54 protein-coding genes and 1 rRNA gene (1 of these 55 cut by a window edge) are annotated in these 56,694 nt (G+C 37.8%); 29 read left to right on the top strand and 26 right to left on the bottom strand.

Annotated elements, in window-relative coordinates; all coding sequences use genetic code 11:
* Nucleotides 1-75 (top strand): 5S ribosomal RNA (rrf, locus tag MKX14_RS18340); the annotation flags it as partial.
* Between the two features lie 99 nt (nt 76-174).
* A complete protein-coding gene (locus tag MKX14_RS15500; RefSeq protein WP_050676235.1) occupies nt 175-525 on the top strand; it encodes an ankyrin repeat domain-containing protein in 351 nt (116 codons plus the stop codon).
* 43 nt (nt 526-568) lie between these two features.
* Here the strand turns inward: MKX14_RS15500 and MKX14_RS15495 are convergent, their stop codons facing one another.
* From MKX14_RS15495 to ribF, 5 genes are all read right to left on the bottom strand, one after another.
* Nucleotides 569-1,111 (bottom strand): NADPH-dependent FMN reductase, encoded by a 543-nt coding sequence (locus MKX14_RS15495; RefSeq protein WP_017387471.1) that lies wholly within the window; start codon nt 1,109-1,111, stop codon nt 569-571.
* Between the two features lie 137 nt (nt 1,112-1,248).
* Nucleotides 1,249-1,731, bottom strand: coding sequence for an FKBP-type peptidyl-prolyl cis-trans isomerase (gene yaaD, locus MKX14_RS15490; protein ID WP_014208021.1), 483 nt, complete (start codon nt 1,729-1,731; stop codon nt 1,249-1,251).
* A gap of 1 nt (nt 1,732) precedes the next feature.
* Nucleotides 1,733-2,263, bottom strand: a complete 531-nt coding sequence (gene lspA / locus MKX14_RS15485; RefSeq protein ID WP_005804840.1) for a signal peptidase II — start codon at nt 2,261-2,263, stop codon at nt 1,733-1,735.
* A complete protein-coding gene (gene ileS, locus MKX14_RS15480; protein WP_240282899.1) occupies nt 2,256-5,093 on the bottom strand; it encodes an isoleucine--tRNA ligase in 2,838 nt (945 codons plus the stop codon). Before ileS ends, lspA begins: the two co-directional genes overlap by 8 nt.
* 61 nt (nt 5,094-5,154) lie before the next feature.
* Nucleotides 5,155-6,156: a bifunctional riboflavin kinase/FAD synthetase gene (ribF, locus tag MKX14_RS15475; protein ID WP_002120723.1), complete on the bottom strand. Its 1,002-nt coding sequence runs from the start codon at nt 6,154-6,156 to the stop codon at nt 5,155-5,157.
* Nucleotides 6,157-6,363: 207 nt separating this feature from the next.
* On the opposite strand from ribF, the gene MKX14_RS15470 reads away from it, so the two are divergent.
* Nucleotides 6,364-7,497 (top strand): TDT family transporter, encoded by a 1,134-nt coding sequence (locus MKX14_RS15470; protein ID WP_086376341.1) that lies wholly within the window; start codon nt 6,364-6,366, stop codon nt 7,495-7,497.
* 80 nt (nt 7,498-7,577) lie between these two features.
* The gene (locus tag MKX14_RS15465) at nt 7,578-8,144 is read left to right on the top strand and encodes a 5'-nucleosidase (RefSeq protein WP_057085838.1); all 567 of its coding nucleotides are present in this window, start codon (nt 7,578-7,580) and stop codon (nt 8,142-8,144) included.
* A 35-nt stretch (nt 8,145-8,179) separates the two neighbouring features.
* Here the strand turns inward: MKX14_RS15465 and rutR are convergent, their stop codons facing one another.
* The 12 genes from rutR to ubiG all read right to left on the bottom strand — a co-directional run bounded on the left by rutR (nt 8,180) and on the right by ubiG (nt 19,134).
* Nucleotides 8,180-8,800 (bottom strand): TetR/AcrR family transcriptional regulator, encoded by a 621-nt coding sequence (gene rutR / locus MKX14_RS15460; RefSeq protein WP_009387703.1) that lies wholly within the window; start codon nt 8,798-8,800, stop codon nt 8,180-8,182.
* Nucleotides 8,801-9,059: 259 nt separating this feature from the next.
* Nucleotides 9,060-9,860, bottom strand: a complete 801-nt coding sequence (gene ssuB, locus MKX14_RS15455) for an ABC transporter ATP-binding protein (protein WP_240282898.1) — start codon at nt 9,858-9,860, stop codon at nt 9,060-9,062.
* A 13-nt stretch (nt 9,861-9,873) separates the two neighbouring features.
* Complete coding sequence (gene ssuC, locus MKX14_RS15450; RefSeq protein ID WP_213689067.1) at nt 9,874-10,671, bottom strand: aliphatic sulfonate ABC transporter permease SsuC; 798 nt, start codon at nt 10,669-10,671, stop codon at nt 9,874-9,876.
* A complete protein-coding gene (gene ssuD / locus MKX14_RS15445; RefSeq protein ID WP_240282893.1) occupies nt 10,668-11,843 on the bottom strand; it encodes an FMNH2-dependent alkanesulfonate monooxygenase in 1,176 nt (391 codons plus the stop codon). Before ssuD ends, ssuC begins: the two co-directional genes overlap by 4 nt.
* Nucleotides 11,844-11,869: 26 nt before the next feature.
* A complete protein-coding gene (locus MKX14_RS15440; protein WP_240282892.1) occupies nt 11,870-12,853 on the bottom strand; it encodes a sulfonate ABC transporter substrate-binding protein in 984 nt (327 codons plus the stop codon).
* A gap of 72 nt (nt 12,854-12,925) precedes the next feature.
* Nucleotides 12,926-13,894 (bottom strand): sulfonate ABC transporter substrate-binding protein, encoded by a 969-nt coding sequence (locus MKX14_RS15435; RefSeq protein ID WP_032063257.1) that lies wholly within the window; start codon nt 13,892-13,894, stop codon nt 12,926-12,928.
* 336 nt (nt 13,895-14,230) lie between these two features.
* The gene (argA, locus tag MKX14_RS15430) at nt 14,231-15,586 is read right to left on the bottom strand and encodes an amino-acid N-acetyltransferase (protein WP_016802669.1); all 1,356 of its coding nucleotides are present in this window, start codon (nt 15,584-15,586) and stop codon (nt 14,231-14,233) included.
* A 119-nt stretch (nt 15,587-15,705) separates the two neighbouring features.
* Nucleotides 15,706-16,035: an RcnB family protein gene (locus tag MKX14_RS15425; protein WP_017482365.1), complete on the bottom strand. Its 330-nt coding sequence runs from the start codon at nt 16,033-16,035 to the stop codon at nt 15,706-15,708.
* Nucleotides 16,036-16,275: 240 nt separating this feature from the next.
* Nucleotides 16,276-16,689 (bottom strand): RcnB family protein, encoded by a 414-nt coding sequence (locus MKX14_RS15420; protein ID WP_009387402.1) that lies wholly within the window; start codon nt 16,687-16,689, stop codon nt 16,276-16,278.
* A 218-nt stretch (nt 16,690-16,907) separates the two neighbouring features.
* Nucleotides 16,908-17,654 (bottom strand): YciK family oxidoreductase, encoded by a 747-nt coding sequence (yciK, locus tag MKX14_RS15415; protein ID WP_002120710.1) that lies wholly within the window; start codon nt 17,652-17,654, stop codon nt 16,908-16,910.
* A 68-nt stretch (nt 17,655-17,722) separates the two neighbouring features.
* Nucleotides 17,723-18,424 (bottom strand): HAD family hydrolase, encoded by a 702-nt coding sequence (locus tag MKX14_RS15410; RefSeq protein WP_171304589.1) that lies wholly within the window; start codon nt 18,422-18,424, stop codon nt 17,723-17,725.
* The gene (ubiG, locus tag MKX14_RS15405) at nt 18,421-19,134 is read right to left on the bottom strand and encodes a bifunctional 2-polyprenyl-6-hydroxyphenol methylase/3-demethylubiquinol 3-O-methyltransferase UbiG (RefSeq protein ID WP_005804826.1); all 714 of its coding nucleotides are present in this window, start codon (nt 19,132-19,134) and stop codon (nt 18,421-18,423) included. Before ubiG ends, MKX14_RS15410 begins: the two co-directional genes overlap by 4 nt.
* 180 nt (nt 19,135-19,314) lie before the next feature.
* Between ubiG and dsbA the strand changes: the two genes are divergently transcribed.
* Nucleotides 19,315-19,932 (top strand): thiol:disulfide interchange protein DsbA/DsbL, encoded by a 618-nt coding sequence (gene dsbA, locus MKX14_RS15400; protein ID WP_002120747.1) that lies wholly within the window; start codon nt 19,315-19,317, stop codon nt 19,930-19,932.
* An 88-nt stretch (nt 19,933-20,020) separates the two neighbouring features.
* Here the strand turns inward: dsbA and MKX14_RS15395 are convergent, their stop codons facing one another.
* Together MKX14_RS15395 and MKX14_RS15390 are read right to left on the bottom strand one after the other, a co-directional pair.
* Nucleotides 20,021-20,668, bottom strand: a complete 648-nt coding sequence (locus MKX14_RS15395; RefSeq protein WP_108008102.1) for a TetR/AcrR family transcriptional regulator — start codon at nt 20,666-20,668, stop codon at nt 20,021-20,023.
* Between the two features lie 137 nt (nt 20,669-20,805).
* Entirely contained in the window at nt 20,806-21,444 is a 639-nt protein-coding gene (locus MKX14_RS15390; protein ID WP_002120796.1) for a TetR family transcriptional regulator, read from the bottom strand.
* 173 nt (nt 21,445-21,617) lie between these two features.
* Between MKX14_RS15390 and MKX14_RS15385 the strand changes: the two genes are divergently transcribed.
* The 6 genes from MKX14_RS15385 (at nt 21,618) to MKX14_RS15365 (ending at nt 27,723) form a co-directional block, all read left to right on the top strand.
* Nucleotides 21,618-22,643: a ferredoxin reductase gene (locus tag MKX14_RS15385; protein ID WP_240282891.1), complete on the top strand. Its 1,026-nt coding sequence runs from the start codon at nt 21,618-21,620 to the stop codon at nt 22,641-22,643.
* Nucleotides 22,644-22,673: 30 nt separating this feature from the next.
* Nucleotides 22,674-23,816 (top strand): fatty acid desaturase family protein, encoded by a 1,143-nt coding sequence (locus MKX14_RS15380; protein WP_078221350.1) that lies wholly within the window; start codon nt 22,674-22,676, stop codon nt 23,814-23,816.
* A 159-nt stretch (nt 23,817-23,975) separates the two neighbouring features.
* On the top strand, nt 23,976-24,692 hold the full coding sequence (gene rph / locus MKX14_RS15375; RefSeq protein WP_002120794.1) for a ribonuclease PH: 717 nt from the start codon (nt 23,976-23,978) through the stop codon (nt 24,690-24,692).
* Between the two features lie 133 nt (nt 24,693-24,825).
* Nucleotides 24,826-24,960 carry a hypothetical protein gene (locus MKX14_RS18255; RefSeq protein WP_262447379.1) on the top strand — a complete coding sequence of 45 codons (135 nt, stop codon included), beginning with the start codon at nt 24,826-24,828 and terminating at the stop codon, nt 24,958-24,960.
* A gap of 20 nt (nt 24,961-24,980) precedes the next feature.
* Nucleotides 24,981-27,149: a phosphocholine-specific phospholipase C gene (locus tag MKX14_RS15370; protein WP_240282890.1), complete on the top strand. Its 2,169-nt coding sequence runs from the start codon at nt 24,981-24,983 to the stop codon at nt 27,147-27,149.
* A gap of 406 nt (nt 27,150-27,555) precedes the next feature.
* Nucleotides 27,556-27,723 (top strand): hypothetical protein, encoded by a 168-nt coding sequence (locus MKX14_RS15365; protein WP_000938939.1) that lies wholly within the window; start codon nt 27,556-27,558, stop codon nt 27,721-27,723.
* On the opposite strand, the gene nadC is transcribed toward MKX14_RS15365, so the two are convergent.
* Nucleotides 27,720-28,565 (bottom strand): carboxylating nicotinate-nucleotide diphosphorylase, encoded by an 846-nt coding sequence (nadC, locus tag MKX14_RS15360; RefSeq protein ID WP_240282889.1) that lies wholly within the window; start codon nt 28,563-28,565, stop codon nt 27,720-27,722. The genes MKX14_RS15365 and nadC overlap by 4 nt on opposite strands.
* A gap of 171 nt (nt 28,566-28,736) precedes the next feature.
* Between nadC and ampD the strand changes: the two genes are divergently transcribed.
* The 3 genes from ampD (at nt 28,737) to MKX14_RS15345 (ending at nt 32,158) form a co-directional block, all read left to right on the top strand.
* Complete coding sequence (gene ampD, locus MKX14_RS15355) at nt 28,737-29,306, top strand: 1,6-anhydro-N-acetylmuramyl-L-alanine amidase AmpD (RefSeq protein ID WP_240282888.1); 570 nt, start codon at nt 28,737-28,739, stop codon at nt 29,304-29,306.
* Between the two features lie 72 nt (nt 29,307-29,378).
* Nucleotides 29,379-30,929: a murein biosynthesis integral membrane protein MurJ gene (murJ, locus tag MKX14_RS15350; RefSeq protein ID WP_170248985.1), complete on the top strand. Its 1,551-nt coding sequence runs from the start codon at nt 29,379-29,381 to the stop codon at nt 30,927-30,929.
* A 26-nt stretch (nt 30,930-30,955) separates the two neighbouring features.
* Nucleotides 30,956-32,158, top strand: coding sequence for a hypothetical protein (locus MKX14_RS15345; RefSeq protein ID WP_240282886.1), 1,203 nt, complete (start codon nt 30,956-30,958; stop codon nt 32,156-32,158).
* A gap of 42 nt (nt 32,159-32,200) precedes the next feature.
* Here MKX14_RS15345 and fklB read toward each other — a convergent pair whose 3' ends face one another.
* The 5 genes from fklB to wza all read right to left on the bottom strand — a co-directional run bounded on the left by fklB (nt 32,201) and on the right by wza (nt 37,599).
* Nucleotides 32,201-32,899 carry an FKBP-type peptidyl-prolyl cis-trans isomerase gene (fklB, locus tag MKX14_RS15340; protein WP_240282884.1) on the bottom strand — a complete coding sequence of 233 codons (699 nt, stop codon included), beginning with the start codon at nt 32,897-32,899 and terminating at the stop codon, nt 32,201-32,203.
* Nucleotides 32,900-32,947: 48 nt separating this feature from the next.
* The gene (gene fkpA / locus MKX14_RS15335; protein WP_240282883.1) at nt 32,948-33,673 is read right to left on the bottom strand and encodes an FKBP-type peptidyl-prolyl cis-trans isomerase; all 726 of its coding nucleotides are present in this window, start codon (nt 33,671-33,673) and stop codon (nt 32,948-32,950) included.
* 187 nt (nt 33,674-33,860) lie between these two features.
* The gene (ptk, locus tag MKX14_RS15330; protein ID WP_240282882.1) at nt 33,861-36,047 is read right to left on the bottom strand and encodes a polysaccharide biosynthesis tyrosine autokinase; all 2,187 of its coding nucleotides are present in this window, start codon (nt 36,045-36,047) and stop codon (nt 33,861-33,863) included.
* A gap of 18 nt (nt 36,048-36,065) precedes the next feature.
* Nucleotides 36,066-36,494: a low molecular weight protein-tyrosine-phosphatase gene (ptp, locus tag MKX14_RS15325; RefSeq protein ID WP_240282880.1), complete on the bottom strand. Its 429-nt coding sequence runs from the start codon at nt 36,492-36,494 to the stop codon at nt 36,066-36,068.
* 4 nt (nt 36,495-36,498) lie between these two features.
* Entirely contained in the window at nt 36,499-37,599 is a 1,101-nt protein-coding gene (gene wza, locus MKX14_RS15320; protein WP_240282878.1) for a polysaccharide biosynthesis/export family protein, read from the bottom strand.
* 360 nt (nt 37,600-37,959) lie between these two features.
* Here wza and tviB point away from each other — a divergent pair, with 360 nt between their 5' ends.
* The 15 genes from tviB (at nt 37,960) to galE (ending at nt 55,917) form a co-directional block, all read left to right on the top strand.
* Nucleotides 37,960-39,234 (top strand): Vi polysaccharide biosynthesis UDP-N-acetylglucosamine C-6 dehydrogenase TviB, encoded by a 1,275-nt coding sequence (gene tviB, locus MKX14_RS15315; protein ID WP_240282877.1) that lies wholly within the window; start codon nt 37,960-37,962, stop codon nt 39,232-39,234.
* 13 nt (nt 39,235-39,247) lie between these two features.
* Nucleotides 39,248-40,378: a non-hydrolyzing UDP-N-acetylglucosamine 2-epimerase gene (wecB, locus tag MKX14_RS15310; RefSeq protein ID WP_240282874.1), complete on the top strand. Its 1,131-nt coding sequence runs from the start codon at nt 39,248-39,250 to the stop codon at nt 40,376-40,378.
* A 34-nt stretch (nt 40,379-40,412) separates the two neighbouring features.
* Complete coding sequence (gene wecC / locus MKX14_RS15305; protein WP_240282872.1) at nt 40,413-41,672, top strand: UDP-N-acetyl-D-mannosamine dehydrogenase; 1,260 nt, start codon at nt 40,413-40,415, stop codon at nt 41,670-41,672.
* Nucleotides 41,673-41,688: 16 nt separating this feature from the next.
* On the top strand, nt 41,689-42,912 hold the full coding sequence (locus MKX14_RS15300; RefSeq protein WP_240282870.1) for an oligosaccharide flippase family protein: 1,224 nt from the start codon (nt 41,689-41,691) through the stop codon (nt 42,910-42,912).
* Nucleotides 42,905-44,002: a glycosyl transferase family 1 gene (locus MKX14_RS15295; RefSeq protein ID WP_240282869.1), complete on the top strand. Its 1,098-nt coding sequence runs from the start codon at nt 42,905-42,907 to the stop codon at nt 44,000-44,002. Before MKX14_RS15300 ends, MKX14_RS15295 begins: the two co-directional genes overlap by 8 nt.
* Nucleotides 43,992-45,278 carry an O-antigen polymerase gene (locus MKX14_RS15290; protein WP_240282868.1) on the top strand — a complete coding sequence of 429 codons (1,287 nt, stop codon included), beginning with the start codon at nt 43,992-43,994 and terminating at the stop codon, nt 45,276-45,278. Before MKX14_RS15295 ends, MKX14_RS15290 begins: the two co-directional genes overlap by 11 nt.
* Nucleotides 45,279-45,285: 7 nt before the next feature.
* Nucleotides 45,286-46,428: a glycosyltransferase gene (locus MKX14_RS15285; RefSeq protein ID WP_240282867.1), complete on the top strand. Its 1,143-nt coding sequence runs from the start codon at nt 45,286-45,288 to the stop codon at nt 46,426-46,428.
* 7 nt (nt 46,429-46,435) lie between these two features.
* Complete coding sequence (locus MKX14_RS15280) at nt 46,436-47,386, top strand: NAD-dependent epimerase/dehydratase family protein (RefSeq protein ID WP_240282866.1); 951 nt, start codon at nt 46,436-46,438, stop codon at nt 47,384-47,386.
* A gap of 7 nt (nt 47,387-47,393) precedes the next feature.
* Nucleotides 47,394-48,410, top strand: a complete 1,017-nt coding sequence (locus tag MKX14_RS15275) for an MraY family glycosyltransferase (protein ID WP_240282865.1) — start codon at nt 47,394-47,396, stop codon at nt 48,408-48,410.
* On the top strand, nt 48,400-48,927 hold the full coding sequence (locus tag MKX14_RS15270) for an acetyltransferase (RefSeq protein WP_240282864.1): 528 nt from the start codon (nt 48,400-48,402) through the stop codon (nt 48,925-48,927). Before MKX14_RS15275 ends, MKX14_RS15270 begins: the two co-directional genes overlap by 11 nt.
* Nucleotides 48,928-49,109: 182 nt before the next feature.
* Nucleotides 49,110-50,984, top strand: coding sequence for a nucleoside-diphosphate sugar epimerase/dehydratase (locus tag MKX14_RS15265; RefSeq protein WP_108008143.1), 1,875 nt, complete (start codon nt 49,110-49,112; stop codon nt 50,982-50,984).
* Between the two features lie 11 nt (nt 50,985-50,995).
* The gene (galU, locus tag MKX14_RS15260) at nt 50,996-51,871 is read left to right on the top strand and encodes a UTP--glucose-1-phosphate uridylyltransferase GalU (RefSeq protein ID WP_108008145.1); all 876 of its coding nucleotides are present in this window, start codon (nt 50,996-50,998) and stop codon (nt 51,869-51,871) included.
* 107 nt (nt 51,872-51,978) lie between these two features.
* Complete coding sequence (gene udg, locus MKX14_RS15255) at nt 51,979-53,241, top strand: nucleotide sugar dehydrogenase (protein WP_108008147.1); 1,263 nt, start codon at nt 51,979-51,981, stop codon at nt 53,239-53,241.
* Nucleotides 53,238-54,908: a glucose-6-phosphate isomerase gene (gene pgi, locus MKX14_RS15250; protein WP_240282862.1), complete on the top strand. Its 1,671-nt coding sequence runs from the start codon at nt 53,238-53,240 to the stop codon at nt 54,906-54,908. The genes udg and pgi overlap by 4 nt, the downstream gene beginning before the upstream one ends.
* The gene (gene galE / locus MKX14_RS15245) at nt 54,901-55,917 is read left to right on the top strand and encodes a UDP-glucose 4-epimerase GalE (RefSeq protein ID WP_240282860.1); all 1,017 of its coding nucleotides are present in this window, start codon (nt 54,901-54,903) and stop codon (nt 55,915-55,917) included. Before pgi ends, galE begins: the two co-directional genes overlap by 8 nt.
* Nucleotides 55,918-55,965: 48 nt before the next feature.
* On the opposite strand, the gene manB is transcribed toward galE, so the two are convergent.
* A protein-coding gene (manB, locus tag MKX14_RS15240) for a phosphomannomutase CpsG (RefSeq protein WP_240282858.1) crosses the window boundary here: on the bottom strand, nt 55,966-56,694 show its 3' portion. Its footprint extends 642 nt past the window's final position; the window shows 729 of its 1,371 coding nt (coding positions 643-1,371); the start codon falls outside the window, past its right edge; it ends in the stop codon at nt 55,966-55,968.

Genomic DNA, 56,694 nt, shown 5'->3' with positions numbered 1-56,694 from the left:
CGAACTCAGAAGTGAAACCTCTTAGCGCTGATGGTAGTGTGGGGTTACCCATGTGAGAGTAAGTCATCGCCAGCTCATTATTCCAAACACCCCCATTCTAATGAGTGGGGGTGTTTTTTATGCGCGGAATTTAATTTTTAATAAAAGATAGGATTTGTATTCTTGCTGTATTCTATGAATATAATGATGAACTCTATTATTTTGGGTACGTTCATGAAAATCAATTCTTTCTCTCCAATACCTGAAGATGATGAAGAGCTATCTTTGCCTGCATTGATTTATTGGGCATCTCTAGGTGATATCGATCAAGTAAAAGAATTACTAATAGAGGGAGAAAATCCTAATCAGATAGATGATGAGGGATATAGTGCTCTACAAGCAGCTGCTGAAAATGATCATTTAGAGATAGTTCAACTCTTAATTGAAAAAGGTGCGCATGTCGCTTACAAAAGTGAATACACAGCATTAGAGCTTGCAGAAATGGCTGGTAATACTGATGTAGTGGAGTATTTAAAGAGTTTATAAAATTAAAGGCCTCTTTTGTTTAGAAAAGAGGCCTTTTGTGCAATTAAGACAAATGATATTTCTGTAGTTTCTCAACAATGGATTGAAGACCTTTTACTTCAAATTCATTAGCTTCGAATTTTTCATCTTTATTACGTTTAAATATATCTCTTATCTCTATTACAGCATTCGGGTCAATAATACTTAAACTTGAGGTGACTTGACGTATTTGGCTAATAGAACGAGAGCCATTTGTTGAACCATAGCCAATAAATGCAGCAGGTTTACTACCCCACTCCTTACCGACATAATCAAGTGCATTTTTTAAAGCTGGGCTGTAACCATGGTTGTATTCTGGGCTAATGAAGATAAATGCGTCTGCTTGAGCAATTTTGTCTGCCCATTCTTGTTGTTTAGGTTGATCATAAACCCCAGTAGCAGGTGGGTGAGAGCCTGAAAATAACGGTAAATTCCACTCTTTTAAATCAATTATTTCTGTCTGAAAATCTTCTAGATTAAATGATGGAATTGTGGATTCTAGCCAATTGGCAACTTTAATTGCTGTACGTCCTTCACGAACACTTCCTACGATAATATAGACCAGCATGTATTTTTCCTAAGAATTTTTATCTTTATAACTTAATTCATTCTATAGGTAGGAGAGAATATAGAATTTGTAAGGATTCTTATGTCACTAATAAAAACTGAATCATAAAAAAGCCCTCATTTAGAGGGCTTTTTTATTTACATTAGCTTAATGCCTTGTTGGCCTTCAGGAGTAACCTTAAATATTTCTACTTCAAAGGTAATATTTTTCCCAGCTAATGGGTGATTAAAATCAATTTCTGTAATGTCATCATTAACTGATTTTACTACACCGAATAAGGTGGTTTTTGCCTTATCTTCAAATTCGATCATGTGACCAGGAATAGGGCGTTGTTCAAACTTAACTGTATCGAAAGTTTGAACATTTTCTGGATTCCACGGACCAAAAGCCTCTTCTGGTGGAAGGTGTACTGTACGGCGGTCACCTGCACGTAAACCGAATAATGCTTTTTCGAAACCTGGTAAAAGGTTTCCGTCACCAATAGTCAGACTAACTGGCTCTTCACGGCTACGTGTATTGTCAATTTCTACACCATTTTCGATAGCTACAGAAAAGTGTAGGTCGACTTTAGAGCCTTCTTGGATACGAATTTCTTCGTTAGGTTGAATAATTTCGGTCATATTATGCATCCGAATTTTGGTTACGTTGCTTCTCAAGGAAGAATGTATCAATGAGTAGCAAAATCGTACCTAGAGTGATGGCACTGTCCGCAATATTAAAAGCTGGAAAGTGATGATTTTGGTAATAAACATGAATGAAATCGACCACATAACCTAGGGTAATACGGTCAATTAAATTGCCTAAAGCTCCACCTAAAATTAAAGCGATGGCTACAGGTAGCACCACCATTTTTTTGGGCATACGCATTAACCAAAATACAAAAAGTACTGAAACTAAGCCCGCTAAAGATGTGAAGAAATAGCGCTGCCATCCTCCTGCATCAGATAAAAAGCTAAAAGCTGCACCATAGTTATGCAATAGTGTCCAGTTTAAAAATGGAAGTACAGGTACAGGATCTGCATAGTTTAGATGTGTACTCGCAATCCATTTTGTCCATTGATCCAATACAATGGCAAGGACTGAAAGTCCAAGCCAAATCAGATTATGTGGATAAAACTGGAATAAGCCTTTTTTAGCTTGTGAATTAGGCATATTTTCTCACTTCGCCACGACCAGTGACGTTCACAATACAACGACCACATAAACCAGGATGATCGGCATGTGTATTTACATCTGGAAGGACGTGCCAGCAACGTGCACATTTTTCACCTTCAGCTGCAGATATTTGTACACGTAAGCCTTCCATTTCAGTTGCTTCACCTTGCTCAGCAAATGGATGTACTACTACTTGCGAAGTAATAAGAACAAAACGGAGTTCATCAGCCAGTTGGTTTAAAACTGTTTGTAATGATTCACTTGCCCAAAGTTCAACTTTGGCTGAAAGATTACTGCCGACAAGTTTAGCGTTACGCGCTGCTTCAATCTGTTTATTTACTGCAGATTTTACGCTAATCAATGTTTGCCAATCTTCTTCAGAAAGCAAGTTTGCTTTTGATGAAACAGGTAAGTCATACCATTCTGAAGTAAATACATATTTTTCAGTTTGTTCTGGAATCAATGGCCAAGCTTCTTGAGCGGTAAAGCTTAAGATTGGGCTCATCCAACGGATAAATGCTTGGACAATATGATAAAGCGCTGTTTGAGCAGAACGACGTGCCTGAGAATCCGCTTTAGTGGTGTATTGACGGTCTTTGATAATATCTAGGTAGAAACCACCTAAGTCATTAATACAGAAGCTTGTTAACGCACTACACACCACATGGAAGTTCATTTCTTCATAGGCAGTGATAATGGTTTGTTGTACTTCATTCGCACGTTGTAAGATGTATTGATCTAGAGCGATAAGGTCATCTACAGCTAAAGCATCTGTACTTGGTTTGAAACCATTTAGGTTCGCAAGCAAGAAGCGTAGAGTATTACGAATACGACGGTAGCTATCACTTACACGGCTAAAGATTTCTTTTGATGCTGCGATTTCATAACGGTAGTCACTAGAAGCTACATATAGGCGTAAACCATCGGCACCAAGCTGTTTGATGATTTCTTCAAGCGGAATATAGTTGCCTAAAGATTTCGACAATTTACGGCCATTTTCATCAACGGTAAAACCATGAGTTAACAAGGCTTTATATGGCGCACGATTGTGAATTGCCATAGACGTTAATAAAGAAGATTGGAACCAGCCACGGTGTTGGTCTGAACCCTCTAAATATAAGTCAGCAGGGCTTTCTAATTCATCACGTTGCTCAAGTACAGCGTAATGCGTTGTACCAGAGTCGAACCATACATCGAGTGTATCGCGAACAGCGTTATATTGTTCAGCATCTTCACCGATGAAGTCTTTTGCTTCACGTTTGAACCATGCTTCGATGCCTTCTTCTTCGATCAGTTGAGCAACTTCTTCGATGAGTTCAGGTGTACGCGGGTGTAATTCGTTCGTATCTTTATGAACGAAGAAAGGAATTGGAACACCCCAAGTACGTTGACGTGAAATACACCAGTCCGGACGGCCTTCGATCATTGATTCAATACGGTTTTTACCCCAGTTCGGTACAAACTCGATATCATTTTCAATGGCATTAAGCGCACCTTCACGTAACCCTTTTTGATCCATGCTAATGAACCATTGTGGTGTAGCACGGAAAATAATAGGAGTTTTATGGCGCCAGCAGTGTGGGTAGCTGTGTTTAATTGGTTGATGAGCCCATAAACGGCCTACAGCGCCCAAAGCTTCAATAATCTTTGGATTGGCTTTATAGATGTGTTCACCAGCATAGATTGGAGCAGTTGGGAGATAAACACCGTTACCACCCACTGGATTGTCTACTTTAAGGTTATATTGAAGACCTACTTTATAGTCGTCTGCACCGTGGCCAGGCGCTGTATGTACGGCACCTGTACCGTTTGTTGCAATAACGTGCTCACCTAAAATAACCGGAACTTGACGATCAGTAAGTAGAGGATGTTGTAGGGTAAGATTTTCAAGAGCCGAACCAGTAAAATCAGCTAAAACAACTGGGTTTTCAAGCTTGTAACGCTCAATCGCTGAAGCAACTAAGTCTTTAGCAAGAATGAAGTTTTGCTTACCGCGCTCAGTTGTCACTTGCACCAATTGATATTCAATTTCGGCATGCAACGCAACGGCTTGGTTAGCTGGTAATGTCCATGGTGTAGTGGTCCAGATCACGATATCTGTCGGATCTTGAACTTCTACGTTTAAACGGACACTTAAATCTTTGAGATCAACAACACCAAAACCAACGTCAATTGCGTCAGATTTTTTATCTTCGTATTCAACTTCTGCTTCAGCAAGAGCTGAACCACAGTCCATACACCAGTTCACTGGCTTTAAGCCTGGCTGGATATGGCCATTTTTCTGGATGAGACCTAGAGCACGAACAATATCAGCTTCTTGTTTGTAATTCATAGTGAGATAAGGATTATCCCAATCACCTAAAATACCAAGACGTTTAAAGTCAGTACGCTGTAAATCAATTTGTTTTAGCGCGTATTCACGGCAAAGTTTACGGAAAGTTGCTGCGTCAACTTTTTCGCCCACTTTACCCACTTTCTCTTCGACTTTTAGTTCGATTGGCAAGCCATGACAGTCCCAACCTGGAACATATGGTGCATCAAAACCTGAAAGCGTACGGCTTTTTACAATAACGTCTTTGAGTACTTTATTGACCGCGTGACCCAAGTGAATTGTACCGTTCGCATATGGAGGGCCATCATGCAAAATATATTTTTTCTTGCCAATACGCGATGCACGAATCTGCTGATAAATGTTGTCGGTATACCACTCTTCTAACCATTTCACTTCACGTACTGCCAAATTTGCTTTCATTGCAAATTGAGTATCCGGCAGGTTTAGCGTGGCTTTGTAGTCCACTGCATTCTCAGGAGTTTGCTTATCGCTCATGCAAGTTTTCTTCCAGTTTAATCAGCTTGGGAGCTGACATGTTTTACAATCAAAATTCGAATTAAAAAGGAAATTGTGTCGTGTCGTTACGATATTGTCGTAACTGTTGCACGTCATTATCAATTCCTGCCTTAAGTGCCTCAAGCGAAGGGTAGTTCAATTCACCATGAAGATAGTGAAGAAAAGTCACCCGCATAAATAAGCCATACAGATTAGCAGAAACATCAGGGAAATGTACTTCTAATCTCCATTCTGGATGTTCTTGCTGAATGGCGGGACGTGTACCGACATGACCTGCGCCATAGAGGCTATTTTCATGATATCCGGCAATTCCCGGTTTCTCTGGTGTTTCTTGGCGTACTTTTTCAGTGAGTGAAGTTGTTTCGCAAATGACTTCAACGCCATAAATACCGTTTAAACAAGGTTTGTGGCGGTTGAGACGAACATTAATGGTTGGAAAATCAAGAGTTCGTCCAATTTGGTCGCCATATTGGACACGTCCAGTAATACTGTACGGACGGCCTAATAATTTAGCTGCTAAAGCGAGATTACCCACTTGAAGTACTTGGCGAATACGGGTTGAACTTACGCGTTCACCTTCAAGTTCAATGGTATGTAAATTTGTGACTTGGAAGCCATAATCTTTTAAAAATTCACTATTGCCTTGGCGGTCTTTACCGAAATGAAAGTCATCCCCTAAAACTAATGACTGGGCATTTAATTTATTTTTTAATAAATCTGCGAAGGCAGATGCGCTCATGCTACGGAAATGTTCATCAAATTTAGCAACCGCAATATAGTCAACGCCAAGCTCAGCTAGGTATTCAACTTTTTCCCGTAATGAATTAATACGAGGAGGTGCATCGTAACCTTTAAAGAACTCAAGAGGTTGTGGCTCAAAAATCATGACCAAAGTTTTTAAGCCTTGTGCTGCAGCAATGTTTTTGAGTTGAGCAATCATCGCTTGGTGGCCTAAATGGACACCATCAAAATTACCAATAGTCACCGCTGTTTGAGGTAACTGAAAATTGGGCGATAACGCATTAAGACGAAGCAGTTTCATGAACTTAAAATATGGCTATTTTTGCAAGGGCTATATATTGCCATAATCTCACAGATTCGTCTTGTTGTTGTGTTTTTACTCAGTTATTTTTCAATATGAATATCTTTATATTTAAAATATTGATGAATTAAATAAAAATAAATCAATTTTTCTTATTATTAGTTTGCTCTACTATGCCTTTATCCACTCTTTGATTAGAGAACTAAGATGAAAAAACCTTTTTATCAATTAAATCAAAGCAAAGATGTTATACGACATTTTACCCCAAATTGGTTTACAGCGACTATGGGTACTGGCGTGGTGAGTATGATTTTAATCCAGCTGCCATTTGCTCAATCTTTTTTATTCACGTTAGCAACTTGGTTATGGCAATTTAATATTATCTTATTCAGCGTTTTTTCAGTTCTTTATTTATTGCGGTGGTTTCTTTTCCCTCATGAAGCGAAGCAAATTTTTAATCATCCAAATATGAGCTTGTTTTTAGGGGCTATCCCGATGGGGCTCGCAACGATATTAAACGGGTTTCTAAGCTTCGGTTTTGGGCTTTACGGTGAAGTCGCAATCCATATCGCCCAAGCTTTATGGTACATCGATGTCTTTTTAGCGCTAGCAATTGCGTGGATTGTGCCGTTTTGCATGTTTAGCCGTCAGAACCATCAGTTACATACGATGACCGCAATCTGGCTTTTACCTGTAGTTGCTTGTGAAGTAGCAGCAAGTTCTGCGGGGATGTTGGTTGCACATTTACCAGCAGATGTGCACAGCTTTCATCTATTACTGGCTGGTTATGTGCTCTGGGGAATCTCTGTTTTACCAGCATTCGCTATTTTGACAATTTTAATGTTGCGTATGGCTTTGCATCAGTTACCTGAAAAAGAAGTCGCTATTTCTAGCTGGCTCTCTTTAGGTCCTATTGGTACAGGTGCATTAGGTTTATTGTTATTAGGCCAGCAGGCACAAAGAGTAGCGCCAAACGTAGGATTTAACCAATTTGCGAATATCTTTCAAGCCTTAGGAGTTGTAGGTAGTCTCGTGCTTTTAGGCTTTGGGTTATGGTGGCTTGGTCTTGCGATTTTAACAACGCTTCGTCACGCAAAGACAGGTATTCCATTTAACTTGGGTTGGTGGGGCCTAACTTTTCCATTAGGCGTATTTATTCTCGCACTATTTAACTTAGGACATCAGGTTGAAGTTGTATTTTTACAATACGTTGCTGTGGCATTGAGTTTTTTATTATTGGCAATGTGGGGCGTGGTAATGAAGAAAACGCTTGCAGGCGCATATAGCGGTCAACTGTTCTTTTCACCGTGTTTAATCGCTTTACAACAAAAAGTGCAGTAATGATGAAAAGGTGCAAAAAGCTTTTGCACCTGATTTATACTTATTTTCTAACTTATTTAATTTTGATTTGAGCTTTTTGAATGAACACTGATATTGCTTTAATTATGGCACTTCCTAATGAATCTAAGGGTCTATTTGAACAAGCAGGTGTAGAAGTCCATTACAGTGGTATTGGTAAGATTAATGCTGCCTTTAAAGCGTTTGAAGTTATTCAAAAAACAGGATGCAAAACTTTAATTAACCTCGGTACAGCTGGAAGCTCTGCATTTAATCGACATGATTTGGTCGAAGTAAAAACTTTTGTACAACGTGATATGGATGTTTCTCCCTTAGGTTTCGAAGTGGGGGTAACGCCGTTAGATGATCACTTGCCAGCTGAAATTCATCTTCAACCACATTTTGCTGATTTGCCAAAAGCAATTTGTGGAACTGGAGACTCATTTGAAACAGGTCATCCAAAAGTCGCGTGTGATGTCGTGGATATGGAAGGCTATGCTTTAGCCAAAGTATGCCATAAGTTAGGCGTACGACTAATTTCGGTGAAGTATATTACTGATGGTGCAGATGACACCGCACATTTGGATTGGGAAGAAAATTTATTGTTAGGCGCCCAGAAACTTTTAGCTCTTTATCAAAACCATTTCTAAAAAAAGATCGGCAAATTTGCCGATCTTTTTTTGTTTTAACGAGGCAATACGCCGTAGAGCATCAGGTGGACTGTATGCTCAATCGAACGCTGGAACATACTGCGGTTACGAAGCGTTTTACCGGTCACCATTTCCATTTGAGTTGCAAAATCTGCATAGTTTTGCGTAAGGCCCCAAATATTTAAGATTAATAATTCTGGGTCGATATCTGGGGAAATCTTTCCTTCTTCTTGCCAAGTCTGAATGACCTTGGCTTTGCGCTTAAATAGCTTTTTCAAAGGCCCTTTCAGTATAGGTAAAATATGTGGAGCGCCTTGAATAATTTCTAATGCAAACAATCTAGATGCTTTAGGTTGGCTACGAGACAGTTCGATTTTTTGTATTAAATAGTGAGATAAGGCTTCGGCTGGTTCTAATTCAGCTTCTAAAGTTTGTAATGGGGCCAACCATTTTTGTAAAACGGTTGTGAGCACTTCTACATATAAAGACTCTTTATTTTCATAGTAATAGAAAATATTCGACTTATGCATGTCGGCGAGTTGGGCAATTTCATCCAGACTTGCTCCACTGAACCCATAGACTGAAAATACGTCAAGGGCGGCAGCAAGAAGCTGATTGCGCTTTTGGGTACTCTTTTTTTGTTCCATCTGCTGCATAATTAAAAAAATAATACTCCCATTGTAAGGGAAATTGTTTGATTTGTGCACAGGTGTCTTGCTTTTTTAATCAAAAAACAGCTAGTTATTTGCGTAATAGATATACTATTGTGCAAAAAATAGAGAGATTCACTATTTTATTGTTATTCTTAAAAATATTTTTTTATTTTCGCCCTAAAAAAGAGCAATAAAACAGCAGTTTTATTGCTCGTAAATTGGGCATTTTTCGGTTGAACAGTTGTCACTACTCATCACAACCTTAAGTTGCCAAAATCGCATCGAGTACTTGTTGCTCAAGCTGAGCAAAAGTAATGCTTTTTTTACGCGGACGCGGCAAATTAACTTGGAAACTTTGAGCAATCTTGCCCTTATCTAATAAGATAATACGATCAGCCAATTGCACTGCTTCACTTACATCGTGTGTGACCAAAATTGCAGTAAAGCCTTGCTCCTTCCACAAGCGCTCAATCAAGCTTTGCATCTCAAGCCGAGTTAGAGCATCTAATGCACCCAAAGGTTCGTCTAGCAACAATATACGTGGCGTATGTGATAGTGCACGGGCTAGGGCAGTACGCTGACGTTGACCACCTGAAAGCTGGGAAGGCCATTGTCCCGCTTTTTCTTTTAAACCTACTTTTTCTAGTAATTCTTCTGCTAAAGCATGTTGCGCTTTTGGTAGCCCAAGTTGAACGTTTTGAAGAATATTTCTCCAAGGAAGTAAACGAGGATCTTGGAACATTACTCGAATATCATCGTTCGTAATGCCTTCACGTAAATGTCGGGCAGATTTAAATTTGATTTCCCCAAAGCTGGCTTTTTCAAGTTGAGCAATTAAACGGAGTAACGTACTTTTGCCACAACCACTTCGACCAACAATTGCTAAAAACTCACCCGGCTGGATGTGTAGGTCAAGATCTTCGAGGACCTTTACCTCACCATAGAATTTATAAAGTTGCTCGATCAGAATCTCTGCTCCTAATACAGGTTCTTGAGATTCTGTTGGTTCTTCCGGAATGAGCTGCACTTCATTCTGATTAATATTTAAATTCAGATTTGTCATGTTCTAAGCTCCCTTATTTCTGATATCCAGAGTGCCAACGTAGTAAATAGCGTTCTAAAAGCTGTGCTAAAACATCTGCTAGTTTGCCTAGTAAGGCGTACAGAAGAATACCGACCAGAACTATATCTGTTTGTAAAAACTCACGTGCATTCATGGTCATATAACCAATACCTGCTTGAGCTGAAATGGTTTCAGCGACAATGAGCAATACCCAAACCAAACCTAAAGCAAAGCGTAGACCCACTAAAATAGAAGGCATTGCACCTGGCAAAATAATTTCTTTGTAAAGCTGCCAGCGAGAAAGGCCGTAACTTTTACCCATTTCGATCAATTGTGGGTCAACTGACCGAATACCGTGATAGGTATTAATATAAATCGGGAAGAAAACACCTACTGCGACTAAGAATAATTTCGCTGTTTCATCAATACCGAACCACAAGATGACGAGTGGGATAAGTGCTAAGGCTGGGATGTTACGAATCATTTGTAAGGTCGTATCGAGCAGTGTAGAGGCGAAACGCGAAGACCCGTTGAGTAGGCCTAATAACAAACCTAAACCGCCGCCTATCAGAAGGCCAAGCAGTGCACGACCAGCACTGACTTTAACGTGCTGCCAGAGTTCACCACTCACCAGTAGATGCCAAAAAGCGGAAACTACAGCAGTAGGTGCGGGTAAAATACGGCTTTCTAAAAGACCCGAACTTGAGGCAATTTGCCAAACAACTAATAGAAGAATAGGGAAAATCCAAGGCAGCAAACGCTGCCCGATTTGTTTTGTTCCACGTGAAACAACACTTTCAGCTTTGCTCATGCAGGCTCCTTGACGGAACTATTTTGCTTCTTCTCGTCTGGAACATAATTGTTGGCAATAATTTCACCGAATGGACCGGTTAAATTTGGCTGAGCAAGTTTAGCGCGAGTTTCAATTGGTAATAACGGGAATACTAACTCTGCAAAACGAATTGATTCTTCAAGGTGTGGATAGCCTGAGAAAATGAAAGTATCAATACCTAAATCAGCATATTCCTGAATACGGGCAGCAACGGTTTCAGGATCGCCTACAAGTGCTGTACCTGCACCACCACGAACTAAACCAATACCAGCCCAAAGGTTTGGAGATACTTCTAGTTTGTCTCGATTACCGCCGTGGAGAGCCGCCATACGTTGTTGGCCTACAGAATCCATTTGTGCAAATTTTTTCTGTGCGGCAGCAATAGTCGCATCATCAAGATATTGGATAAGCTCGTTCGCTGCTGCCCAAGCTTGTTCGTTGGTTTCACGAACAATCACATGCAAGCGAATACCATAAGTTAATTTGCGGCCTTTAGCCTCAGCTTTAGCACGAACATGTTCGATCTTTTGTTTGACAGCTTCTGGTGGTTCCCCCCAAGTGAGGTAAGTATCCACTTGCTCAGCAGCCAAATCGACAGCGACGTCTGAAGAGCCACCGAACCAAAGTGGTGGGTAAGGCTTTTGAACAGGTGGGTAAAGTAGTTTTGCATCATCCACTTGTAAACGTTCACCATGGAATGTAAAAGCTTCACCTGTATGTGAGCGTGTCAAAATCTCACGCCAGATTTTTACGTATTCATTGGCAGTTTGATAACGCGTTGAGTGATCTTCATATAAGCCATCACCGCGTAATTCAGTCTCATCACCACCCGTCACTAAGTTGAGTAACACGCGGCCATTCGACAAACGGTCAAACGTTGCAGCCATACGTGCTGCCAAAGCTGGAGTGGTTACCCCTGGTCGTAATGCAACTAAAAATTTAAGGTGTTGAGTTGCATCAATTAGGCTAGCCGCCGTAATCCAAGGATCTTCACATGAACGACCTGTTGGAATAAGTACACCTTCATAACCTAAATTATCTACTGCCACAGCAATTTGCTTCATATAGGCATGGTCAACCTGACGAGCGCCTTTACTTGTACCTAAATAGCGACTATCACCGTGGGTAGGAATAAACCAGAAAATTTTCATGTGCATTACCTATATGTCTATTGAAATTACTTGGCAATCCAAACAGCTTGCTTGATGCTGATTGGCTTTGGAATGATGCCTTGTTGAGTAAAAATGTCTGCGAGTTGCTGCTGCTCAGCAATCACTTTGCTGCTGAGTGGAGCTGCCGATGAAGGACGAGGACGTCTTTTAATGAATAAATCACTGGTTGCAGGCTTAAGTCCTGTGCTTTGCCCAATGGCACCTGCAGTTTCTGCTTGATGGCTTTGAACCCATTTATCAGCTTGATTAATTTGTTTGATGAGCCCTGAAACAGCTTTAGGATGTTGTTTAATAAAATTTGGGGCCGCTAAATAAAATGTATAGTTCGGGCTTAAGCCTTTACCCGATGCAAGAACACGCGCTTGGTCTTCTAGTTGTGCTGAAGCAAAGTAAGGATCCCAAATTGCCCATGCATCAACAGCACCCTTTTGGAATGCTGCGCGAGCATCGGCAGGAGTAAGCCAGATCGGAGTAATGTCACTCCAGTTTAGGCCTGCTTTACGTACGGCTTGTACAAGTAAGTAATGTGAACTTGAACCTTTTTGCAGCGCAATACGTTTGCCTTTAAGGTCTTTAAGCTGTTTGAGCTGCGAGTTTTTTGGAACTAAAATTGCCGATGCCAATGGCTTAGCCGCTTCATAAGCAATGTAATATAAAGGCTTGCCAGCCGCTTGTGCATAGACAGGAGGTGTATCTCCAGTAACGCCGACATCGAGTGAGCCAACAGCCAATGCTTCTAAAATTTGTGGACCAGCAGGGAACTCGTTCCAAGTAACTTGGGCATTTGGGAATTCTTGCTCAAATAGCTTTTGCTGTTTGGCAATTGCAAAGTTAATCGAGCTTTTTTGAAAACCAATACGAAGTTCTTTCACAGTTGGATCAATTGCCCAAGCTGGCGCTGCGATTGTTAAGCCTAATACAGTGACTGCACTGAGGCGCTTAATTAATTGTGTCCACTGACTCTTACTAAATAATGACTGATGTTGCATATTGATATCCTTGTTCCCCTTGAGGCAAGGCACAGCATTTATATGATTATTTAAGCCGTGCCCAAGCTGGGGTTATTTCAGTTTTAAAATGGCGTCTTGAATGGTGAGTTTGTTTGGAATGAGCTTTTGTGCATAAAAAGCATCAGCCACATATTGTTGTTCTTGTGCCACCTTGTCAGATATTGGCTGCACTCCGAAACCCATACGTGAAATGGAAGTTTTGAGTACATCAAACTCAAGTGCGGTAGGTTTTTCGAGTAACTTGGCAGCTTCATCCTGATGTGAACTTACCCACTCAGTGGTCTGGTTAAGTGTCTGTACAACAGTGTTGAGTACTTTCGGATTATTTTCTGCAAATTTACGGTCAGCTAAATAGAACTGATGATTACTCACCAAGTTTTCACCTGTTGCTAAAACTCGGGCCTGAATTTGATGTTCAGCTGCTGCAAAGAACGGGTCCCAAATGACCCATGCATCGACTGCACCTTTTTCAAAGGCAGCACGAGCGTCTGATGGCGGTAAATAAACTGGTTGAATATCACTTAAGCTTAAGTTGTTGGCTTCTAAAACTTTTAACAATAGGTAATGAACATTCGAGCCTTTGTTAAGAGCAACACGTTTGCCTTTTAAATCTTTAATAGATTGGATTGGAGAGTCTTTTTGTACCAATAGTGCTTCAGCTTTTGGCGCAGCAGGTTGGTTTGCGACATAGACTAAATTTGGATTGGCAGCCTGAGCAAAGATCGGTGGCGCTTCACCTGCTTCACCGAGTGAAACACTTCCTACGTTTAAACCTTCAAGCAATTGAGGGCCAGCAGGGAACTCGACCCATTTCACTTGCACGCCTTGTTCTTTTAATGCTTTTTCTAAGTCACCACGAGCCTTTAAAATAGGAAGAATCCCATATTTTTGATAGCCGATATTTAAGGTTGTGGTGGCTTGTTCCTCTTTTTTGGCACAACCACTTAACATCATCACTCCTGCAAGGCTGGCCGCGATGACTGAATATTTTGCCCATGAAGTGGTGTTGAAAAGTGCCATGAGATTTCGTGCTCCCCGAAAGAGAAAAAGAAAAAAATAATTGGATGAGCAGATACCCTAAATGGATTTTTATTTCAGAAAAAATAAATATTCGGTCTTTATTTATGCAAAAAAAAGCTAAACACAATAGGCTATAAACTTATGCGAAAAAAAGATTTATCTATTAGAAATATATTTAATGAATTTTGATTAAGTTGATGTAAATAAAATAAAAAATATTAAAACCTTAAAAAATTTAGATTTAAAAAAAAGTACAACCATAAATTAATCGTGTTTACGGTTGTACTTTTTGAACTAAGCTTATCTGAAATAAGAATATCTTAAAATTAACAAAGGCTAAGGAAGCAGTTTCTTAAAGACTAAAGAATTTCTCTGATAGTTATAGAGTGCCTGACGAGCATTTGGTAAGTCATCAACACTCACCTGATGAAAACCGTGTTCTAAGAACCAGTGAGCGGTTCGAGTCGTTAAAACAAATAATTGACGAATACCTTGTTCTTTTGCCTTTTCTTCAAGGAATTGCAAAATCTGGCTGCCACGGTTCGATTTACGATAACTTGGGTGTACTGCGACGCAGGCGATTTCTGCTGAACGTGTTTCATTAAATTCGGTTGGAATTGGATAAAGTGCAGCACACGCTAGAATCGTACCATCGCGCTCAATAACAGCGAACTGGCTAATCTCTTGCTCTAAACGTTCACGCGAACGATAAACTAAGATACCTTCTTCTTCTAATGGACGTAATAAATTCATTAAACCGCCCACATCTTGAATGTTGGCCATGCGAACTTCTTCATAATGCGCATCGGTAATCATGGTACCGATACCATCTCGAGTAAATAACTCTTCGAGAAGGGCGCCATCATAGGCATAAGAAATAAGATGAACGCGGTGTACGCCTGATAAAGATGCTTTTTTTGCCTGTTGCAAATGCAAAGTGAGTGTTGGGCTAATGGTTTGGTATTGTTGAATATAGTAGTCCAGTTGATGTGGGCTTAATTCACGTAATATTTGCTCATCTTCATTCAACAATCCTTGTTGCTCACCTAGAAAAATGAGTTTATCTGCTTTTAAATAAGTTGCTGTTTTAGTTGCAACTTCTTCTGCTCGCAAGTTGAAAACCTCGCCTGTAGTGGAGTAACCTGTTGGTCCTAACAGTACAATATTATGATTATCGAGGTGTCGATCAATCGCATCTGTATCGATAGAACGAACTTCACCTGTAAGCTGGAAATCCATGCCATCACGAATACCGTAAGGTTTAGCAGTCACAAAATTACCTGATACCACATCTATGCGAGCCCCGTACATTGGCGAGTTTGCTAAGCCCATAGAAAGCAATGCTTCGATTTCTAGGCGAATAGAACCTACAGCACTCATGACACAGCTTAAAGATTCACGTGTGGTAATACGGCTGTTATCATAAAAAGGAGTTTCGATTCCTTTTTCTTTAAGATTTTGATTAATTTGCGGACGTGCGCCGTATACGAGAATTAAGCGAATACCAAGAGAGTGCAATAAAGCAATATCGTGAATGATATGTTCGAAATTAGGATGACGGACTGCTTCACCACCAAACATCAACACAAATGTTTTATCGCGGTGAGCATTAATGTAGGGCGCTGAGTGTCGAAACCAGTGTACATAATGCTGGGTGTTATTATGTGACTTACTTACAGGCTTACTTGACATACCGATCTCGAATCAACAGCAAAAAGATATAAAGATGATTCTAAACAAAAAAGACTAAAGCCGCATGTTTTAGATAAAAAAACACCCAAATTGAAATTTGGGTGTTTAAATTTTTTTGATTAGTGAACAACTCTAATGATTTTATGACTTTGTTCATTCACTAATACGTAATTTCCGTTCACTTTATACCATTTTTGATAACGACCCGGTTTAGTCAATTTTTGGTGTTGACGATAGTCGATCACGTAACGTGAATGTCGATACTCATGCGGTACAACCTGACCTACTCTCCACGCATTACGATGGTCGTCTTTTTTAATCACTTTAACTGTTTTTACTTCATGGTTTTGATAGTTGCCATGATGATTATGATCATTTGGTGCTGCCATTGCTGTTGTTGCAACTAAGCCACTAAGTGAAAGAACAATCGCTGTTGTTAATTTTTTCATTGTAAACCTCGAATGATGAGTTAAATTTCAATAACTAAAGATTAGTGAACAATTGCAGATAAATCGTGGAGGCTAAGAAGAATAAATGTGAAAACTAATTGTGAAATAAGAAGAAATTAAGAAAATATCTAAAGTGAAAATATAAAAAAGCTTGTATTTTTAAGATAGATAAACAATAAAAAAGGATAAAACCCAAAGGCTTTATCCTTTTTTACTCAGCGATAGCGAGGGTCTATCGCCTTAAAAACCACGAATACTCACAATGCTATTAGAGTCTGTGTCGACTAAAATATAGTCATTGTTGATTTTGTACCATTGCTGATTACGGCCTGGTTTTGGCAAGTTACTGTCTTTATAGTCGACTTTATAGCCATTACCACGATAGTGCTGTGGCATAACATAGCCAGGCTGCCAGCGATGTTGTTTTAAGCGTTCAAAGCCACGTTCTTCGCGCATACGGCGTTCGTCACGGATACGATCTTCATCATGATCACGTCCAAATCCTGGCCCACGATCATTCCACTCACCGCGTGGCCCTCCACCTTTAGGTCCTTTGGGACCATGGCCTCGGTCAAAAGGAGGATCAGCAAAGCTCGCCATACTTGTGGTCAGTACGGTTATGCAAAGGGCTAAGATGGTGAACAACTTTTTCATGATGCATCCTCGTTTACATCTGATGTCTCTCATGTTGAATACTCTACGCGCAAAATGCAGAGAAACTGTGAAGATCATTTAATGGTTCAATTAAAATTACGGATAGATCAAGAGTTTTTATCAATAATAAAAAAGGCTTGTATATATCTTTTCAGGTATAGGCAAGCCAGATTTGATGATTGGCCGTAATTTAATCTAGCTTTTCATCTTTAACTTTTTTAATCCTGCGCATCAATACTTTGACCATTGAGTGCCAAGCTATCTTCACCCATTAAATAGAGATAGGCTGGCAAGATCGACTCTGGTGTAGGTAAGGTTTTCGGATCTTCTTGTGGGTAAGCTTTCGCACGCATTGCAGTACGTGTTGCGCCTGGATTAATGCAGTTAAAGCGAATATTTGGATAAGTATTCTCTGCTGCAAAAATTTTGCTCACTGCTTCAATTGCAATTTTGGAGACAGAATATGCGCCCCATAAAGCACGTGCTTCACGACCTACACCTGAACTGGTAAATACGACAGAGGCATTTTCTGATTTTTGCAAAAGTGGCAATAAGGCTTGAGTCAGGGCAAAAGGAGCTCGTAAGTTAACTGCCATCACGTCATCCCATACTTCGGTAGGATAATGTGCTAGCTCTACACGCTCACCTAAAATACCGGCATTATGCAAAATACCATCTAGACGTCCAAATTGCTTTTCAAGTGTATCGACTAAAAAGTCATAATCACGGTCAGAGGCACTTGAAAGTTGTAATGGTAAAATCGCGGGCTGAGGTGCGCCTAGACTTTCAATTTCATCATAAATCACTTCAAGTTTATTTAAGGTTCTACCATGCAGGACAACGGTTGCACCATGTAGGGCATAACTTAGAGCTGCAGCTCGCCCAATTCCATCACCAGCACCGGTAATTAAAATAATTCGATCTTTGAGTAGATCCGGACGAGGTTGGTATTCTGAATATTTCATTGGTAAACCTCCTTCTTTTTATATTGATAAAACAAATAGCCGTTAAAAAAGTCTATAAAACTCTTAAGTTAACTTATCATACGCTGATTTTCCTGTAGAGCAGGAAGCTTTTGACGTAACATATCGTGTAATTCTGTCACTGTATTTACAATCGAATCGGCCTGCCAAGCGGCTAAATCATCACGGTGTTCAATAGGCAAATAACCGTACGCAGCTAAAATAGTGTACATATTGGCATTGCGACCAGCATCGATATCACGTGGGTGGTCGCCCACATAAATAATTTCATCTGCTGAGATATTTAACTGTTTAGCAGCCAAATACATTGGTTCAGGGTCTGGTTTGGTTTTACTGACATCTTCAGGACATACCAAAACCGCACAGCGTTCTGTCAGATTTAACTTTTCTAAAAGAGATTCACTTAAACCGCGTGGTTTGTTGGTCACAATACCCCACGGAATTTGCGCAGCTTCTAACTCTTCTAAGAGTGGATACATACCTTCAAACAGATCTGTATCAACCACAATATTATTGCCGTAAATATCTAAAAAGTTTTGGCGATGTGCCAAGAAAATTGGATTGGCCACATCCAGCTCTGGATAAACCAATTTCACCATCGCACGTGCACCTTCAGACACCTGAGTGCGAATAAGATCGGCTTCTACAACAGGGCGTCTTGCATCACGGCACATTTGCTGAATAATACGAATGAAATCCGCAGCTGTATCGATAAGCGTACCGTCTAAATCAAATAAAACAGCTTTCATCATGCACCTGTATTAATCGTATGAACCATATAGTTAACGTCAACATTTGGCGCTAACCAGTAATGCTTGGTCAGTGGGTTGTAATGTAGTCCAGTCATTTCTTTTAAAGTAAGGCCAGCATTACGAATATCATGTGCCATTTCAGATGGTCGAATAAATTTATGATAATCATGCGTACCTTTTGGCAACATGCGTAGTACGTACTCTGCACCAATAATGGCAAATAAATAAGATTTTGGGTTACGGTTAATGGTCGAGAAGAACACATGGCCGCCCGGTTTAACCAGAGCCTGACAAGCTTTTACAATAGATGCCGGATCTGGAACGTGTTCCATCATTTCCATACAAGTCACCACATCGTATTGACCTGCTTGTTCTTGTGCTAATTCTTCTACAGGAATTTGACGATATTCAATATTTTGAACATTTTCTTGCTGAGCATGTAAACGGCCGACAGCTAGAGGTGCTTCACCCATATCGATGCCTAATACATCTGCGCCACGACGTGCCATGCTTTCGGCCAAGATGCCGCCACCACAGCCGACATCAAGTACTTTTTTACCAGCAAGACCGCCTGCACGTTCATCAATCCAGTTTAGACGTAGTGGATTGATCTGGTGAAGTGGGCGAAATTCAGAATGTTGATCCCACCATTTGGCAGCAAGTGCTTCAAACTTTGCGATTTCTTGTAAATCAACATTCAATTGCGACATGGTGCTACCTCTAAACTTGAGTTATCTTTTTGGATGTAGTTCGCCGTTAGTGTAGCGATTATTGGGAAAAAAGCGATAAACCCAATAAAAAACTTCACAGAAGCAAAACGAATTTAGCATATTTGTTTTATATTTAGGGCATAAGCTAATGCATAACAACTTAGAGGAAAAGCTGTAGCAATGAAAAAATTGGTTTTGGGTGGTTTGAGTGCAGCAATTATGGCCGTATCGGGTAGTGCAATGGCAGCAGATTTTGTTGCTGGTAAAGACTACACCGTGATTGCCAATCCAGGCAAAGTGGAAGTTCCGGGGAAAATCGAAGTTCGAGAGTTCTTTTGGTATGGATGCCCACACTGTTTTAAACTTGAACCGCATATGCAAACGTGGTTAAAACAGATTCCTAAAGATGTACGTTTTGTACGTACACCTGCTGCAATGAATAAAATGTGGGAACAAGGGGCGCGTACGTATTATACATCTGAGGCATTAGGTGTACGTAAACGCACGCATTTACCACTATTCCATGCGATTCAGGTGAATGGACAACAAATTTTTGATCAGGCTTCTGCTGCGAAATTCTTTACTCGTTATGGCGTACCTGAGCAGAAATTTAATAGTACTTACAACTCGTTTGCTGTGACGGCAAAAGTTGCTGAGTCAAATAAACTTGCTCAACAATACCAATTAACAGGCGTACCTGCAGTGGTCGTGAATGGTAAATATGTTGTGCAGGGTGAAGATGGTAAAGTCACTCAAGTTCTTAATTATTTAATTGAGAAAGAACGTAAAGCAAAATAAGTTGTTTAGGCTTTACTTCAAAAAATGGGCTTCATGTGAAGCCCATTTTTATATTTAATTTATCGTTAATTATCACGAAATAATTCAATTAATTTTGCTGATTTTCATCTTCAATCTGAAAATTTAAAACATCGAAATTAGCTGTTTGAGTCGGCAGTGATAATGCCTGATTAATATATAAATTAATTAATTTTTGACGAGAACCAATCGAACGCTGATAATAAGTAGAATTTAAAAGCAGTGATGCACCGTAAGTCAGTGACCAGATATAAGACAAATAATCACGAATCGACATATCATAATTCAATGATTTTAAATACTTTTCGGTAATATCTTTAATGGCTAAAATACGTTGCTGTCGAATTTCATAAAGCTCTTCGAAAAGATGCTTCAACTTAGACTCTGTCATCGTCAGATTTTCTTCAAGTTGATGCAATAGAATCGTTTTACCTGGGGCAAGTAAATGATGAAGCATGTAATGAGGAGCATACTCTTTGAAATCTGTATTATATTTTTTAGAAATTTCTAAAATTTGCTTTTCATTTTGAATAATGAGCTCAAGTAGAAGCTCATTTTTGCTTCTAAAATGCTTATAAAGTGTGCCTTTAGCAATATCTAGCTCGGCCACTAACTCATCTAGAGTAATTTCCTGATTGTTTTCTAATAACAACTTTTCTGCCACGCTCAGAATTTTTTCTTTACGCATCAAAAACTGTGTATGACGATCAAGATTCATAGGTATTCCCACACCAGTTTGGCCTAACTAATAGTTTACTTCCTGTAAAAAGAAAAAGACTTTTCTCGAAATTTTTAGCCTTTTTCTTTCTCTCTTTACGTATTACCACATAACCTGTTTTTTGTCATTTGCCGCTTCTATCGTTCCCAGTTTGCAATCCCTCTAAAGAGTAAACGAACTTGTGTAGAGGCATTTTCAATAAAGGCAGTTTGTTGCAGCTTGAGCTGTTCACCTTGATATTGTTTCGATAGGTTGAGCCACGTCATTGCCCATGTAAATGACATATTAGTCAAAATGGTAGATAAGACATTTAAGTCTTGAGGATTTTGAATATGTTTAAAATTTTCGAGTTTAGTAAGATCAGTTGTTAGATCTTCAATCAGAAATTCAATTTCTCGGGCAATTGCTGCACGGACTGTTTCTGAGCCGCCCCAACGTTCAGCAATCATAAATTGCCACTGCTTAGGACTATGATTAACCGCCTGAACAAATAGCTCAATACTGGTTTGAGTTTTAGCAGATTTATGCTGTAAATAACTTTGACCTAATTGATGTAAAACACTTTTTAAGTGTAGTGCGACTTGGTCGACCAGTTCCTTACCAAGTTCATCCATGTCTTGAAAATGACGATAAAACGCTGTCGGTACTAAACCAACTTCACGTGCAACTTCACGCAAGCTGATACTACTGAACGAACGCCCAGACGTGCTCAGATGCAAGGCTGCATCGAGAAGTGCCTGACGACTTTGCTGTTTTCGTTCATCGCGTATCGACATTAAAAGAACCTATTTAAACCGTGAGCCAAAGTCTAACAAAAAAGAGCAAACTTTCATAAAAAAAATAGTGAACAAGTGTTGACTGAGTGAACGGTTATAAATATAGTGTACATATGTTCACTATACGAACATGTGTTCACTCAAATAAATAGCCAGATACAAAAGAGGAACGTATGAACGCAACACTTAGCTATCAACCACATTGGGTTCGAGAAGATTTCGTTGATTTTGTCTTGCAGAAAATTAACGTGACTTGGGCGTGGAAAAGGGTACTTGCAGAAGTTACTGCAGTTCAGCCACTGCATACCGATATGGTGCTCATTAGACTTAAACCAAATCGTAATTTTAATTTCGATCAGGTTCGAGCGGGTCAAAGTATTTTACTGACTTTACTTATCGATGGCGTTTATCAACAACGTAGTTACTCGATTATTGAAGTGACAACGCAAGGTGAAATTGCTTTAGGTATTAAAGTCCAAGGCTTGGTGTCTCGTGCAGCTCAACTGTTACATGTGGGCGAGTGTGTGGAGATTTCACAGCCACAAGGTGATTTTATTTTGCACCAAGGTCAGCATCCTGCGATTTTGATTGCGTCAGGAAGCGGTATAACTGCAATTTATGCACTCTTGCAGCAAGCTTTGAAACAGCAGCTAGAACAAATTCATGTCATTTATTTTAATCGTGCGGAAATTTTTCATGCTGAATTAAAAGCTTTGGCAGAGCAGTACCCACAGCTTCAATATCATTTTTTTAATACTACCGAGCAAAAGCAGCATTTAACTGAAAGTTTACTGCAAAAGCTGGTTCCAGATTTCGAGCAGACAGCAACTTATGTTTGTGGTCATCATGGCATGATGCAGCAAGCCAATGAAATTTATGCACAAAAAGGTGCTCAGTCACAGCTTCATCAAGAGTATTTTCAGCCACTTCAAGTGACTGGTACACATGCAGCACAGCCTGTTATTTTCCGCCGTGCTCAACACGAGTTTTTAGCTGAAACAAATTTATTGAGCAGTGCAGAGCAAGCCGGTTTACGCCCACAACATGGTTGCCGTATGGGTGTCTGCAATAAATGCAGCTGTACCAAAGTGAGCGGAGTTACTCAAAACCTGTTAACTGGTGAAATTGAAGATCAACCGAACCGTCCAATTAAACTATGCGTGAGTCAGGCATTAAGCCCAGTCACGATTGATCTATAAAAAGAATTAAAGAGGATTAACCCTATGAATATGGCATTAGAATTTTCTACCGTTTCTAAATCTGCTCATTTAACTCCAGAACAGACAGAAGAGTTTGGTCGCCGTGTTGAGCAGATTCGCCAAGACGTGATGCAGAGCCTTGGTGAACAAGACGCAAAATATATCTACAAAGTGCGTAATTTTGTTCGCTACACTGAAATCGCATCACGTGGCATGTTGATGTTTGGTGGTTGGATTCCGCCAGTCTGGCTACTAGGCACAGGCTTATTAGGTATTTCTAAAATTGTAGAAAATATGGAACTTGGTCATAACGTCATGCATGGTCAATTTGACTGGTTAAACGAACCAAGCCTGAACGGTAATACTTACGATTGGGATACCATTGCATCGGGTGATGACTGGCGTGAAACACATAACTATGTGCATCACACCTATACCAATATTGTCGGTAAAGACCATGATGTCGGTTATGGCATTTTACGAGTAAGTGATCAACAGAAGTGGGAACCTCGCCACCTGTTTAATATTCCTCTAGGTCTACAGTTAATGTTTTTCTTTGAGTGGTATGTAGGCGTGCAAAACTTACATCTTGAAGATGCATTAGTTTATAAAACCAAGAGCTGGAAACAGGTTTGGAAAGATTCGGCTAAAGTCCGTAAAAAAGCCACACGCCAAGTCTTAAAAGACTATGTGTTTTTCCCTGTGATCTCTGGCCCTATGTTTTTACCAGTTTTTGCAGGAAATGTAGTTGCGAATATTATTCGTAACTTGTGGTCATCTGCTGTGATCTTTAATGGTCACTTTACTGAAGATGCAGAAACGTTTGAGCCTGATAATACTGATACCGAAACTAAGGCCGAGTGGTACTTACGCCAGATTCGTGGTTCAAGTAATTTTAGTGGTACAGAATGGCTACATTTTATGAGTGGTAACTTAAGCCATCAGATTGAGCATCATTTATTTCCAGATATGCCAGCTAACCGCTATAAAGAAGTAGCACCGAAAATTAAGGCACTTTGCGCAGAATATGGCATTAATTACAATGAAGCGAACTTTATGCGCCAGTTCTGGAGTGTATGGGTACGTTTAGCGAAATGTTCACTGCCAAACCATACCACTGGAAAAGTGATGCAGACATTAGAAAAGTTAAAAGCAAAATTTAAATTTGCATAATCTCAGTTAATTCAAAATAGCTCCTTTTTAGGGGCTATTTTTATTTTTGAGTTATGAAACTTGTAGACTTACATTTGAAAGTAGGGAATAAACTCAACCTGTCAAAATCCTTTGCTATACTATGCCCAAGTTTGTATTTAAGAGAAGTTAGGAAGGATTATGCGTATTGACCAACGTGCATTAGACCAATTACGTGAAGTGAAAATTACACGAAACTACACCCGTTATGCTGAAGGTTCTGTGCTGGTCGAATTTGGTCACACCAAAGTCCTTTGTACTGCAAGCATTGATAACTCAGTGCCACGCTTTTTAAAAGGTCAAGGCCAAGGCTGGGTAACGGCAGAATATGGCATGTTACCGCGTTCAACCCATTCACGTTGTGACCGTGAAGCGGCTCGTGGTAAACAAACTGGTCGTACTCAAGAAATCCAACGTTTGATTGGCCGTAGCTTACGTGCGATGGTTGATTTGAAAAAGCTTGGTGAAAACACGATTACCATCGACTGTGACGTGATTCAGGCTGATGGTGGTACGCGTACTGCTTCAATCACTGGTGCTGCTGTAGCATTAGTTGATGCGATGAATGTTTTATTGTCTCAAAAGAAAATTAAGCATGATCCGCTTAAAGGGTTAGTTGCTGCAATTTCTGTCGGTATGTATCAAGACGAAGTGTTGCTTGATCTTTGCTATGAAGAAGACTCGAACTGTCAAACTGACTTAAATGTAGTAATGACACAAGCTGGCGAGTTTATCGAAATTCAAGGTACTGCCGAAGATAAACCGTTTACCCGCGCTCAAAGCAATGCCATGTTAGAAATGGCTGAAAAAGGAATTGCCGAGCTCATTAAAAAGCAACAAGAAGCTTTAGGCTGGTAATTTTACGCTTTCTGAAAAACGCATCTTCGGATGCGTTTTTTTATGCCTTCATCAAATCGACATAAAAACATCACTTGCCTGTCACTTTAACGCTTTATTAGTAGTTCGCATTTAAACCGTTTGGAAAAAACCAATGCGAAAACTTTCACTTTTATTAATTACTTCTTTAGCACTCATGCTCAGTGCTTGTAACGATGATAATGACTCAGATAATTCATCGCCAACAACACCGCCCACCACTAATTGCAAAATGCACTGTGCACCATAATAAGAACTAGGATAGAACTAATGAATCGTCGCGAATTTCTTTTAAACTCTACAAAAACCATGTTTGGGACAGCTGCTTTAGCAAGTTTCCCGCTGAGTATTCAAAAAGCCTTAGCTATTGATGCCAAAGTTGAAAGTGGAACTATTCAAGATGTTAAACTCATCGTGATTTTGACTCAGGAAAACCGTTCTTTCGATAATTATTTCGGAACATTGAAAGGTGTGCGTGGTTTTGGTGATCGTTTTACGATTCCAATGACGGAAAGCCGAAAGGTTTGGGAACAATATGATGCGAATAAAAAGAAAGTATTGCCTTACCATTTAGATAGTCGTTTAGGAAATGCTCAGCGTGTTTCAGGTACACCTCACTCATGGTCTGATGGCCAAGCAGCTTGGGACAATGGTCGTATGAGTGATTGGGTCGCTTATAAAAAACCACAGTCGATGGGCTACTATAAAAAACAAGAAGTCGAATATCAGTTTGCTTTAGCGAATGCTTTTACCATTTGTGATGCTTACCACTGTGCTATGCATGCTGGGACCAACCCAAACCGTAAGTTTATTTGGACTGGCACTAATGGTCCTACAGGTGCAGGTGTTGCGAGTGTTGTAAATGAATTTGATGGGATTGGGGCATCAACAGAAGGTTATGAGTGGACAACGTATCCTGAGCGCTTACAGCAGGCTGGCGTAACATGGAAAGTCTATCAAAATATGCCAGATAACTTTACCGATAACCCGTTAGCTGGTTTCAAACAGTATCGCCGTGCAAATGAGCAATCTGGTCAACCTGTCAGTAACGACACACTAACGTGTCCAGCATACGATGAAAAGATTGATGCGACCCAACCACTTTATAAAGGTATTGCCAATACCATGCCGGACGGTGGTTTTTTAGGAACTTTTAAAGCTGATATTGCCCAAGGTAAATTACCGCAGGTGAGTTGGTTGGTCGCACCTGCTACTTATAGTGAACATCCGGGGCCATCTAGTCCTGTACAAGGTGCTTGGTATATTCAGGAAGTATTAAATGCATTAACTGAGAACCCTGAGCTGTGGAGCCAAACCGTTTTATTGGTGAACTTCGATGAAAATGACGGTTTCTTTGACCATGTCCCTTCACCAAGTGCACCGTCTAAAGATGTAACCGGTGTTGTATATGGAAAAACGACTTTAAACGATCAGCAAGTGTCCTATGAGTACTTTAACCATCCAGCAGTAGCGACTTCAAAATCTCAACCTAAGCCAGATGGTCGAGTGTATGGACCAGGCGTACGCGTTCCCATGTATGTGATTTCGCCGTGGAGCCGTGGAGGATGGGTCAATTCTCAAGTCTTTGACCATACCTCTATTTTACAGTTCTTGGAAAAACGCTTTGGTGTGCAAGAACCTAACATTAGCCCTTACCGCCGTGCTGTATGTGGTGATTTAACGACGGCATTTAATTTTAAAACACCGAATGTTCTGCCTGTTGCTGAACTAGATGGGAAGAAAACCAAAGCCGAAGCCGATGCGATTCGTGTTGCTCAAGCTTTATTGCCACAAGTTCCTGTTCCGAGCCAGCAGCAATTTCCTCAGCAGGAAATGGGAATTAGGCCATCACGTGCTTTGCCATATATTTTGCACACCAGTGCCAAAGTCGATACCACTCAAAAAACGATTAAGCTGATGTTCTCTAATACAGGTAAACAAGCAGCCGTTTTCCATGTCTATAACCGATTTGATCTTACGGCAATTCCACGTCGTTATATGGTTGAGGCAGGTAAACAGCTCGATGATGTATGGAATGCTACAAATGGGCAGTACGATTTGTGGGTACTCGGACCAAATGGTTTCCACCGTGCGTTTAAAGGTAATTTGAGTCAAGCTAACCAGACTCAAGCATTACCGGAAATTAGAGTATGTGTGGAAGAGTGTGATGCGAATTTGTATTTAAAAGTGCGTCATGATGGTAATAAGTCAGTCAAGCTCAACGTCAAAGCAAATGCTTATCTTCCAAATAAGACATGGACGATTGAAACCAATAGTTCTGAAAAAGAACTGGTTTGGGATATGTCTGAATTTGGTGGCTGGTATGATTTCACGGTGACCTTAGCTAATGATGCTACGTTTAGTCGTCGTTTCGCAGGCCGTATAGAAACTCAAGAAGATTCAATTTCTGATCCATATATGGGTTATCTAGAGTCTTAAGTTACTGTAATAGATGAATGATTAAGCTGAAGTCTTAGGTTAATAATTATTTTTAAATTAGCTAGCACGACGGAGTCTTATCGTTTATTCATCCAGTGGAAGTAGCTAATTCGTTACTTTGGTTTCGCCCAAAGTAACCAAATGCATTTGTCATCTACAAAACCTGTTCTCTTTCTGCATATATCTGATTTATTGCAAAAACAATATATTTATAGATTTTGGGCAGGTCGTAGATGACATTTCGCACAATCTAATGTTGAGAAATATAAATGAAGAGAGGGAATATCTTGTGTTGTAGATGAATAATAAAAATAAAGACTTACCTTTTGTAACAGAATCTCCTAAGCCTCGTCATATTTATCTTTTACCTTGAAACCCTGATTTTTTAAAGTAATGGGGAAAATTTATGCTACAAGGTTTTATTGTATTATTAGCAGTAGTTACATTTGTTCTAATGGCTGCCGATCCACGTGATAGTGGGGCACAAGCGACTCAATCAGCGTGGCAAAAAACACAAGCAGCAGACATGACCAAGTCGCAAAAAAATACCAATAATGACGCAGATTTTATTTAAGCATTAAAACGCATAGATAAATCAACAGCTCTAACGTCTTTAGTTAGGACACCCATAGAAATATAGTCAACGCCAGTGGTGGCAACTTCACGCAAGTTTTCAATGGTGATATTGCCAGAGGCTTCGAGTTTACAGCGGCCCGCCACATGTTTTACGGCATCAATCATTTGCTGTTGACTGAAGTTATCGAGCATGACAATGTCAGCACCAGCTTCAAGCGCTTGATTTAGTTCATCCCAAGTTTCAACTTCGACTTCAACAGGTTTGCCCGGTGCAATTTGATGTGCTTTGGTGATTGCTTGAGCAATACCACCCGCTGCCATAATATGGTTTTCTTTAATTAAGAACGCATCAAATAAGCCAAGACGATGGTTTTGTCCGCCCCCGATAGCAACCGCATATTTTTGTGCAATACGTAAGCCTGGTAGAGTTTTACGTGTATCGAGAAGTTTTGTATTTAAACCTTCAAGATGCTTAACATATTCAGCAGTTTTGGTTGCAACAGCAGACAAAGTTTGAATAAAGTTTAAAGCAGGGCGCTCTACAGTAAGTAAGCTACGTGCAGAACCTGCAAGCTTTAAAAAGGCTTCATTTGCAGCAACACGGTCACCTTCTTGTTTTAACCAAGTCACCTGTACAGTGTTGTCATAAGCTGAGATGAGCGCATTTACCCAAGGTTGGCCAGCTAAGACCATATCTTCGCGGCTAATAATGGTTGCAGTGGCTTGCTCATCTTCAGGTGTGAGCATAGCGGTAATGTCACCGTCCCCAATATCTTCTTGTAATGCTTGTTGAATATTGATTTGAATTGATTGTTCAAGCAAAGACTGAGGTATGCTCATACGGTTTCCATTTTGTCGATGACCCTAAAACTTGCGATATATTAGCACCGTCGACCTGAAAAATAAGCTGTTTTATGAGATTAATCGCGATAAACAATCGCATTTACTGCTTTGAAAAGCACATAACTGTTTTAAACTAAAGCAATTGGCAAGCAATTTATTGGCGTCTCAATGAAGCAAATCACAGCGTATGAAGTTATAGATGGACAATTAAAAGGGGCGAGACAAATCCCTTCTCCAAATTTTAACCAGCGTCCGACTGGCACCGAAATTCAAATGATTGTGGTTCATAATATTAGTTTGCCGCCGTCTCAATTTGGAGGTGGCTATATTGAGCAGTTTTTTCAAAACAAGTTAGATTGGTCAGTTCATCCTTATTTTCAGACTATTGAAGGTATGCAAGTCTCTACACACCTGTTAATTTTACGAACAGGTGAAGTCCTACAGTTTGTTAACTTTAATGATCGTGCATGGCATGCAGGGCGTTCAAGTTATTTAGCTAAAGTTGAATGCAATGATTATTCAATTGGTATAGAACTTGAAGGAAGTGATGATTTACCTTTTGAAGACGTACAATATGAAGTGCTAACAGACGTTGTTACCGCTATCCGCCAGGCTTATCCTGAAATTAAAAACCATATTGCAGGGCATTCAGATGTTGCTCCTGGCCGAAAAACCGATCCGGGGCCTTATTTTAAATGGCAACACTTTAGACAACTGTTAGCACAGAAAAAAACTTGAGTTCATTCATCATTTCACAACGAAAAGATTTTCTAGTTTCATTACAATAGCGTCTTTCGAATATAGCTGTAGGTGAGTGCGATGGCATTGTGGCGATCGACTTTTATTGTCAGTGCAATGACGATGTTGTCACGAGTGTTAGGGCTCGTGCGTGACGTCGTATTGCTCAACGTGTTTGGTGCAGGTAAAGATTTTGATACCTTCGTCGTTGCTTTTCGTATTCCCAACTTCTTTCGACGACTATTTGCCGAAGGCGCCTTTTCTCAGGCCTTTATCCCAGTCTTAACTGAATATAAAACGGGTCGAGCACACGCTGAAGTACAGATCTTAATTAGTCGGGTATTTGGCTGTTTGCTAACAGTTATGACCTTACTCACTTTTGTGGCTATGGTTTTAGCACCTGCAATCATCTATATGTACGCACCGGGCTTCCACAGTGACCCAGAAAAGTTCGATTTAGCCGTCAGCATGTTCCGTTTGACTATTCCATATCTAATGTTTATGTCGCTCACGGCTTTTGCTAGCAGCATCTTAAATAGTTATGGCTCGTTTGCCTCACCAGCTTTTTCACCAGTTTTGTTAAATGTAGCGATGATCGCAGGAGCGTGGTGGCTTACGCCGTATATGGCTGAGCCAATCAAAGCACTAGGCTGGTCAGTTGTTGCGGCTGGGGTATTACAGTTAGCGATACAAATTCCTGAATTGTGGCGTAAAAACCTACTGATTCCACCTAAAGTTGATTTTAAACATGAGGGTGTAGAGCGTATTTTAAAATTAATGCTTCCAGCATTATTTGGTGTATCGGTGACTCAGATTAACCTGCTGTTAAATACGATTTGGGCATCCTTTATGCAAGATGGTTCTGTATCTTGGCTCTATAGTGCCGAACGTATGACTGAGTTACCTTTAGGTTTAATTGGTGTTGCGATTGGCACAGTAATTTTGCCTTCGCTTTCTGCCCGTCATGCAGAGCAAGATCAGGCTAAGTTCCGCAGTATGATCGATTGGGCAGCAAAAGTGATTGTGTTGGTTGGTTTGCCGGCAAGTATTGCTTTATTTATGCTTTCAACACCGATTATTCAAGCATTATTCCAGCGTGGTGAGTTTGATCTACGTGATACGCAAATGACAGCTCTAGCATTGCAATGTATGAGTGCTGGTGTAATTTCTTTCATGCTCATTAAAGTATTTGCGCCAGGTTTCTATGCACAACAAGATACAAAAACACCAGTTCGCGTAGGCTTAATGTCAGTTGCAGCTAATGCGATTTTAAACGTTGTATTTATTGGCTTCTTTAAGCTTATTGATTGGCATGCAGAACATATGGCACTTGCACTAGCATCTTCAGGTTCAGCGTTAGTGAATGCCGGTTTACTCTACTTCTATTTGCATAAGCGTAATATTTTCCGATTTGGTCCGCATTGGAAGAAATTAGGACTTCAATATGGTTTAGCGAACCTTGCCATGATTGCAGCGCTTTGGTTTGGGCTCAATTGGTATAACGGAGAGCTTTCACAGTGGTTACGTGTTGCCGAAGTCGTAGGGCTATGTGTAGTTGGGATAATTGCTTACCTGATCGGTTTAATCCTTACGGGTTTTCGACCTAGAGATTTAAAACACTGAAACAGCTAGGGGATAAAGAGATTAAGATGAAAAAGAAGAAGCTTTTTATAGTACTAAAAATTTTATTTATTATTCTTGGTTGCCAGAATACAGCTCTAGCTCAAGAAAATGCTACATTAGGAGCAGAGGCTTACCTATCTCTTAACACTTGGAGTGTAAATGAAAGATATAATGCTTCCCATATGTTAATGGTCCCTTTATACTATGCTTATAAATATAATGATGAATCCTTAAAAGAAAAACTTGATGAAAATATAGAAAGATTTCTGAAAGAGGGAAAAGAGGATTTAAATATCAAAGTACAAAATGAAAAATTAAGTGGGTTACAATATTTATATTTTTTAAGTGAGTATGCTGATTTAAGTAATAATAAAACATTAGCTAATTACTTATTTTTTCAGATTAAAGGAATCTGGACTAATATTCCTGCTCAGCAATGGGAAAGAAAACCTTTTAATAACATGAGAGAAAGGCTCGATTGGAAGCTTCAGGCTAATAAAAAGGATGGATATAAAAGAATTATTATTGATGAAGAGTTATTTACTTTTGGAATAGCATCTAATTTAATTAAATTCTATCCTAAAGAGCCTGTATTAAAAGAGATAAATTATTATGCATTAGAGGTGTTCAAACAGAGAAGTAGTCTAGAGTATGGGAGATGGTTATTTGATAAGGGTAGTTACGATAATTATAAAGATCATGCATATGCAGGATATAATAATAAAATAGTTAAAGGTAAGAAACCATTGAAAGATATGGTAGCAGACTCTTCTCATTTTTTTAGAATGCCTAAAATTCTTTTGTCTTTACAAAGTTCTTATCCTATTAATAGTGATAATTATAACTTATATAAGAATTTTAGGGAGGGTCTTACTAAACAATTTTTAGATAAAGTCGTAAAGGTAGAAAATAATCGTATATATCTGACTAACTATATGGATGGAAGAAATGGAATTTATAGATGGGAATATCCAAGTTTAGGGAAAGGGAATGGGTATGGGCCATATGGGTTAACGAGTTCATTTGGCATGGGATGGTGGAGCTTTCTAGAAAACCAAGAAGTTAGAAATCTTTACTTAAGATATTATCGACAATTAGAAATAGCTAGTAAAACAACGTTATGTCCTAAAATTTTTAATCTAGTTAAAAATCAAAAACATATGACAAATCGTAAACAATTCAATGAGTGCATTTATTTATACAACTCTTATATGGCTTCAAAAATATAGTATCAATTATGATTTTATATTATAAAACACCGCATAGCGGTGTTAATTCTTTGGCAAAACTTGCAGCAATTCAATATCGAAAATTAAAGTGCTATTCGGACCAATCGTGTCACCTGCACCGACTTCACCGTAAGCGAGATTGGCAGGGATAAAGAAACGAGTTTTACCGCCTTCTTTCATGGTTTGAAGACCTTCAGTCCAGCCTGCAATCACTTGGCTAAGCTGAAATTCAACTGGATGATTACGTGCGATTGAGCTGTCAAATACAGTTCCGTCGAGTAAACGGCCTTCATAATTCACTTTCACACGTGATACAGCTTTCGGTTTTTTACCTGTACCTTCTTTTAATACTTGGTATTGGAGACCTGATTTAGTCGTGATTACACCCGATTTTTTTGCATTATCAGCAAGAAATGCAGCACCTGCTTGAGCATTTTGTTGTCCTACTTTTTGAAATTCAACAAGCTGCTTAGCTTCTAAAGTTTTTTTATAATCATTAATCGCTTTCGCCATTTCTTCGTCAGTTAAGCGTGCGGTTTTGTTCTGAGCACCTTCTTGTAAACCCTGATAAAAAATATCAAGATTTAGATCTGTTAAAGCATCAGTATTATTACGGCCCATTAAATAGCCATAGCTATAGCTAAATTGTTCTTTTGCTGGGCTTTTATTTGTAATAGGTGCAGCAGCAAAAACAGATAAACTCATCGTTGATGTTGCAATAATTAAACCAATTTTTTTCATGCCGTTTTCCAAAAAAAGGAGAGTACTGTTTTACTCTCCTGAATGTTTTTATTTCACTGAAATGAGTTCTACATCAAAAATCAGCGTACTGTTTGCTGGAATACCAGGAAGTTCCTGAGGACCATAAGCAAGATTAGATGGAATGAAGAACGTCGCTTTACCACCTTCTTTCATGAGCTGAAGCCCTTCAGTCCAACCTGGAATAACTTGATTGAGAGGAAACTCAACAGGCTCACCGCGCTTATAAGAACTATCAAATACTTGACCATTAATTAAACGGCCTTCGTAATGTACTTTAACCATAGACTGCGCAGTTGGTTGTTTACCTGTGCCTTCTTTAGTGATGATATATTGCAAGCCAGATGCTGTAGTTTTTACACCAGCTTTTGTTTTATTTTCTGCAAGGAATTGAACATCTGCAGATTCAGACGCTGCTCCAGCGGCTGGCTCTGGTTTATCTTGTTGTTGCATTTTTTGCTGCAATTCTTTTTCATAAGCAGCAACAGCAGCTTTTAACTCTTCTTGAGTATAAGCACTTTGTTGCTTATTACGAGCATCATGAATCCCTTTCACAAATGATTTTGTGTCTAGTTCAGGTGGAGTTTGCTGAGCAACTTCGTACCCAAGAACATAACTGATTTTTTCGATTGGAGAGGCATTTTTATTTGCTTTGCTTCCGACTTCTGTGGTCGGATGTTGGCTTGCATAATAAACTGGTACAAGTGCAGCACCGCCTAAAACTACAGCGACAGCAATGGGTAAGGCTTTACTCATAAAAGGTTCCAAAAATAATCTGAGTCTAAAAAGGCTGCTTTTGATCTTAGCATGCTTAAGCATAGAATGTTTAAGAAAAAAAACGAGTGGTTTTTTATATATTTTAGTTAGTTTTAGTAGGGATATACTTAAAAAATCTTAAATAAAAAACCGGATCATTTGATCCGGTTCTCTTATCACTTTTCGGTTAATCTTCTTTTTGCGCTTTATATGCGTAAGCGTAGTTATAACCATAACCGTAGCCCGCGCTCGCACGTTGAATGTCGTTAAGAATGAAACCGTTAACTTTAACCCCTGCTTGTTCAAAGCGATTAAGGGTTAATTCCAGCTCTTTCATTTGTGACTTAGCATAACGCGCAACAATTAGGTTCACCCCTGTATATTGCGAAATAATAATACCATCGGTTACTGCAAGCACTGGTGGGGTGTCGATAATGATGTGGTCATATTGACTTTGTAGCTGTTCAAGTAGTTCTTTAAATTGGTTAGAACTTAAAATCTCAGAAGGATTTGTTGGGCTTTTACCACGAGTAATCACATCAAGGTTAGCAACTTGAGTTTTGTGTAATACTTTTTGTAGATCAGCTTGTCCACTTAACAATTCAGAAAGACCCGGTTTCACATCAACATCAAAGTATTTATGCATATAACCACGGCGCATATCGGCATCAATGAGTAGTACGCGTTTATTACCTTGAGCGAAAATTGTTGCAAGGTTGGTCGAAATAAATGATTTACCTACTTCTGGAGAAGGTCCGGCAATCATAATGATATTGTTTTTCGCACTCGCTAAAGCAAAGTGAATCGCAGTACGAATACTACGTAAGCTTTCAATTGCGATGTCATCACTATTTTTAACTGCAAGAATAGGAATGCTTTTCTTCTTCTTTAAAATCTTGATGCGGCTTTCTTGAATTGGAGAGCGCGGTACAGTTGCATAGACAGGTAAATCCAACTCATTTTCAATTTGTCCAGAATCCTTAATGCCTGTACGTAGCATATTACGTAAAAGAGCAATTAAAGTTCCAATAAAACCACCTAAGAAAATCGATAAAATTAAAATTTGTAATTTTCTAGGTTTAATTGGCTCGACTGGCTCAATTGCCGTATCTACAATCCGTACATTACCAATTTCACCTGCCTTTGCAATACGTAGCTGTTGGTAAGAATTCAAAAGAGCTGTATAGAGCTGAGTTTTAACTTCTACTTCGCGGTACAATTGCAGATATTGACGTTGTACATCTGGCAGTTGTTTTAATGTGGTATTTAACTCACCAATTTGTTTATTAATGGCACCCAATTGGCCATTAATTTCTCGCATTGCAGGGTGCTCGGCAGTGTATTTTGCAGCCATTTCAGCTTGTTTTTGTTCAAGTTCAGCTTTTTTAGTTTCTAAGGTAATACTTTGAGTTAAATACAGCTCGGATTCTTTAGTTACATCAACTGTATTATATTGTTGACGAAATTTATTGAATTGACGCTCTGCATCATCGAGTTGTTTTTTTAAGTCTGGAAGCTGTTCATCTAAAAACTTTAAAGTTTGAGCTGATTCAGCCGAGCGACGTTCAACATTTTGGGCACCATATGTTACTAAGATCGCATTTAAGACTTGAGTAATATGTTCTTTATCTTGCCCTTGATAATTTAAACCTAAAACACCTGTCAGCTTGCCACGTTCAGCTACAGAGTAGTTTGAACTTATTGCATTGACTGCAGCAGGTAAAGATAAGTTCATAATATTATAGGTTGTATCAGACTGATCTTTGGTAAAAATACCGACTTTCCAAGTGCCATATGGACCAGTGACTTGATTTAGTTGATTAAGTGGTACCGTTAAAAGAGTTTGTTCCGTTGCTGGGTCAGTTAAACGTAAAGATTGTTTATCAAAGTTAAGATGTAAGGTCTTATCCAAATAATATGCTGGAACTTCTAATGTACGAATCTCAAAACTTTTGAGACCGTCCTTAAATATAACTGATTTTTTAGTGTATTCAGTTTTATAGTCAACGTCGCTCAATAAGCGATGGCTAAAAGTATTTTCTGTACTGGAAACTTGTATATTCAGATGTAATTCTTTAATGACAGAACCCAGAACCAACCGAGATTTTAAAATTTCAATTTCAGCTTGAGCAGGAGATTTTTGCTCAATCATATTTGATAAATCACCAAGTAAAGCTGCAGAAGCTCCTTTACTGTCTTCAACTTGAACTAAAGCATCAACAGAGTAAGTGTTTGGAGTGACACGTAAGTAGAGTAGAGCACATACAAGACTTAAAATAACGCATAGAGCGATAAGCTTCCACTGTGCAATGAGTGAAAAAAACAATTCTTTTAAGTCGATTGTATCTTCGGTATTGATATTTTGTTGGTTCATAAGCTTAAAATCTAGGCGTTAAATATAAGGTTTCCAGTCAGCAATACACTGTTGAATAAGTTGGCAAGTTTCATCAAAAATTGCTTGATCGTGTTGATAGGGATCTGGCACGTTTTTGTTCTGCCAATGGCCCAAGCGATAGGTTTTACCTTTTGCAAAAGGCCAGGTTTGTTCAATATGTTTTTGCTGGTTGTGACTCATGACCAAAATCAGGTCAGCTTTTTTTATATGCTCTGCACTCAGTTTACGAGCTGAATGTGGTTGCATGTCGATGCCTAGGCGTTGCATACAAAGTTGTGCTTTACTGTCGGCCGAATGCCCTACCAAGCCTGAAATGCCAGCAGATTCAATATTTAATTGGGGATATTCCTGCTTTAAGAAATATTCTGCCATAGGGCTACGGCAGATATTTCCAATGCAAACCACTAAAATATTTTTAATTTGCATAAAACTATTGTCCCAAACGGTCTATGTTATATAAAGCATTTGAGAAAGGAATAACTTGGTTAATTACACGTTGCCAGCGAGTTAACCCAGTCGCATCCACATACACAATATCATTACTACGTAGCTTAAACTGATTGGCTAAACCAAAATCACCAATACTCATCAAGTTTAAATGATAAATTTCGGTTGTACGATCATTGGAGTTAGTGCGTACTACATAAATACGACTCGCACTTGCCGAGTTCGGGTTAATTCCTAAACTTTCACCCAATGCATCAGTTAGCGTCATACCTTGATCACGCATTGGTAAAGCTTGATTTTTGCCAGACTCACCCATCACATAAATTTTCTGGTTTTCACGGCTGCTGACATAAATGGTATCGTTTGATTGAACCAATAACTTATGTAATGAATAGCCTTCCTTTTCTAATTCAATCGTATTTAAATTATAGGTACGGCCATTACGAATAAGTTGGATATAGGTGTTGTCACCTTTTTCACTTACACCACCAGCGAGGCCTAAAGCTGTGTATATACTTACGGGCTGGTCACTCAAATAAAATTGGCCACCTTTTATAACACTGCCTTGAACAGAAAAACGCTGACCTTCATATGATAATACACGTACCGTAACATCCGGATTTTTTAAGAAGCGTGCTAATTGGCTGCGCAATTCACGGTTAACTTGTGCGAGTGACTTGCCTGCGGCTTTATAGCGCCCAACTAAAGGAAACTGAATGTAGCCGGCTTGATCGATTGGATAACCATTTGCCTGAACAGATTGTTCATTATTTACATTGTTTATAGGCGGTGTAATTTCAGGATATGCCCAGAGTTGAATTGAGAGGACATCACCTGAGCTTAAACGGTAAATGGGTTGTTGATTTTTAAATAAGGCTGCATAGTCGCGTTGATAATCGACTTGGGCTGGTTGTATTGCGGGTAGTGTTTCTTGAGAAATTTTTACGACATTAACAGTAGTTCCTAGGTCAGTTCTATAGACGCCTTCATTTGGAATATCGTAAGTTTGTAAACCGGAAGTAACCGCACAACTCGCAGCACTTAAACTTAAAGCAAGAACAGAAAAAAACTGGCAATACTTCACACGCGACCCTTTGTGTATTTATCTTTAATTGATATTGTTCACTGCATAGTAACAAGTGTCTATTAAACGCAGACTGAACAGATTCTAGCTGAAAAGAAATGAAAAAACATCGAAAAATCGTATAGCTTTGTATGTTTAGTTTATCTGAGCTACCTATTTAAACTATGGTCACTTATTAGAAATATTAAAAAAGTAATATTTTGTTTAGCTACATTAAATAAATTTTACTTATTAAGGGGGTAAACACAATTATACAATTGGTATGCGGCGCTAACTTAAAATCTGATATAGTACGCTGTATTGTAAGTGCCAAAAGCATGATTTATTAGATATAAACTCTAAGGAAAAAGGCTCGTTTATATGCAAATTGCCAATTTAAAAATAGCAATTATTGGTTTGGGCTATGTAGGCTTGCCATTGGCGGTTGAGTTCGGGAAAAAAGTACCAGTTGTTGGTTTTGATATTTATCAAAAACGTATTGATGAGCTCAAATACGGTAAAGATTCTACTTTGGAAGTGTCTACACAAGAATTACAGCAAGCGGTGAAATTAAGTTATACTGCTGATTTAAAAGATTTAAAAGATAGTAACTTTTTTATTGTCACTGTTCCGACACCAATTGATAGTTTTAAACAACCAGATCTCACACCTTTAATTAAAGCATCGACTAGTATTGGTAGTGTACTCAAGAAAGGGGATATTGTTGTATATGAGTCGACCGTATATCCTGGTGCAACAGAAGAGGTATGTATTCCTGTTCTGGAAAAAATTTCAGGTTTGAAATTTAACCAAGACTTTTTCGCAGGTTATAGCCCTGAACGAATTAACCCAGGTGATAAGTTGCATCGTGTAACTAATATTTTAAAAATTACTTCAGGGTCGACTTCTGAAGTGTCTGATTATGTTGATGAAGTATACAACCTGATTATTGAGGCAGGAACTTATAAAGCACCTAGTATAAAAGTGGCAGAAGCTGCTAAGGTGATTGAAAATACACAACGTGATGTCAATATTGCTTTAATTAATGAATTAGCCCTTATCTTTAATAAATTGGGTATAGATACAGAGGATGTTCTAAAAGCGGCAGGAACAAAGTGGAATTTTTTACCATTTCGTCCCGGTTTAGTTGGTGGACATTGTATTGGAGTCGACCCATATTATTTAACACATAAAGCTCAATCAATCGGATTACACCCAGAAATTATTTTAGCTGCTCGCCGCTTAAATGATCGTATGGGTGAATATGTAGCGACACAGCTCATTAAAGAGATGGTTAAGCAACGTATTCAAGTAGTTGGTGCCCGTATTTTGATAATGGGTTTGAGTTTTAAAGAAAATTGCCCTGATATACGTAATACAAAAATTATTGACTTCATCAAAGCCCTGAAAGAGTATGATTTAGATCTGGATATTTATGACCCTTGGGTGGATGATACAGAAGTCCAACACGAATATGGTTTAGCGCCGGTTAAAGAATTGACACAAGGTGTGTATGATGCCGTCGTCATTGCAGTCGCTCACGATCAGTTTAAGGTAATGAACGCACAAGAGTTTCATGCATTAGGTAAAAGCAATCATGTACTTTATGATTTGAAATATGTACTAGATCAACAAGAGTCATCAATACGTTTATAAGGAATTTATTCAGGTGAAAAGAGTTTTATTGGTATTTGGAACAAGACCAGAAGCAATAAAAATGGCGCCATTAGCCTTAAAATTACAGCAAAATACTAAAGATTTTGAAACAAAAGTTTGTGTAACGGGCCAACATCGTCAAATGCTGGATCAGGTTTTAGAACTCTTTAATTTAACTCCTGACTTTGATCTTAATCTTATGAAACCTGGGCAGACGTTATCTGATGTGACATCAGGTGTATTAAAGGGGTTAGAACAGGTATTTAGTACTTGGGCACCAGATTTAATTTTAGTACATGGAGATACTGCAACTACATTTGCAGCCTCATTGGCGGCTTATTATCATAAAATCAAAATTGGTCATGTAGAAGCAGGATTGCGTACAGGAGATCTATATTCTCCATGGCCTGAGGAAGCCAATCGTCAATTAACCGGTGTACTGGCAGATTATCATTTTGCCCCAACGCAATCCTCTTATCAAAACTTGATCAAAGAAAATGTTAATCCTGCACGAGTAGTGGTGACAGGAAATACCGTCATCGATGCTCTATTACAAGTCAAGGCGAAAGTTGAGCAAGAACAGTCACTAATCCAGAAATTTGAACATGAGTTTGATTTCTTGGATCAAAGTAAAAAATTAATCTTGGTGACAGGCCATCGTCGTGAAAACTTTGGTCAAGGCTTTTTAAATATTTGTTCGGCCTTGGCCAATCTTGCCAAAAAGTATCCAGATATACAGATTGTATATCCTGTCCATCTCAACCCAAATGTACAGCAGCCTGTGAATGAGCTTTTAGCAGCGATAGAAAATATTCATTTGATTGCGCCTCAGGATTATTTACCTTTTGTCTATTTAATGAATCGCAGTTATCTGATTCTGACCGACTCTGGTGGGATTCAGGAAGAAGCGCCTTCCTTAGGAAAACCCGTGCTGGTCATGCGAGACACAACCGAGCGTCCTGAAGCGGTTGAAGCGGGAACGGTTCGCTTGGTGGGCACTGATGTAAATACGATTGAGCGTTGGGTAAGAGAGTTACTTGAACAACCTGAGCTTTATAGCGAAATGGCTGAAGCCCACAATCCTTATGGTAATGGTACAGCATGCCAGCAGATTATTGATTTTCTGAAACTAAAGTTAGTTTGATTTTTAACCGTTTAATTTTGAAAAAGTATTAATTATGAGTAACTCATTTAAGCATATTTGTGTCATTGGTCTTGGCTATATTGGTTTACCAACAGCGGCTACATTTGCTGCACATGGTATACGGGTTACAGGTGTGGATGTAAATCAGCATGCTGTAGACATGATTAATCAAGGGAAAGTTCATATTGTTGAACCTGATTTAGATGCTTTAGTCCGTGACGTTGTTGCACAGGGCAAATTGTCAGCTCAATTAACACCTATTGAAGCTGATGCTTATATTGTTGCGGTTCCAACTCCTTTCAAAGATGATTATCAACCTGATTTGAAATATATCGAAGCGGCAGCAAAAGCTTTAGCACCTTTTTTAAAGCTAGGTAATCTGGTTATTTTAGAGTCAACTTCTCCTGTGGAAGCAACTGAAAAAATGTCAGCTTGGTTAAGTGAGGCAAGACCAGACTTGAGTTTCCCGCAGCAGAAAGGTGAAGAGGCAGATATTTTAGTTGCTCACTGCCCAGAACGAGTATTACCAGGTAAGGTTCTGCAAGAACTGATTAGCAATGACCGAATTATCGGTGGTATGACACCACGTTGTTCAAAAGCAGCATGTGAGTTATACAAAACTTTTGTGAAAGGTGAGTGTATAGAAACAAATGCACGTACGGCTGAGATGTGTAAATTAACAGAAAACTCTTTTCGAGATGTCAATATTGCTTTTGCAAATGAGCTTTCAATTATTTGTGATAAGTTAAATATTAATGTTTGGGAGTTAATTTCACTTGCAAACCGTCATCCACGTGTAAATATTCTACAACCAGGCCCAGGTGTGGGTGGACATTGTATTGCTGTCGACCCTTGGTTTATAGTTGCGAAAACACCTGAGCAAGCACGTTTAATTCGCACAGCCCGTGAAGTCAATGATGCAAAACCTCAGTGGGTAATTGATCAGGTTAAGATTAAAATTGCAGAATTTTTGCAGGAAAATACGTCAAAAACGATTAAAAATGTGACTGTTGCATGTTATGGCTTGGCATTTAAACCTGATATTGATGATTTGCGTGAAAGCCCTGCTTTAGAAATTACCAAGCAGCTGGCAGAACAGGGGCTAAATATTTTAGCTATTGAGCCAAATATTGGTGAGTTACCTGCAAGTATGCCTTCAAATGTTCAGCTTATTCCTATAGAAGATAAGGATAAAGCAGATATTCATCTGATTCTGGTTGATCATAAAGAATTTAAAGTGCTTAAAGCTATGGATAGTCAATATTTAGTAGATACAAAAGGCTTAGCTATCTAAGTTAAGTGATACTCTTATGAGTTTTTTGAATAAAGCAGTTAAATTTGGTAGCGGAGTCATACTAGCACAGTTAATAACTGCTGCTAGTATTCCTTTATTATCAAGATTATACTCTCCAGAAGATTTCTCTCTTTTTGGTATGTATTTTTCTATTTCTGCAATATTGGTAGCTTTTGTAACCTTAAGATTAGAAACGTTGCTACCTAAAGAAGAAGATACAGACATTGATCACAAGCTTAATATTATAATTAATGTAGCCTACCTTACATTTCTACCACTACTTTTTACTTCTGCGTTTTTACTTTATTTTTTTTATAATGAATTTGAACGTGTGAATTTGATCTGGAGCGTTTTTATAGTTTTTGCAGCCATAACTTTTAGTTTATTTAATACAATAAATATTTTAAATGTGAGGCGAAATGAGATGACTCTAGTTAATAAAGCTAGAGTATCACGTAGTATTCTATCAATTATATTTCAATCAGCTCTATTTAATTTAAAAGGGGGGCTTTTTTTAGGGGAGGTAATAGCTAGATTTTTTGGATTAGTTTTTCTTTGCAAAAAAAATTATTTTAAGTTTAATATAAAGTCGTCAATAAAATTAATTAAAGAAAAAATTAGTTATATAAAATATGTTTTGACTTCTAACTTCTTTAATATATTAGGATTAAATATTTATCCTATAATGATTTTAAAGTTTTATGATCCATTTTTGGTAGGTCAGTTCTTTTTTGTCCAAAAAATATTAAGTGCACCTGTGACCATGATTGCACAATCTATATCTATAGCATTGTTAGGTGATTTTAAAAAAATAATTAAGAATGATAAAAGCTTACTTATAAAAAAAATAAGAAAAATTAGTTTTATTCTCTTTTTTAGTAGTTTTTTAGTGTTTTGGGTGAGTGCGTTTTCGTTGAAATATTTTGAGGTTTTTCTCTTTGGTGAAAAGTGGAAAAGTATTTATAAGTATGTATTTATATTAATCCCATTTCTAGTTGGACAAGTTGCTTTTTCACCATTTTCACAAATGTTATTATTAATGGATGGGGAAAAAAAACAATTTCTTTGGGATGTTTGCAGGCTCTTCTTGGTGCTTTTTTCTATATTTGTACCTTTGTTTTTTAATGTAGATAATGCATTTATTATAAGTCTCTATATATATTCCATTACTAATTTTTTTATGTACCTAATACACTATTTTATACTAATAAAAGCTATTAGAGGTTTTAATGATGACTAATATATTAATGATTTTAAAAACTCAAAACTTGAGAAATGATCAAAGAGTTTTGAAGGAAATAAAATCATTATCTTTAAATGGTGCAAAGGTTGAGGTTTTTGTTGCTAAGAATTGTGATATCACCCAAGATGAGCTACGTATTCCAATGAATAATATTAGTATTATAGGGGGAGCTGCTCCTACTAGTTTAATTGTTAGAGTTATTGGTGTTGTCCATTTTTATATATTAAATCTTATTTATTTTATACCAAGAAAAAGATATTTCGAGAAAGTTTGGATTTGTGACCCAATTATGTTTGGGCTAGTAATTCTATTAAATTTATTTAGTCCCAAAACAAAAATTATTTGGGATCATCATGAATTACCTCCTAAATGGTTTTTAAATAATAGAATTTTAATGAGTTTATTTAAAAAGGCTTATTTGGCGAGTGATGTTATTATTCATGCAAATGAATCACGTAAGAATTATTTGGAACAGAGTTTAAGTGTTCAGGCCAAAAAAGTATTTATTTTAAATAATTATCCCTTAATCAATATGAATGAAGAGGATATGCTGAATGAGGAAGCTGAACAATGGATCTTAAAGAATAAGTTTATCTATTTACAGAATAGTCTTCAAGATAATCGATATGGTGCTAATGTAATTAGAGCTGCAATAGATGCTGGTTATAATATTTTTCATGCAGGAAAAATTAATCAAGAGTATATTGAAAAAAACAATTTAGATAAAAGTAGGTTTTTCTTGGCAGGATATTTAAATGTAAAACAAATAAATAGAGTTTTAAATAAATGTGCGCTTACAGTAATATTGTATAAACAAGATTCTTTAAATCAAACTTATTGTGATGCAAATAGATTGTATCAGGCTATGGCTTTAGGTGTTCCTGTAATTGTTGGTAATAATCCAACATTAATAGAAACTACAGTGAATTATAAGAATTGTGAGGTTTTAGATAATGATGGTGGTGACGAGCGGTCACTTTATAATGCAATATTAAGATTAGAGTTAAACATAAAATCAAGAGAACCTATATTATTTCAGTGGTCTGATTTTAATTTTATTTTTCAGGAATTAGTGCATGATTCTTAATAGGTTTTTAAATTCTTTTTTAGTTCTTACTTTTCTAATTCTTATAGCATATATATATAACATCTATGTTGTCGATGTGTATGACTATTGGTTTTATTCAAATGTACCTATAGTAAGTTTGTATGTATATTACTTTGTTATAGCTATAGTTGCCTTTTTTATTCCAAAATACCAATCTAAACCTTCTGATTTTTTGGCATGGATCTTTTTCTTCTTAGTATCATTACCCACAGTTTCACTCTCACCTTATATTGCAGATAACTTTTATACAGGAAGTATAACATGTTTGATTTTATTAATTTCAAATAGCTTGATATTCTGTGTTTCTAGTATTGATGAAAATAGGTTAATACCAAGGTTTAAAGGGTTTAGCCTAATTAATTTAAAATACTTTATTGTGTTATTCTCACTATTTCTAATCGTATTAGTCTATCTAAATTTTGGGTTCAATATAAGAAAGCTACTAGATCTTTCTATTTTTACTGATACATATGAGATTAGGGCCGACTTTAGAGATATTAAGAGTGGAATAGGGGCTTTATCTAGTTATTCTATTTATTGGTTAGCAAAGTTTTTTTTACCTTTTTTTATTTGTTATGGGTTAGCTTTTAAAAATAAAAAATATATTTATCTTGGCATCTTCTTGCAACTAGCTATTTTTACGGTTTCTGCGCATAAAAGTTTTATTTTCTCTGCTTTACTGGTTTTTATTGTATATTTTCTACTGCTAAAAAAATATAGTTTTACTCAATGGCTTGCTGCAATTAATTTATTTCTATTGTTTTCTTTGGTTCTATATAATTTTCTCGGTATTGATTTACTAATTAATATGTTTGTAAGGCGAGCTTTTATTATGCCTGGGGTTTTATCTAATTGGTGGGTGAATTATTTTAGTATTAATGATTTTTCCTATTTTTACGGTAGCCTTTTAGGAGATTTTTTTAATAGTAATAGTCAGTTGAGAGCACCTTTTTTAATCGGTTTAAATTACTTTGGAAATGATTGGACTTCTGCTAATGCAAATTTTATTGTTGACGCATACGGTAATGCAGGTATTAAAGGTGTGATATTTACTGTATTAATAGTATTATTACTATTGTTAGTTCTGAATCGCCCTTCAAGATTTTCAGACGAATTTAAAATATTTACTACATTAATTTCAATTCCAATTTTTTGGAGCTTCGTTGAAACATCATTTTTTATTATATTTATTACGCATGGTTTGTTAATTCTAGTACTGTTTATGTTATTTTTGAGGCCATTTAGAAAAAAGTAGTTAGGTTATGAAAAGTTTGAAAGAGATTTGTATAGTTACAGCTAATCAATTGGAAAGTGAAAATCCAGCTAGGAATCGAATATTGAGTTTGATTAATGGTTTTTTAGAAAAAGAATATACTGTACATTTAATTTCTATGGATCGTGATGATTATAAAATATGTACTCATCATAATTTCATACATCATAAAATACCATTTGTTAATGTCAAGATATCTTCTTTTTTTAAAAGAGCTTATCTAGAAATGAAAATAGCGTTAAATGCTATTAGAAAAGCAAATCAAATAAATTGTGAGTTTAGTTTGGTTACAATACCATCTATGTTTTTGTTGCATTTAAGCTTTTTTCTTAAAAATAATAGAGTAAAAATACTCGATATACGTGATCTAAGTTGGGAGTATTTATCGGATAAATCTTTTTTTCAGCGTATAGCAAAACAAATTTTTAGGATGTCTGCACATAGGAATTTAAGTAATTTTAGTTTTATAGATGTAACAAATGACCATGAATTAAAATATGTTAAGTCTATTGTTCCTAATACACCTTTATTTAAAATGACTAATGGTGTTTCAGAAAAAATTTATAATCAATTATCGTCTTTACCTAAAGACACAAAAGAGAAAGATAAAACTGTTGTGACATATATTGGAAATATAGGCTTAGCGCAAGACCTTTCTACTCTAATTAAAGCAAGTGAAGAGTTACCTGAAATTCAATTTAATATTGTAGGGCATGGTACAGATTTTTATAGAGTATCAAAATTTGTTAATAAAGATCAATGTAATATAAAGTTCTGGGGGCAAGTTGATTTTGAGATGCTTAAATCTGTTTACATCGAGACAGACATTTTGTACGCTCAATTAGCTCCTGAGTTTAGTGGTGCTATGCCATCTAAATTATACGAATATTTAGCTACAGGAAAATATATTATATATGGTGGTCATAATGTTGCTGTGAATATTTTAAATGGATTTGATAATATCAGTATCATTGAGGCACAGAATGTGCAGCAATTAGTGAGTACTCTAAAAAAAATTGAAGAAAAAAAACTATATAAAATTAAGTCTTTATCTAATCAAAAGAAAATTTATGATGAGTTCGTCCGTGAGAGAAGTGTTGAAGATTTTATAAATTATATAGAATCTAGGTAGAATTAATATGAATATCTTAGTGACTGGTGCAAGTGGATTTGTCGGTAAAGAGTTAGTAAAAAAACTTATTGTTAATCCATCTTTTGATCGTGTTACCGTATTAGTACGTAAATATAACTTAGATTTTGACTCAAAAGTTATACAAATTTTAGGGCAAGAGAATAATTTTTTTAGCACTGAAATTCTAGATAATACACATGTCATTATCCACTTAGCTGGCCGAGCTCATATATTAAATGAGAAGGTAAAAGACCCTTTACAGGAATTTAGAAAGGTTAATGTTGAGGGTACGTTAGAGCTTGCTAAACAAGCCCTAGAGAATAAAGTAAAGCGATTTATTTTTATTAGTTCGATTGGTGTCAATGGCTCAAGTACAAATGGAAAAGCATTTAGTGAGCAGGATGTCCCTCAACCCCATGCTGATTACGCTGTATCTAAGTTGGAAGCAGAACTAGCACTTCAAAAGCTTTTTGAAGGTAGTGAAACAGAATTGGTAATTATTCGGCCACCTTTGGTTTACGATGCTCATGCACCTGGAAATTTTGCACGGTTATTAAAATTAGCCTCTACAAATATTCCTTTGCCATTTGTTGGGGTAAATAATAAACGTACATTTGTAGCACTTGAAAATTTGGTCAATTTTATTGAGTGTTGTATTACTCATCCGCTAGCTAAAAATGAATTATTTTTAATTGCTGATACTGAAAGTTTATCTACTAAACAATTAGTGACCTATTTAAGACAAGGTATGCAAAAAAAAGCGAACTTGATCTATATTCCTAATTTTATAATGAAGTTGGGCGCGTTAGGGATAGGTAAAATAAAACTATATGAGCAGCTTTTCGGTTCATTAGAAGTAGATGCTTCAAAAGCAAGAACATTGCTAGGCTGGCAACCACCACTAGATGCAGAAGCCGCCCTACAAAATGCTGGCAGTAAGTACATTAAAGTTAAGTGAGTAAAGCATGTCGATTTTTTTGCTAATCATTGTCGGTTTTTTAGCTGCATTTTCTTTAACTGGGTATATGAGACAGTATGCCCTCAAGAAAAATATCATCGATAAACCTAATGAACGTAGTTCCCATACTATGCCAACCCCTCGTGGTGGTGGGGTAGCTGTAGTAATTAGTTATCTTTTAAGTTTGGCTGGACTGATTTACTTAGGATATTTAGTACCCTCAATCGGTCTAATTGTAATTGTTGCTGGATTTATCATCGCATTATTGGGTTTCTTAGATGATCATGGGCATATTAATGCATTAGTCCGACTGGCAATTCATTTTATGGTTGCAATTGGGGTAGTGGTTGCCTTAGGTGGGTTTACGGAAGTCACTATTTTTAATGGCTTACAGTTAGGTTTTGTGGCAAATATTATTGCTGTCCTATTCTTAGTGTGGTTATTAAATTTATATAACTTTATGGATGGTATTAATGGAATTGCGAGTATTGAGGCAATTACCTCAGCTTTAAGTATAGCCCTAATATATTGGATGTTATATCCAACAGTGAATAATCAGGTGCTATGGTTAATGGCTGCCACAGTGTTCGGGTTTATGTTATGGAATTTTCCGAAAGCTAAAATATTCATGGGTGATGCTTGTAGCGGTTTTTTAGGGTTAGTATTAGGTATATGGGCTTTATATGCACTTAAACAAGATACAGCATTATTTTGCGCATGGATTATTTGCTTAGGTGTTTTTATTGTAGATGCGACTTTTACTCTGATTCGGCGAGTTTTGAATGGGCATAAAATGTATGATGCTCATAGAAGTCACGCATATCAATATGCTTCTAGAAGATATCAAAGCCACACAAAAACAACCTTAGGTGTTCTTACAATAAATGTAATATGGCTATTGCCAATGGCCTACTTAGCCGCTACAAAAACCATGATGCCAGAGCTTATTATTGCTGTTGCTTATTTCCCTTTAATTGTTTTAGCAATCTATTTTAATGCAGGGAAGACAGAACATGAGCAATAAAAGTACTTTATTGATTTTAGGTGCAGGTGGGCATGGTAAATCAGTTGCTGAATCAGCCTATTTATCTGGAAAATGGAATAATATTGTTTTTGCAGATGATGCTTGGCCAGAAAAAACAGAGTTTTATGGATATCCTATAGTGAGTAATATAAAACGGTTGTCTGAAGTACCTTTGAATGTCTCGGCTGCTATTCCAGCAGTAGGAAATAATTTAGTACGTCAACAATGGTTTCAGTTATTACAAGACACAGGTATCCCATTGACGACTGTAATTCATCCTTCAGCAATTATTAGTTCGTCAGCTAGGTTAGGGCGTGGTGTAACGATTATGGCTGGATGTATTATTGGTGTAGAAACTTATGTTGCTGATGGTGTAATTATGAATATGGGAACGGCTATTGATCATGATGTGACAATTGGCCAATTCGCACATCTGAGTGTTGGAGTAAAAGTGACTGGTGGTAAGAGTATTGCTGCTTTTGAGTTTATTCCTGCGGGAAGTATATTTGCTCATTAAATAAATTTTGGACAAACGTGCTTACTTGAGTACCTGAAAGACTGTAAGTTCAGACTTTGCAGTAAAGTATAGTAAATTAAGACATGTCATAGAGTTTGTAACCGATGCGTAAAATTCATTTCTAGTTTGACTAGAAATGAGTATAAATACCGCAGGGTTTATAGAACGATTAGAAGAGTATTGTGAAAAAGATTATTTATCAGTTTGCGTCTGCGCCAAGACTCACCAAACAATGTTTTTTGGTTCTTATCGACCTTTTCGCTTTTCCGATTATTTTGTGGCTATGTTATGCCATACGTTTATTTGATTTAGGTGTTGAAGTTATTTCAGGCATTAACTATGGCGTAGCAATTGTTACTATTGTTGCCATTTTAAGTCTAATGATAACAGGAGTATATCGGTTTATTGTCCGTACTTTTAATGAAGCCTTTATCGCAAAATTAGCAATCGCTGTTTCGCTAATGGTTATCGTTTTATATAGTCTGCCAGCTTTCTCTACAGCTTTTGTCCCAACATCAATTCCGTTAATGTTTGGCTTCTTAATGTTTGGTTGGGTTTGGTGTAGCCGTGCATTTATTCGCTTTATCGTAAAAGCTGCATTACAAACTGGTGAAGAACCTAAGCGTATAGCAATTTATGGTGCTGGTGATGCAGGGCAGCAAATTGCAGCGGTGCTTTATCGTTCTGGTAATCATTTACCCGTCTTTTTTATTGATGACAACACTTCTCTGCAAGACCATATGGTTGGCGGTTTAAAAGTATTATCTTTAGAAAAAGCTTTACAACGTTTTGAAAAATATAAAACTGATGAAATTTTGCTAGCATTACCTTCAGTAGGCCGTGTACGTAAAAGTGAAATTATTCAACAGTTAGAACCTGCGCATCTAAAAATTACCGAGCTACCTGGTCTTACACAACTTGTGGATGGTGAGCTCAAAGTTGCAGATATTCGTGAAGTAGACATTATTGATTTGTTGGGACGTGACCCTGTACCTCCTGTAGACCATTTGCTAGCAAAAAATATCCAGAATAAGATTGTTATGGTCACTGGGGCGGGTGGTTCTATTGGTTCAGAACTATGCCGTCAAATTGTTAAGAATCAGCCTAAAATGCTGATCATCTATGAAATTACAGAGTTTGCCCTTTATAGTATAGAAAAAGAATTACGCCTAACGGCTCAATGTGAAATTGTTCCTATTTTAGGCACAGTGCAAGATCAACAAAAATTAGAACGTATTATCGAGCAATATGGTGTTCAGACTGTTTACCATGCTGCTGCTTATAAACATGTACCTTTAGTTGAGTGTAATCCAATTGCAGGATTAAAAAATAATGCGATTGGTACTGCAAATAGTTTAAATGCAGCTGTGAAAAAGGGTGTAGAAACTTTTGTTCTCATCTCGACAGATAAAGCAGTACGTCCTACCAATGTAATGGGTGCATCGAAACGTATGGCAGAGCTTTACTGCCAGGCCATGGCTGAAGCTCAAAAGCAAACTCAAATTAGTATTGTACGTTTTGGTAATGTATTAGGGTCTTCTGGCTCTGTAGTGCCGTTATTTAAACAACAAATTGCCAAAGGTGGTCCAATTACTGTGACTCATCCTGAAGTAACACGCTACTTCATGACTATTCCTGAAGCATCTCAGTTGGTTATTCAAGCTGGTGCATTAGGTAGAGGCGGTGATGTGTTTTTACTTGATATGGGTGAACCTGTCCGTATTCAGGATTTAGCTCGACAAATGATTTCTTTAAGTGGTTTAACTGTGCGTGAACAAGGTTCAATGCAAGGAGATATCGAAATTCACTATAGTGGATTGCGTCCAGGCGAGAAACTTTACGAAGAATTATTAATTGATCAAGAAAATACTGAATATACCGAGCATAGTAGAATTCTTCGATCATTTGAAAAATTCTATCCTCTTGCAGAAATTCAAGAAGTTTTTGATCGCGTGAATAATATGACTGCTGTCCAGCAAGATATTGATTGGGCGCTATGTCAACTTGAACACTATGTTGATGGTTATAAACGTAGTAAAGATATTATGGTTAATTAGAGAGTAAATGTGTGATCAAAAAAGCAGTTTTACCTGTAGCTGGATTAGGTACACGTTTTTTACCGGCAAGTAAGTCAATTCCTAAAGAAATGGTAACGGTAGTTGATCGTCCTGCAATTGAATATGTAGTGCGTGAAGCTGTAGAAGCAGGAATTGAGCAAATTATTCTGGTAACGCATTCATCTAAGGCATCAATTGAAAATTATTTTGATCGAAACTTTGAACTTGAAACGACTTTAGAGCAAAAGAAAAAGTTTGATCTGCTTGATGAGATTACTCAGATTATCCCACCTCATGTAAGTGTAGTGACTGTAAGACAGCCGCAACCTTTGGGTTTGGGGCATGCTGTTTTATGTGCAAAAAGTATTATTGGCCAAGATGATTTTGCTGTGTTATTACCAGATGTATTGGTGAAAGATAACTCAGGGCAAAATGATTTATCGCGTATGATTTCTCGTTATGAAGTGAGTCAAGCTGCTCAAATCATGGTTGAAGCAGTACCCGATCATTTAGTAGATCAATATGGGATTGTTGATGTAAAACAGAGCCCGGCTGAGGGTGAAAGTATTGTCATGCAGGGTATTGTCGAAAAGCCTGCTGTCGGCTCTGCACCTTCTAATTTATCTGTAGTCGGACGTTATATTTTACCTGCTAAGATTATGCAGCTTCTAGAGAACACACCGAAAGGAGCAGGTAATGAAATTCAGTTAACTGATGCTATTGCGATGCTTCAAAGTACAGACATAGTGGAAGCCTATCGGATGCAAGGTCAAACTTTTGACTGTGGCAGTAAACTTGGTTATTTGAAAGCTGTACTAAATTATGGTGTTGCACACCCTAAATTGGGATTAGAATTTAAACATCTGATTCAAGAACTTAAACTATAAAGTTTTGTAGCTCTGCTTAAGTATTTGTAAAAACTGCTGAATATGGTAGCAGAGCAGTATATTCTTTTCCTTTAAAAGGAATAGAAATCTATAAAATCAGGTGTGCAATGAAAATCGCAGTATTTGGAACAACGTTACATGCCGGTGTCATGGCGGCATTATTAGCTGAATATGGTAACCAAATTTATTGGTGTACTTGTGTAAGTTGTGAAGAAGATATTTCTGTCCTTTCCTATCAAGATCAAGAAGTAAATAATTATTTAAATAAACAGAGAAAAGCCGGTTTTTTAAAAGAAAGTGCTTTTTCCGAGATTCCTTTAGATATTGAAGTATATTTCTTTTGTTTTAGTCCCACACAAATTGAACTTGCTTTAAAAACCGTAGAAAAACTAAGTGAACGACCCATTGTTCATCCTAGATTAATGATTAATGGTTCAACTTTTGGGTTACACGGTACAGAAAAATTAAAACAGCACTTGCCAAAAGATGAGTGGGTTTACTTTCCTGATGTGATTCAGGAGGGCAATGCCATCAATAGTGTCTTGAATGTCAAACATGTCATTGTTGGTGTTGAATCTAGGGATGCAAGTGAAACCATGCAGGAGTTATTGCGTCCTTTTTTCCAATTTAGCTATCAATATTTATTTATGCCAATTTTAGATGCAGAGTTTACCAAACTTAGTATCTCGGGCATGTTGGCTACCCGCATTAGTTATATGAATGACTTAGCAATGGTTGCGGAAAAGTTAGGTATTGATATTGCGAATGTAAAACATGGTATTGCTGCTGACACACGTATTGGTGCTGCATATTTATCGCCAGGTGTAGGATTTGGTGGCGAGAATTTTTCACATGATATTTTAACGCTTTCGAGTACCGTATCTGAAACGGGAACAAAAAGCCGTCTTTTAGAACAGGTGTGGGCGATTAATGAGCAGCAGAAAGAAATCTTATTCCGTAAATTATGGAATTATTATCACTGTAGTCTAAAAGGTAAAACGGTTGCGATTTGGGGGGCCTCTTTTAAAGAAAACACTTCAAATATACATAACTCACCGATTCATATTTTATTGGCTGCGTTATGGGCACAAGGCGTAACTGTGCATCTGCATGACCCTCAAGCTTTAGATGAAATAGCTGCAACTTACGGACCTCGGGAAGATTTAATTTTATGCACTGATCAATATGAAGCTGTACGAGATGCTCATGCATTGTGTCTCGTCACGGCATGGAAGCAATATTGGAGTCCTGACTTTAAGCAACTACAACAGTTAATGAAACATCCGTTAATTTTAGATGGACGTAATATTTATGATCCAGCATATGTAAAAGCGAAAGGTTTTGCTTATGAAGGAGTAGGTCGCTTATGAGTAAATCAATCGAGCAATTTCCGAAGGAATTAGTCTCGCCTCTAGCTCATCTTCAAACTTTAGCTGAAGAAAACTCAAAATTACATATCAAAGAGTTATTTGCTTTAGAGCCAGATCGTTTTCAAAATTACTCAGTAAAGTTTGATCAATTATTTTTTGATTATAGTAAGCATCGGGTAACTAAAGATATTTTAGGACAACTTGTAGCTCTTGCGAAGAATAAAAACTTAACCCAATGGATTAATTGTCTTTTTTCACAAGATAAAATTAACTGTACCGAACAACGCGAAGCAATGCACTGGGCATTACGTTTACCCGCTGACTATTCAAAGTTTCCAGATTTAACAGAACAAGTTCATAGTCAGTTAGAACGTATGTATGCCTTAGTGGAAAAAATCCATGCAGGGCAATATCGTGGTGCTACGGGTGAAGTGATTCAGGATGTTGTCAATATTGGAGTGGGTGGTTCTGATTTAGGGCCACAAATGGTGACTCATGCGTTATCTGATTTTAAGGTAAAAACGGCTAAGCCCCTTAACACTCATTTTGTTTCAACGATGGATGGTAGTCAGCTGTCAGAACTACTCCATCAACTTCGCCCAGAAACTACTTTATTTATTATTTCCTCAAAGTCTTTTGGAACGATTGATACCTTATCAAATGCTCAAACAGTGCGTCAGTGGTTAGAAAAGACATTAGGGAAACATGTTCGCGTATTAAAAAGCCATTTTATTGGTGTGTCCACAAAAGCGGACAAAATGTCTGAATGGGGAATTGCACCTGAAAATCAATTATTGCTGTGGGACTGGGTAGGTGGTCGCTATTCACTATGGTCTTGTATTGGTTTACCTATTGCTTTGACGATTGGTATTGACGGATTTAAGCAACTTTTAGCAGGGGCTCACGCCGTCGATGAGCATTTTCAAAATACGAGTTTTGATCAAAATATTCCTGTTTTAATGGCATTATTAGGAATCTGGAATAATAATTTTTTAAATATTCAGACTCATGCCATTTTGCCTTATGATGGACGTTTAAAATATTTTGCTGCTTATTTACAACAATTAGAAATGGAATCTAATGGCAAGTCAGTGCAGCGCAATGGTCAAAAAGTTGAGCTAGATACTTGCCCAATTGTGTGGGGTGAAGTTGGTCCAAATGCTCAGCATGCGTTCTATCAATTGCTACATCAAGGCTCCCAAGCAGTCAGCTGCGATTTCATTGCCCCTATTCAACGTTATAATGCAGATCACTTTACTTACGCTGAAAATGCTGAAGCCTTAGTTGAGCAACATCATCTTGCTTTGTCTAATTGCTTGGCGCAATCACGCTTATTGGCTTTCGGTAATGAAGCTTTGGATACAACTGAATTAGAAAATTTGCCAATTTATAAGCAATATGAAGGTAATCAGCCGAGTTCTACATTATTATTAGATGAGCTAAACCCGTATAATTTAGGAATGCTGATCGCTTTATATGAACATAAAGTTTTTGTTCAATCTGTGATTTGGAATATTAACCCGTTTGATCAGTGGGGGGTTGAAAAGGGTAAACAGATCGCTGATCAGTTACTTCCGGTTTTAAATGGTATTCAAAATGATTTTTCAAAATTTGATGCCTCGACACGGGGGTTAATTAAAATATTGTTAGGAAAGGTAGATGGCTAAAATTCTAGTCACTGGTGGTGCTGGTTATATTGGTTCACACACATGTGTTGAGCTTTTAGAAGCGGGCCATGAAGTTATTGTTTTTGATAATCTTTCGAATAGTTCGGAAGAGTCTTTAGATAGAGTTCAAGATATAACCCAAAAAAGTTTAACTTTTGTGCAGGGTGATATTCGCAATGCCGATGAGTTGGACCGTGTATTTCAAGAGCATATCATTGATGCTGTTATTCACTTCGCAGGTCTGAAAGCAGTGGGTGAAAGTCAAGAAAAACCGCTGATCTATTTTGATAATAATATTGCTGGCAGTATCCAATTAGTTAAATCAATGGAAAAGGCTGGTGTTTATACGCTTGTATTTAGCTCTTCTGCCGCTGTATACGATGAAGCTAATACTTCTCCACTTAATGAAGATATGCCCACAGGTATGCCAAGTAATAATTACGGCTATACTAAATTAATTGTTGAGCAATTATTACAAAAACTTTCAATAGTTAATCATGAGTGGTCGATCGCATTACTTCGTTATTTTAACCCAGTCGGTGCACACAAAAGTGGACGTATTGGTGAAGACCCACAGGGTATTCCAAATAATCTAATGCCGTATGTGACACAAGTTGCTGTTGGACGTCGTGACAAACTATCCATTTATGGTAATAACTATGAAACTGTGGATGGTACTGGTGTACGTGATTATATCCATGTCGTCGATTTGGCGAATGCACATTTATGTGCTCTTAATAACAGATTGGATGTGAAGGGTTGTCGTGTATGGAATATCGGTACGGGTAAAGGTGCCTCTGTTTTACAAGTCAAAAATACTTTTGAACAGGTTAACGGTGTGGCAGTTGCTTTCGAGTTTGTGCCGCGCCGAGCTGGTGATGTAGCCACATCTTTTGCAGACAATCGTCGTGCAGTTGCTGAGTTGGGTTGGCAGCCGCAATATGGTTTAGAAGATATGCTTGCTGACAGCTGGAATTGGCAGAAGCAGAATCCTAATGGCTATAATTAATTAAATAACAATAAAAAAAGGAGCAAATTGCTCCTTTTTTATTTTTGATTAGCTCTGAATCAATCCAGTCAATTCATCTACATAATATTGCATAGGTTGAGCTTGGCGGTCTGCACGGCTTTCAATATTGAGACGTAATAACGGTTCAGTATTTGAAGCACGGACATTAAAACGCCATGCGCCAAAGTCGAGGCTTACACCATCGGTACGGTCAATTTGTGGATTTTGATCGGCATAGAAATCGAAAATCTTTTGAATAGTGATTTGTGTATCAGCTACTTTAAAGTTGATTTCACCACTACAAGGAAACTTGGTAATCATGTTTTCAACAAGTGTTGAAAGAGATTGTCCTGTTTCAGAAAGTAGGGCAACGGTCAGTAACCACGGAATCATACCGCTGTCGCAATAAGCAAAGTCACGGAAATAGTGATGGGCACTCATTTCACCGCCATATACAGCGTTGTGTTCACGCATAACATCTTTAATAAATGCATGACCAGATTTTGACTGTACGGCAATGCCTTTGTATTCATCGACGATATCAAACGTGTTCCACACTAAACGTGGGTCATGCACAATTTTTTCGCCTGATTGTTTAATCAAGAAAGCTTGAGCCAAGAGGCCGACAATATAGTAGCCTTCAATGAACTGCCCCTTTTCATCAAACAAGAAACAGCGGTCAAAGTCGCCATCCCATGCAATTCCCATATCGGCTTTATGCTCAAGCACAGCATTGCGAGTACTGTCGCGGTTTTCAATTAAAATTGGGTTAGGAAT

Origin of the sequence: Acinetobacter pittii, from assembly GCF_022449185.1 — a bacterium.
Classification (GTDB): Bacteria; Pseudomonadota; Gammaproteobacteria; order Pseudomonadales; family Moraxellaceae; genus Acinetobacter; species Acinetobacter pittii_I.
This window is presented reverse-complemented; position numbering and strand designations above follow the sequence as displayed.

Bases quoted from the DNA above. Each gene is read 5' to 3' on its own strand.
- MKX14_RS15270 (WP_240282864.1), top strand. From the start codon at position 48,400: ATGAGCAATAAAAGTACTTTATTGATTTTAGGTGCAGGTGGGCATGGT.
- MKX14_RS15440 (WP_240282892.1), bottom strand. From the start codon at position 12,853: ATGCAACATCAGTCATTATTTAGTAAGAGTCAGTGGACACAATTAATT.
- ptk (WP_240282882.1), bottom strand. From the start codon at position 36,047: ATGAACCAACAAAATATCAATACCGAAGATACAATCGACTTAAAAGAA.
- MKX14_RS15285 (WP_240282867.1), top strand. From the start codon at position 45,286: ATGAAAAGTTTGAAAGAGATTTGTATAGTTACAGCTAATCAATTGGAA.
- MKX14_RS15500 (WP_050676235.1), top strand. From the start codon at position 175: ATGAATATAATGATGAACTCTATTATTTTGGGTACGTTCATGAAAATC.
- MKX14_RS15470 (WP_086376341.1), top strand. From the start codon at position 6,364: ATGAAAAAACCTTTTTATCAATTAAATCAAAGCAAAGATGTTATACGA.
- galE (WP_240282860.1), top strand. From the start codon at position 54,901: ATGGCTAAAATTCTAGTCACTGGTGGTGCTGGTTATATTGGTTCACAC.
- MKX14_RS15435 (WP_032063257.1), bottom strand. From the start codon at position 13,894: ATGGCACTTTTCAACACCACTTCATGGGCAAAATATTCAGTCATCGCG.
- MKX14_RS15280 (WP_240282866.1), top strand. From the start codon at position 46,436: ATGAATATCTTAGTGACTGGTGCAAGTGGATTTGTCGGTAAAGAGTTA.
- udg (WP_108008147.1), top strand. From the start codon at position 51,979: ATGAAAATCGCAGTATTTGGAACAACGTTACATGCCGGTGTCATGGCG.
- fkpA (WP_240282883.1), bottom strand. From the start codon at position 33,673: ATGAGTAAAGCCTTACCCATTGCTGTCGCTGTAGTTTTAGGCGGTGCT.
- MKX14_RS15380 (WP_078221350.1), top strand. From the start codon at position 22,674: ATGGCATTAGAATTTTCTACCGTTTCTAAATCTGCTCATTTAACTCCA.
- MKX14_RS15290 (WP_240282868.1), top strand. From the start codon at position 43,992: ATGATTCTTAATAGGTTTTTAAATTCTTTTTTAGTTCTTACTTTTCTA.
- MKX14_RS15425 (WP_017482365.1), bottom strand. From the start codon at position 16,035: ATGAAAAAATTAACAACAGCGATTGTTCTTTCACTTAGTGGCTTAGTT.
- MKX14_RS15300 (WP_240282870.1), top strand. From the start codon at position 41,689: ATGAGTTTTTTGAATAAAGCAGTTAAATTTGGTAGCGGAGTCATACTA.
- MKX14_RS15420 (WP_009387402.1), bottom strand. From the start codon at position 16,689: ATGAAAAAGTTGTTCACCATCTTAGCCCTTTGCATAACCGTACTGACC.
- fklB (WP_240282884.1), bottom strand. From the start codon at position 32,899: ATGAAAAAAATTGGTTTAATTATTGCAACATCAACGATGAGTTTATCT.
- MKX14_RS15295 (WP_240282869.1), top strand. From the start codon at position 42,905: ATGACTAATATATTAATGATTTTAAAAACTCAAAACTTGAGAAATGAT.
- rph (WP_002120794.1), top strand. From the start codon at position 23,976: ATGCGTATTGACCAACGTGCATTAGACCAATTACGTGAAGTGAAAATT.
- MKX14_RS15495 (WP_017387471.1), bottom strand. From the start codon at position 1,111: ATGCTGGTCTATATTATCGTAGGAAGTGTTCGTGAAGGACGTACAGCA.
- yciK (WP_002120710.1), bottom strand. From the start codon at position 17,654: ATGAAATATTCAGAATACCAACCTCGTCCGGATCTACTCAAAGATCGA.
- MKX14_RS15395 (WP_108008102.1), bottom strand. From the start codon at position 20,668: ATGAATCTTGATCGTCATACACAGTTTTTGATGCGTAAAGAAAAAATT.
- argA (WP_016802669.1), bottom strand. From the start codon at position 15,586: ATGTCAAGTAAGCCTGTAAGTAAGTCACATAATAACACCCAGCATTAT.
- ileS (WP_240282899.1), bottom strand. From the start codon at position 5,093: ATGAGCGATAAGCAAACTCCTGAGAATGCAGTGGACTACAAAGCCACG.
- MKX14_RS15365 (WP_000938939.1), top strand. From the start codon at position 27,556: ATGCTACAAGGTTTTATTGTATTATTAGCAGTAGTTACATTTGTTCTA.
- dsbA (WP_002120747.1), top strand. From the start codon at position 19,315: ATGAAAAAATTGGTTTTGGGTGGTTTGAGTGCAGCAATTATGGCCGTA.
- ptp (WP_240282880.1), bottom strand. From the start codon at position 36,494: ATGCAAATTAAAAATATTTTAGTGGTTTGCATTGGAAATATCTGCCGT.
- pgi (WP_240282862.1), top strand. From the start codon at position 53,238: ATGAGTAAATCAATCGAGCAATTTCCGAAGGAATTAGTCTCGCCTCTA.
- wecC (WP_240282872.1), top strand. From the start codon at position 40,413: ATGAGTAACTCATTTAAGCATATTTGTGTCATTGGTCTTGGCTATATT.
- MKX14_RS15465 (WP_057085838.1), top strand. From the start codon at position 7,578: ATGAACACTGATATTGCTTTAATTATGGCACTTCCTAATGAATCTAAG.
- MKX14_RS15370 (WP_240282890.1), top strand. From the start codon at position 24,981: ATGAATCGTCGCGAATTTCTTTTAAACTCTACAAAAACCATGTTTGGG.
- MKX14_RS15410 (WP_171304589.1), bottom strand. From the start codon at position 18,424: ATGATGAAAGCTGTTTTATTTGATTTAGACGGTACGCTTATCGATACA.
- ribF (WP_002120723.1), bottom strand. From the start codon at position 6,156: ATGAAACTGCTTCGTCTTAATGCGTTATCGCCCAATTTTCAGTTACCT.
- ssuC (WP_213689067.1), bottom strand. From the start codon at position 10,671: ATGAGCAAAGCTGAAAGTGTTGTTTCACGTGGAACAAAACAAATCGGG.
- tviB (WP_240282877.1), top strand. From the start codon at position 37,960: ATGCAAATTGCCAATTTAAAAATAGCAATTATTGGTTTGGGCTATGTA.
- MKX14_RS15275 (WP_240282865.1), top strand. From the start codon at position 47,394: ATGTCGATTTTTTTGCTAATCATTGTCGGTTTTTTAGCTGCATTTTCT.
- ubiG (WP_005804826.1), bottom strand. From the start codon at position 19,134: ATGTCGCAATTGAATGTTGATTTACAAGAAATCGCAAAGTTTGAAGCA.
- ssuB (WP_240282898.1), bottom strand. From the start codon at position 9,860: ATGACAAATCTGAATTTAAATATTAATCAGAATGAAGTGCAGCTCATT.
- MKX14_RS15390 (WP_002120796.1), bottom strand. From the start codon at position 21,444: ATGTCGATACGCGATGAACGAAAACAGCAAAGTCGTCAGGCACTTCTC.
- MKX14_RS15345 (WP_240282886.1), top strand. From the start codon at position 30,956: ATGAAAAAGAAGAAGCTTTTTATAGTACTAAAAATTTTATTTATTATT.
- rutR (WP_009387703.1), bottom strand. From the start codon at position 8,800: ATGCAGCAGATGGAACAAAAAAAGAGTACCCAAAAGCGCAATCAGCTT.
- MKX14_RS18255 (WP_262447379.1), top strand. From the start codon at position 24,826: ATGCGAAAACTTTCACTTTTATTAATTACTTCTTTAGCACTCATGCTC.
- lspA (WP_005804840.1), bottom strand. From the start codon at position 2,263: ATGCCTAATTCACAAGCTAAAAAAGGCTTATTCCAGTTTTATCCACAT.
- nadC (WP_240282889.1), bottom strand. From the start codon at position 28,565: ATGAGCATACCTCAGTCTTTGCTTGAACAATCAATTCAAATCAATATT.
- yaaD (WP_014208021.1), bottom strand. From the start codon at position 1,731: ATGACCGAAATTATTCAACCTAACGAAGAAATTCGTATCCAAGAAGGC.
- ampD (WP_240282888.1), top strand. From the start codon at position 28,737: ATGAAGCAAATCACAGCGTATGAAGTTATAGATGGACAATTAAAAGGG.
- MKX14_RS15385 (WP_240282891.1), top strand. From the start codon at position 21,618: ATGAACGCAACACTTAGCTATCAACCACATTGGGTTCGAGAAGATTTC.
- ssuD (WP_240282893.1), bottom strand. From the start codon at position 11,843: ATGAAAATTTTCTGGTTTATTCCTACCCACGGTGATAGTCGCTATTTA.